The sequence below is a fragment of the Streptomyces sp. VNUA24 genome (assembly GCF_029167005.1).
Classification (GTDB): domain Bacteria; phylum Actinomycetota; class Actinomycetes; order Streptomycetales; family Streptomycetaceae; genus Streptomyces; species Streptomyces scabiei.
The window spans coordinates 3,792,824-3,850,494 of the sequence record NZ_CP119143.1 but is presented as its reverse complement, the minus strand read 5'-3'; the positions used below and the strand labels follow the sequence as shown (position 1 = coordinate 3,850,494).

The window sequence follows — 57,671 nt, the reverse complement described above, 5'->3', positions numbered from 1 at the left end:
GAACTGCTCGACCGCGTCGGCATCCCGGAGCCCCACAAGCGCGTCGACGGCTACCCGCACGAGTTCTCCGGCGGTATGCGCCAGCGCGCCATGATCGCCATGGCCCTGGTCAACAACCCCGAACTGCTGATCGCCGACGAGCCCACGACCGCCCTGGACGTCACCGTCCAGGCGCAGATCCTGGACCTCATCCGCGACCTGCAGAAGGAGTTCGGCTCCGCGGTCATCATCATCACGCACGACCTCGGGGTGGTCGCCGAGATCGCCGACGACATCCTCGTGATGTACGGCGGCCGCTGTGTGGAGCGCGGCCCGGTCGACGACATCTTCCACCAGCCGCAGCACCCCTACACCTGGGGCCTGCTCGGTTCGATGCCGCGCATCGACCGCGCCCAGACCGACCGGCTCATCCCGGTCAAGGGCCAGCCGCCGAGCCTCATCAACGTGCCCTCGGGCTGCGCCTTCAACCCGCGCTGCCCCTACGCGGACGTCCCCAAGGACAACATCACCCGCACCGAGCGCCCCGAGCTGCGCGAGGTCGGCGGCCGGCACTTCACCGCCTGCCACCTGTCGCAGGAGGACCGTACGCGGATCTGGACCGAAGAGATTGCGCCGAAGCTGTGAGCGAGACTGAGACCCGGGCCGCCGTGCCGGCCCCGCGCGCCGACTCCGACGAGAAGCCACTGCTCAGGGTCGAGGGCCTGGTCAAGCACTTCCCCATCAAGAAGGGCCTGCTCCAGCGGCAGGTCGGGGCGGTCAAGGCCGTCGACGGCATCGACTTCGAGGTGCGCCGGGGCGAGACCCTCGGCGTCGTCGGCGAGTCCGGCTGCGGCAAGTCGACCATGGGCCGGCTCATCACCCGCCTGCTGGAGCCCTCCGGCGGCAAGGTCGAGTTCGACGGCACCGACATCACGCATCTCAAGACCGCCGGGATGCGCCCGCTGCGCCGCGACGTCCAGATGATCTTCCAGGACCCGTACGGCTCGCTGAACCCCCGGCACACCATCGGCACCATCGTCTCGGCGCCGTTCAAGCTCCAGGGCGTCGAGCCCGAGGGCGGGGTGAAGAAGGAGGTCCAGCGCCTCCTGGAGCTGGTGGGCCTGAGCCCCGAGCACTACAACCGGTACCCGCACGAGTTCTCCGGCGGCCAGCGCCAGCGCATCGGCATCGCCCGCGCGCTCGCCCTCAAGCCCCGGATGGTCGTCGCGGACGAGCCGGTCTCCGCGCTCGACGTGTCGATCCAGGCCCAGGTCGTCAACCTGATGGACGACCTCCAGGACGAGCTGGGCCTGACGTACGTGATCATCGCGCACGACCTCTCGGTGGTCCGCCACGTCTCCGACCGCATCGCCGTGATGTACCTCGGCAAGATCGTGGAGCTGGCCGACCGGGACTCCCTGTACACGGCGCCGATGCACCCGTACACCAAGGCGCTGCTGTCGGCCGTGCCGATCCCGGACCCGTCGCGCCGGGGTGCCAAGAGCGAGCGCATCCTGCTCAAGGGCGACGTGCCCTCGCCGATCGCGCCGCCGAGCGGCTGCCGCTTCCACACCCGGTGCTGGAAGGCCACGCAGGTCTGCACGACCACCGAGCCGCCGCTGGCCGAGCTGAGGCCGGGGCAGCGGGTCGCCTGCCACCACCCCGAGAACTTCGAGGACCAGCAGCCGCAGGACGTCGTCCTGCTGACGGCCGCGAAGGAGGCGGCCGAGCTGGTACCGGACACGGTGAAGCAGACGGAGGCGCCGCCCGCGGAGCCCGAGCCGCTGGCGGCGGCCGAGCCGCCCGCCGCGACGGAACCGCCCGCCGCGACGGAACCGCCCGCCGCGACCGAGGCTGCCGAGGAGCCCAAGGCCGCCGAGAAGCCCAAGGCCGCCAAGGAGACGGAGGCCGCCGAGGAGTCCGGCGGCGCCGACGACAAGTAAGCGAGAACGAGCTCCCGCCTTGCAATGTAAGGCGGGGGCTCGCTGCTGCGTCACAATATAGGGGTGTCTCCCTATCCGCTCGACCTGATCGGCATCTTCGTCTTCGCGATCTCCGGCGCGCTGCTGGCCGTCCGCAAGAACTTCGACGTCTTCGGCATCGCCGTCCTCGCCGAGGTGACCGCGCTCGGCGGCGGGCTCTTCCGCGACCTGGTCATCGGCGCCGTACCGCCGGCCGCCTTCACCGACCTCGGCTACTTCGTCACCCCGCTGCTCGCCGCCCTCCTCGTCTTCTTCCTGCACCCCCACGTGGAGCGCATCCAGGCCGGGGTCAACGTCTTCGACGCCGCCGGCCTCGGCCTGTTCTGCGTCGCGGGCACGGCGAAGGCGTACGACTACGGCCTCGGCCTGACCGCCTCCCTCGTCCTCGGCCTCGCCACGGCGGTCGGCGGCGGTGTGCTGCGGGACGTCCTCGCCAACGAGGTGCCCTCGCTGCTGCGCTGGGACCGCGATCTGTACGCCGTGCCCGCGATGGTCGGCGCCGGGATGGTCGTCCTGTGCATCAGCCAGGACGCCCTGACCCCGGTCACCTCGGCCCTCGCCGCGATCACGGCCTTCGTGCTGCGGCTGCTGGCGATGCGGTACCACTGGCGGGCGCCACGGGCCTGGAACCGGCGGTCGGCGGCGGTCGAGGAGGGGTGAGGGATAAAGCTACCGCTTAGTAATCACCTGTTGTACGGTTCACCCATGCCCGAAGCAGCTTCCGTACAGGCCACCGTCGGCGACAGTGAGTTCGACCGGGACACCGCGGTCACCCGACGCGCACCCGGCGTCTACGACATCGACCTCTCTGCCGGCTGGACCATCATCGGTGCCGTCAACGGCGGCTACCTCCTCGCCGTCCTCGGCCGCGCCCTCGCCGACGCGCTGCCGCACGGCGACCCCTTCACGATCTCCGCGCACTATCTGACCGCCTCCCAGCCGGGCCCGGCGGTCGTGCGCACGGACGTCGTCCGCACCGGCAGGACCCTGTCGACCGGCCAGGCGTCCCTCTTCCAGTACGACGACGCGGGCCGCGAGATCGAGCGGATACGGGTCCTCGCCTCCTACGGCGACCTCGACGCGCTCCCGGACGACGTCCGCACGACGGCGACGCCGCCCGCGATCCCGCCGGTCGAGCAGTGCTTCGGCCCGCAGGACGCGCCCGGCCCCGTCCCCGGCGGCTCCGCGATCACCGACCGGCTGTTCCTCAAGCTGGACCCCGCGACCCTCGGCTGGGCGCTCGGCGCGCCCTCGGGCAAGGGCGAGATGCGGTCCTGGTTCGGTCTGGCCGACGGCCGGGACGCCGACCCCTTCTCCCTGCTCCTCGCGGTGGACGCGCTGCCGCCGACCGCCTTCGAGATGGGCCTGAAGGGCTGGGTCCCGACGGTCGAGCTGACCGTCCACGTCCGGTGCCGCCCGGCGCCGGGCCCGCTCCGGGTCGCCATCACCACCCGCAACCTCGCCGGCGGCTTCCTGGAGGAGGACGCGGAGGTCTGGGACAGCGCGGACCGGCTGGTCGCACAGTCCCGGCAACTGGCCCGCGCGAGACTGTCGGACTGAGGCGGCCGGGCCGGCGCGTCGGGGAGGACTTTGCCGTTCGCACAGCGTCGGCACAGCGCGTACCCGAGGGAGCCCCAAGTCGCCTTGCTTCGATGCCGCTCACGAACTCCTCATCGTTCTGGAGCTACCTCTCATGAAGCACGCGCGTCTCGTCCCCGCCGTCGTCCTGCTGGCGGCCGCACCCCTCTTCCTGGTGGCGTGCGGCTCCGGCGACACCTCGTCGTCCACCTCGGGCAACGGCTCCTCGGGCGGGCAGACCTGCCAGGCCCCGTCGGGTGCTCCCTCCGGCCGGCCTACCGCGCAGGGGCAGGCCCCCTCCGGCGCCCCCTCGGGCGCTCCCTCGGACCGGCCTTCCGGTGCGCCGAGCGGAGGCCCCGGCGAGGGCGGTCCCCACGGTGGTCCCGGTGGGGGCTGCGGCGGGGAAGGCGGTCAGCCGGGCCAGGGCGGCCGGGCCCCGAGCGGGGCGCCCCGTCAGGAAGCGTCGGCCTCGGCCTCGGCGTCCAAGGACGGCTGACGACTGACGGCGACGGGACGGGACGGAGCGAGAAGCGGACGGACAGGGCGCCCCCGAGCACGGGGGCGCCCTCGTGGTGTCGCGGCGGCTCAGTCCAGCCAGTGACGGCAGCCGATGCTGATCAGCCGCATGCGGCGGCTCGCCAGCCGGGTCACCCGGACGCGCTCCTCCTCCGGAGCGTCCAGGGCCGCCAGGAACAGCGAGGCGGTCACCAGCATCTGATCGACGTACAGGCCCGCCAGCATCAGCCGGTCGTCGTCGGTCCACCCGGCCGTCTCCGGCCGTGTGGCCAGATCGTCGCGCACCTCCTCGGCGAACCGGGCCAGTTGCCCCTGGATGGCGTCCCGCACCGGCTGGACCCCGCTGTGCCGTTCGCGTGCGATGAACCTGACGTGTGCGGGGTACGCGTCCACATGGCGGGCGATCAGATCGACGGCGCGCTCGATGAGTTCGTCGCTGTCGCCCACCGCCGACATCAGATCCGCGACCACCGCGTGCAGACTGCCGAGCACCTCCTCGACCAGCGCGACACCGAGGTCCGCGGTCGACCGGAAGTGCCGGTAGAAGGCGGTGGGGGCGACGCCCACGGCCCGGGTGACCTCGCGCAGTCCGAGGCTGCTGAGGCTCTGCTCCTCCAGCAGGCCGAGCGCGGCGTCCATGAGCGCCTGCCGGGTCCGCTGCTTCTGGACCTGCCGGACGCCGAGAGTGTGACTCATGCCATGCAGTTAACAACTGTTCTCCGTAAATGAAAAGCCGGGCGGCGCGCTAGACTTGGGAGTCAGTGAACAGTTGTAACCACAATCGTTCACCCAAGCGTCACCGGACCGACCGGACCGACGAACCGAAACGAGAGGCGGGTCCCTCATGCTGTTCCTGGTCGCCGCACTGCTGCTGCTGGGTGTCGTCCTCGGCACCGTCGCCCATGTGCCGATGGCCGTCTCGTCCGCCCTGGCCGCCGGGATCGCCCTCTGGCTGGCAGTCTTCGCCTACCGCGAGCGCCACGCCCGCCGCGGCCGCGCCACCGACTGACCGGCCGGCACGTCCGACCGCCAGGCCCGCCGACCGCCCGCCATCGCCCCGCCGTTCACCGACCCGCCGTTCCCCGCGAACGACCGTCCCCCGAGAGCCCCGTAGGGAGCAGACCGACCATGCAGCTCACCGCCGCACGTCCGCAGACCGGAACCACCACCACCCGCACCCGTACCGGGGTCCGGGACGCCGACGGCATGGCCGTCGCCTCCTTCGTCCTCGGCCTCCTCGGGCTGCTCGTCCTCAACCTCTTCCTCGGTCCCATCGCCATCGTCCTGGCGGCCGTCGCCCTGAAGCGCGGCACGACGCGACGGGGCCGTGCCTTCCTCGGTCTCGGGCTGGGCGTCGCCGACCTGGTGGTCCTGGCCGCGCTGATGCAGAGCACCGACACGGTCTCCTGGAGCTTCTGAGGCGGAGCCGGGTGCCGCCCGGACCGAGAGCACCCCGAGGCCACCTGTACAGGGCCCCGTAGAATCGGCTCACCATGGCTTACCTCGACCACGCGGCGACCACCCCGATGCTCCCCGAGGCGGCAGAGGCCCTGACCGCCCAGCTGAGCGTCACCGGCAACGCCTCCTCGCTGCACGCCTCCGGCCGCCGAGCGCGGCGTACCGTCGAGGAGGCCCGCGAGACCCTCGCCGAGGCCCTCGGAGCCCGGCCGAGCGAGGTGGTCCTCACCTCCGGCGGAACCGAGGCCGACAACCTCGCCGTCAAGGGCCTGTACTGGGCCCGCCGCGCCGCCGACCCGGCCCGCACCCGGGTCCTCGCCAGCCCCGTCGAGCACCACGCGGTCCTCGACGCCGTCCACTGGCTCGGTGAACACGAGGGCGCCACCGTCGAGTACCTCCCCGTCGACGCGTACGGCAGGGTCCACCCGGACGCGCTGCGCGAGGCCGTCGCCCGCAACCCCGACGACGTGGCCCTCGCCACCGTCATGTGGGCCAACAACGAGATCGGCACGATCATGCCGGTCCGTGAACTCGCCGATGTGGCCCAGGAGTTCGGCGTCCCGCTGCACGCCGACGCGGTCCAGGCGTTCGGTCAGATCCCGGTCGACTTCGGCGCCTCCGGCCTCGCCGCCATGACCGTCTCCGGCCACAAGGTCGGCGGCCCGTACGGCATCGGCGCGCTGCTGCTGGGCCGTGAGTACAGCCCCGTCCCCGTCCTGCACGGCGGCGGCCAGGAGCGCCACGTCCGCTCCGGCACGCTCGACGTCCCGGCCGTCGCCTCCTTCGCGGTCGCCGGACGGCTCGCCGCCGAACAGCACGCGTGGTTCGCCCGGGAGATCGGCGCCCTGCGCGACGCCCTGGTCGAGGCGGTCCGTACGGCGGTGCCGGACGCCGTCCTGGGCGGTGACCCGGCGCCGGGGGGACGCCTCCCGGCCAACGCCCACTTCACCTTCCCCGGCTGCGAGGGCGACTCCCTGCTGCTGCTGCTCGACGCCCAGGGCATCGAGTGCTCCACGGGCTCCGCCTGCACCGCCGGGGTCGCCCAGCCGAGCCACGTCCTCCTCGCCACCGGCACCGACCCCGAGCTGGCCCGCGGCACCCTCCGCTTCTCCCTCGGCCACACCTCCACCGAGGCGGACGTCGAGGCGGTCGTCAAGGCCATCGGCCCGGTGGTGGAACGCGCCCGCAACGCGGGCCTGAGCTGAGCGGCGCCGGGCGCGCCACCGGTCGGCGCCGGGCGCGTCACGGCATCGGCCTGCGCCCGTCGCGTCAGGCGGAGGCCGACGCCTCGGCGGCCGCCGCCGCGCGGACCAGCTTCATGTAGCGGTCCCAGTCCCAGCCCTCACCGGGGTCGGTGTGGTCCGTCCCCGGCACCTCGACATGGCCGAGGATGTGCTCACGGTCGACGGGGATGTCGTACCGCGCGCAGATCCGGGCCGTCAGCCGCGCCGACGCCTCGTACATCTCCGCGGTGAAGTCCTCGGGCTTCTCCACGAAGCCCTCGTGCTCGATGCCGACACTGCGCTCGTTGTAGTCGCGGTTGCCCGCGTGGTAGGCCACGTCCAGCTCGCGGATCATCTGGGTGACACGGCCGTCCTTGCGGACGATGTAGTGCGCGGCCGCGCCGTGCGCCGGGTCCCGGAAGACCTTGACCGCGCTGGCGAAACTGCCCTGGGTGACATGGATGATCACCATGTCCACGCCGAAGTCGTCCGGCCGGTCCGCCAGCCGCCAGTTCGCGTCCGACGCCTCGATCCACTTCGCGCCCGCGTAGTCGACCTCGCCCGCCTTGCGCGGCTTCGAGACACCGGGCACCCGCCACCAGGCGCGCTTCAGCTCGTCCTGGGCCACCACGGCCGTACCGACGGCGGCCACGGCCGTGCCGATGAGCAGCGCCCGCCGCCCGACGCGCCGGCCCGTGTCCCCGCCCCCGGAGGCGCTCGCGCCGCCGCCCCCGGATCCGCTCTTCGAAGCCCTTCTCGTTCCCACGAGACCGTCAACGGATATCCGCGGGTTCCGGTTCCCGGCGCCCCGTACCCTGGAAGGGTTATGACTGAGATCTCGCAGCGCCCCCGCCCCCTCCGTGTCCTCGCCGCCATGTCCGGCGGGGTCGACTCCGCCGTGGCCGCCGCCCGCGCGGCGGAAGCCGGGCACGACGTGACGGGCGTCCACCTGGCGCTGTCCGCCAACCCGCAGTCGTTCCGGACCGGCGCGCGCGGCTGCTGCACGATCGAGGACTCCCGGGACGCCCGCCGCGCCGCCGACGTCATCGGCATCCCCTTCTACGTGTGGGACCTCGCCGAGCGCTTCCGCGAGGACGTCGTCGAGGACTTCGTCGCCGAGTACGAGGCCGGACGCACCCCGAACCCCTGCCTGCGCTGCAACGAGAAGATCAAGTTCGCGGCCCTGCTCGACAAGGCCCTCGCCCTGGGCTTCGACGCCGTCTGCACCGGCCACTACGCCCAGGTGCTCGTGCGCGAGGACGGCACCCGGGAGCTGCACCGCGCCTCCGACATGGCCAAGGACCAGTCGTACGTCCTCGGCGTGCTCGACGACCGGCAGCTCGCCCATGCGCTGTTCCCCCTCGGCGACACCGTGACGACGAAGGACGAGATCCGCGCCGAGGCCGAGCGCAGGGGGCTCGCCGTCGCCAAGAAGCCCGACTCCCACGACATCTGCTTCATCGCAGACGGCGACACCCAGGGCTTCCTCGCGAACCGCCTGGGCCGCTCCGAGGGCGACATCGTCGACGAGTCCGGCACCGTCCTCGGCACCCACGAGGGCGCGTACGGCTACACCATCGGCCAGCGCAAGGGCCTGCGCATCGGCACGCCCGCCCCCGACGGCAAGCCGCGCTACGTCCTCGACATCTCCCCGGTGAACAACACGGTGACGGTCGGCCCGGCGCCCTCCCTCGACGTCGAGGCCCTGACCGCGATCCGCCCCCGCTGGTGCGGCGCGGCCCCCACCGGCCCCGGCATCTACACCGCCCAGCTCCGCGCCCACGGCGGCGAGACCGAGGTCCGCGCGGAACTGGTTGACGGCACCCTGGAGGTCGCCTTCACGGAGCCGGTCCGCGGGGTGGCCCCCGGCCAGGCGATCGTGCTGTACGACGGCACGCGCGTCGTCGGCTCCGCGACGATCGCCTCGACCACGCGCGCGGGGGCGGCTGTTTCCTAGGGCCGCGACCACGATCGCCCCTCCCCGGGTAGCCGTCCCCGCGTCCGGGCCGCAGGCTGCTTGGTGAGCTTCGAGCTCTTCCAGGAGGCCCTGGCGGGCCGCAGGGGGACGTAGGAGGTCGCCATGACAGCCACAGATCCGGCAGGACAGACGGGCCCGCCCCGAGGCCCGTCCCCGGACCCGTCGCAGCACCCGGATCCGCCCCGGGACGCCCCTCGTGATCCGTCCCGGGAAGCGCCTCGCGGCCCCTCGCGGGAAGCGCCTCGTGATCCGTCGCACGACGGGTCCCGTGATCCGCTCCGGGACGCGTCACGCAACCGGCGGAGTCTCGGACACCGGATGCGGTACGCCCTGCGCCACCCCCGGCGTGTGCCCGCGCACGCCCGTCGGGTCGCGCGGGACACCTGGCTTCAGCTCAAGCACCGCGACCACATCTCCTACTACCGGGCCGTCATGGCCGCGGACACGTCACGCAGCCCCGAGGCGGCCGTCGGGCACAACCCGTCCGTCGAGAAGTGGGAACGCATCGGCCGGATGCAGTTCGACTACCTCCTGCGGCACGGTCTGGAGCCCGGGCACCGGATGCTGGAGATCGGCTGCGGGAACCTGCGGGCCGGGCGCCTGTTCATCGACCACCTGGACACCGGGAACTACTACGGCATCGACATCTCGCCGGCCATCCTCATGGAGGCCCAGCGCACCCTCGCGCGGGAGGGCCTGCAGTCCAAGCTCCCCCATCTCGCGCTCGTCGCCGACCTCACGTTCGCCTTCCTGCCCGCCGGCCACTTCGACGTCGTCCACGCGCACAGCGTGTTCTCCCACTCGCCGCCGCACGTCATCGAGCAGTGCCTCGCGCACGTCGGCCGCGTCCTCGCCCCCGGCGGGTACTTCGACTTCACCTTCGGCCGCACCGAAGGTGCCGAACACCAGGTGCTGCACGAGGACTTCTACTACCGCACCGAGACCCTCGTCGACCTGGCGCGCACCCACGGCCTGTCCGCCCGGCTGATGGACGACTGGGAGGACCTGCCGCACCGGCAGTCCAGGATCCGCGCGACGCTCGCCGCGGAAGCCGGCGGACGAGCGGACCCCGAGGGCGGCTCCGCCCCCTAACGTGGACCCATGAACATCTGCGTCTTCCTCTCCGCCGCCGACCTCGACGACCGCTACACCCGCCCCGCGAAGGAGTTCGCCACGCTCCTCGGCAAGGGCGGGCACACCCTGGTGTGGGGCGGCTCGGACGTCGGGCTGATGAAGGTGGTCGCCGACGGCGTGCAGGAGGCGGGCGGCAGGCTGCTGGGCGTCTCCGTCGAGTTCCTGGCGGCCAAGACGCGGCCGAACACGGACGAGATGGTGATCGCGCGGGACCTCGCCGAGCGGAAGCGGCTGCTCCTGGAGAAGGCCGACGCGGTCGTCGTCATGGTCGGCGGGACCGGCACGCTCGACGAGGCGACCGAGATCCTGGAGCTGAAGAAGCACGGCCACACCGAGATGCCGGTCGTCCTGCTCAACACCGCGGGCTTCTACGACGGCCTGAAGGAACAGTTCCGGCGGATGGAGGACGAGGGCTTCCTGCCCCGCCCGCTCACCGACCTGGTCTTCTTCGCCGAGGAGCCGGTCGGGGCGCTGGCGTACCTGGAGGAGAGCCGGGGCGTGGCCTGAGACGTTTCCCGTCCCGCTCCGGTGATGCGAGCATGACCGCATGGCTACTCATGTGATCACCGGGGCGGGTTCCGGCATCGGCGCGGTCGTCGCCCGACGGCTGCACGAGCGCGGGGACGACCTCGTGCTGCACGCGCGCGACGCCGGACGCGCGAAGGAACTGGCCGCGCAGTTCCCGGGGGCGAGGACGCTGGTCGCCGATCTGGCGGACCCGGACAAGATCTCCTGGGCCTTCTCCCACCAGAGCCTGCCGGACCGGGTGGACTCGCTGTTGCACATCGCGGGCGTGGTCGACCTCGGCCCGGTCGGCGAGCTGACCCCCAGGACCTGGCGCCACCAGCTCAACGTCAATCTCGTCGCCCCCGCCGAACTGACCCGCCACTTCCTGCCCCAGCTCCGGGCCGCCCGCGGCCATGTGCTCTTCGTCAACTCCGGCGCGGGACTGAACGCGCACGCGGACTGGTCGGCGTACGCCGCGTCCAAGCACGGGCTCAAGGCACTGGCGGACTCCCTGCGGTGGGAGGAGCACGGCAACGGGGTGCGGGTGACCACGGTCTACCCCGGGCGCACCGCCAGCCCCATGCAGGCGAAGGTGCACCAGCAGGAGGGCAAGGAGTACGACCCGTCCCGCTGGATCGCCCCCGAGTCGGTCGCCACGACGATCCTCATGGCGTTGGACCTGCCCCGCGACGCGGAGGTGAACGACCTGACGGTCCGCCCGGGAGCGTGAGGGCGCTGCCGGGTGGGGGCGTGGTCGGGTGCGGCTGCGTGGGGGCTGGTCGCGCAGTTCCCCGCGCCCCTGAAAAGCAGGGGCTGCGCCCCGTGCTTTTCGGGCCCGCAGGCCGGTTGACTTTCAGGCCCGCAGGGGCCTGATGTTTTAGGGGCGCGGGGAACTGCGCGAGAAGCCCCACGCACCCGCACCCGACCACGCACCCCCAAGGGAACCGTAGGCTTCGGGGCGTGAGCGAAGACATCAGTTTCGGGCCCGCCACCGGCGTGGGGTCCATGCCCGGCGGGGACGCCCGAGAAGCCGCCAAGACAGTCACCGGCACCTTCGAGTGGCCGGAGACAGGCATGGCACACCTCCCCGAACTCCCCGCCCGGGGCCCCGGCGCCGACATGATCGGCAGAACCGCGGGGATGCTGGTCGAGCTGTACGCGCGCGTGGAACCCAGCGGCTGGCGGCTCGGCGACCGCCCGGGCCGCGACACCCGCCGGGCCCGCTCGTGGCTGGGCGAGGACCTGGACGCCCTGGAGGAGTTCACCCAGGAGTACACCGGCCCGCTGAAGGTCCAGGCCGTCGGCCCCTGGACCCTCGCCGCCGCCCTGGAACTGAGGAACGGCGAGGTGGCCCTCTCCGACCCCGGCGCCTGCCGGGACCTCGCCGGCTCCCTCGCCGAGGGCCTGCGCCAGCACCTCGCCGAGCTCCGCCGACGCGCCCCGCGAGCCCAACTCGTCCTCCAGCTCGACGAACCCTCCCTCATCGCCGTCCTGCGCGGCCAGGTCAGGAGCGCCAGCGGCTACCGCACCCACCGCGCCGTCGACCGTCAACTCGTCGAGGCCACCCTGCGGAACGTCGTCGACGCGGCACAGGGCGCGGTGATCGTGCACTCGTGCGCCCCCGACGTCCCGTTCGCGCTCCTGCGCCGCGCGGGCGCCGCCGGGATCTCCTTCGACTTCTCGCTGCTCACCGAACGTGACGACGACGCGATCGGTGAAGCGGTCGAGGGCGGAACCAAGCTGCTGGCCGGTGTCGTGCCGACCACGGAGGGGGCATTGTCGGACCCTGCCGGTAGCGTCATGGGTGTCAGGACGCTGTGGCGCAGGCTGGGACTGCATCCGGGGCTTCTCGCGGACGCGGTCACACTCACTCCGGCGTGCGGGCTCGCGGGGGTCTCCCCGGCGTACGCGCGCGCGGCGCTCGCCCACTGCGTCAAGGCGGCGAGATCCCTCGCGGACAACCCAGAGTAACGGGAGGACGACACGGTGGCCGGCGACAAGGACGCACAGCCCACATCGGTACCCGCCGAGGCGGCGGTGCCCGCCGAGGCACGCGAGAAGCACGCGCGGCTCGCCGAACAGATCGAGGAGCACCGCTTCCGGTACTACGTGAAGGACGCCCCCGTCGTCAGCGACGCGGAGTTCGACGAACTCCTGCGCACCCTGGAGGCGTTGGAGGACGAGTACACAGAGCTGCGCACCCCGGACTCGCCGACGCAGAAGGTCGCCGTCGAGTACGAGACGGACCTCGCCGAGGTGGAGCACCGCGAGCGCATGCTCTCCCTCGACAACGTCTTCGACGACGAGGGGCTCGCCGCCTGGGCCGAGCGCGTCGCCAAGGACGTCGGCACCACCGACTACCACCTGCTGTGCGAGCTGAAGATCGACGGCCTCGCGGTGAACCTGACCTACGAGGACGGCCGCCTCACCCGCGCCGCCACCCGCGGCACCGGCCGGACCGGCGAGGACATCACCCCCAACGTCAGGACGATCGCGGAGATCCCGCACCGGCTGAAGGGCGACCGCGTCCCGCGGCTCGTCGAGATCCGCGGCGAGGTCTACTTCCCGATGGAGGCGTTCCAGGGCCTCAACGAACGCCGCGTGGCGGCCGGCGAGAAGCCGTACGCCAACCCCCGCAACTCCGCCTCGGGTTCGCTGCGCCAGAAGGACCCCAAGGTCACGGCCACCCTGCCGCTGCACATGGTGGTCCACGGCATCGGCGCCCTGGAGGGCTTCGACGGCGGCTTCACCCGCCTCTCCGAGGCCTACGACCTCCTCAGGTCCTGGGGCCTGCCCACCGCCGAGCACAACCGGGTGGTCGACGACCTCGACGGCGCACGGGAGTTCATCGCCTACTACGGCGAACACCGCCACTCCGTGGCGCACGAGATCGACGGCGCGGTCGTCAAGCTGGACGAGATCCGGCTGCAGGGCCGGCTCGGGTCGACGGCGCGCGCACCCCGCTGGGCCATCGCGTACAAGTACGCGCCGGAAGAGGTCAACACCAAGCTCATCGACATCAAGGTGGGCGTCGGCCGCACCGGCCGGGTCACGCCGTACGCCCAGGTCGAGCCGGTCACCGTGGCCGGCTCGGAGGTCGAGTTCGCCACCCTCCACAACCAGGAGGTCGTCAAGGCCAAGAACGTCCTCATCGGGGACACGGTCGTCATCCGCAAGGCCGGTGACGTCATCCCCGAGATCCTCGGCCCGGTCGTCGACCTGCGTGTCGAGGGAGAGACCCGCCGGTTCGAGATGCCGACGGAGTGCCCTGAGTGCGGGACGCCGCTGCGCCCGATGAAGGAGGGCGACATCGATCTGCGGTGCCCCAACGCCCGCAGCTGCCCCGCCCAGTTGAGGGAGCGCGTCTCCTATCTGGCGGGCCGGGAGTGCCTGGACATCGAGCACTTCGGCGGGGTCGCCGCCGCGGCCCTCACCCGGCCGCTGGAGCCCGCCGACCCGCCCCTGGTCGACGAGGGCGACCTCTTCGACCTCACGGTGGAGAAACTGCTCCCCATCAAGGCGTACGTCCTGGACGCGGACAGCGGTCTGCCCAAGCACGACCCGAAGACGGGCGAGCCGAAGGTCGTCACGGTCTTCGCCAACCAGAAGGGCGAGCCCAAGAAGAACACCCTCGCGCTGCTGCAGAAGATCGAGGAGGCCAAGAGCCGCCCCCTCGCCCGTTTCCTCAACGGGCTCTCCATCCGCCACGTCGGACCGGTCGCCGCCCAGGCCCTGGCCCGCGAGTTCCGCTCGATCGACCGGATCGAGCAGGCCACGCAGGAGGAACTCACGGCGGTCGACGGCGTGGGCGCCATCGTCGCGAAGGCCCTGGAGGAGTGGTTCGCCGAGGAATGGCACCGCGAGATCATCCGTAAGTGGAAGGCGGCCGGTGTCCCCCTGGAGGACAGGGGAGCCGGCGAGGACGAGGGACCCAGGCCCCTCGAAGGACTGACGGTCGTGGTCACCGGCACACTCGAACACCACACGCGCGACGGGGCCAAGGAGGCGCTGCAGAGCCGGGGCGCCAAGGTGACCGGCTCGGTGTCGAAGAAGACCTCGTTCGTCGTGGTGGGCGAGAACCCGGGCTCCAAGCACGACAAGGCGATGCAGCTCAAGGTGCCCGTCCTGGACGAGGACGGCTTCGCCGTGCTGCTCGAACAGGGCCCGGACGCGGCAGCGGAAGTCGCGCTCCCGATCGAGGAGTAGGGGTTGAAGACCACCCGTTCGGCGCATACCAGATGCATACGGGTGGCCGGTCGCATTCGGGCAACCGACGTCGACCGCTGCCCGTGAAAGCCTTGTGCGGCCTACTGTTGAGGTGTGCGCCTGCCGTGCCCGGACGCGTGGCGGGTTTGTGGACGCGGTGCCGTTGAGGTCGTCGAGAGCAACGGGCCGCGTGGCGTGGGCACCGCCGGCTGTGAGAGGGACGGGTATGGAACCGACCGAGAGCGTCGCCCCGGACTCACGGCTGCGCCTGCGCCGGGTGTCCGGGGCCTGGCGACGGGGGCGCTTCCTGCTCACGGGGGGACGCCCGTCCGAGGGAAGCCGGGAGGACACCTCCGGACGGACGGTGGTGCGGTCCGGGACCGCTACGGCATGGCCGCCGGGGCGTGCGGGCACGAACGCGCCCGGCCCCCTCGTCCCCGGTCCGGCCCAGCTCCCCTCCGGCACCACCGCCGGCACGGGCGGGGCACCCGTCGTCACCGGCGCGCTCGCCGAGGGCCGCGGACACGGACTGCCGGGCCACGACGCCGACCGGCACCTGACGTGGCCCGCGCTGCCCGCCGTGATCGTGGGCCTCGCCGGCGCCGTTCTCGGCGCCGGTTTCTACCGGGCGTTCGCCGGGCCGCACGCCCTCTTCCCGGCCGGCACGGTCGGCTGGTCCCTCGCCCTCCTGACCGGCATCATCGTCGGCCACCTCGTCGCCATGGGCCGCGCCCGCTGGTGGGGCGGCACCGGCTCCGGCGCCGCCCTCACCCTCGCCGTCCTGCTGCTCTACGGCTGGGTGGCCGCCGGGATGGTCAGCCTCACCGTCGTCGTCCTCGTCGGCGTCGCCCGCCGGGGCCGCTGGCGTCAGGGCGTCCTGCACGGGGCGGTCGACATCCTCGGCATCGGCGCCGGCGCGCTCGTCCTGCGGGTGTTCGGCCGCGTCCCGTCGGTGGAGCGGCCCTGGGACCCGGACAGCTGGAACCTCTACTCGGCGCCCCAGGTGGCGCTGGTCGCCGTCGCCTATCTCTTGGTCAGCCGTGTGCTGCTCTGGCACCTGGCCGCACCGCGCGGCGGACTGCCCACCGTCGCGCGGACGGCCCTGGTCAGACAGGGGCTCGTCGCCGTCGCGCTGCTCGGCATCGCGCCCCTCGTCTGTGTCGTCGCCCTGGCCAAGCCCCTGCTGCTGCCGCTGTTCGCCATCCCCCTCATCGCGCTCGACTCCACCCTGTGGATAGCCCGCGCCCGCGCCGAGGAACAGCTGCGTGACCCGCTCACGGGTCTGCCGAACCGGCAGTGGCTGCTGGAGCGGACCTGGACCGCGCTGGACGACGCCGAACGCATCGGGGCGCGGTCGGCGCTGATGCTGATCGACCTCGACCGCTTCCGGTCCGTCAACGACACGCTCGGGCATCTCGCGGGCGACCGGTTGCTGTTGCAGATAGCGGACCGGCTCCGGGCCGCCCTGCCCCGCGGAGCGGAGGCCGCGCGGCTCGGCGGCGACGAGTTCGCCGTACTGCTGCCCGTCGCCGACTCCACGACGTCCGCGTCGCGGGTCGCCCGCAACCTCGTCGCCGCGCTCGGCTCACCGCTCGACCTCGACGGGCTCACCCTCGTCCTGGAGGCCAGTGCCGGGCTCGCCGTCTTCCCCGACCACGCGGTCGACGCGGAGGGGCTGCTGCGGCGGGCGGACGTGGCGATGTACCAGGCGAAGCGGGACCGTACGGGCGTCGAGGTCTACGAGTCCAAACGGGACTCGAACACCCCGGACCGGCTCGGTCTGCTGGGCGACCTGCGACGCGCGCTCGACGCGCACGAGGTCGAGCTGCACTACCAGCCGAAGGTCCGCTTCGACGGGCAGGTCGCCGGCCTGGAGGCGCTGGTGCGGTGGGTGCATCCCGAGCGCGGCAAGGTGCCGCCGGACGAGTTCATAGCGATCGCCGAGTCCTCCGGGCTGATGCCGCATCTGACGGAGTACGTGCTGGAGACCGCGCTGGGGCAGGTGGCACGGTGGCGTGCGCAGGGGCTGCACGTACCGGTGGCGGTGAACGTGTCCCCGCGCGACGTCCACACCCCCGGCTTCGCCGGCGCGGTGGCCGCGCGGCTCGCCCGGCACGGGGTGCCCGCCGGGGCGCTGCAGCTGGAGATAACGGAACACGTGCTGCTGGAGGACCCGCAGCGCGCCGCGGACACCCTCGCCGGGCTGACCGGGCACGGCGTGAAGATGTCGCTGGACGACTTCGGCACCGGGTACTCGTCCCTGGTGCATCTGCGGCGGCTGCCGGTGAGCGAGCTGAAGATCGACCGGTCGTTCGTGGCCCGGCTGGCGATCGACAACGAGGACGCGGAGATCGTGCGCTGCACGGTCGATCTCGCGCATTCGCTGGGGCTGCTCGTCGTCGCGGAGGGCGTCGAGGACGACGAGACGTGGGAGCGGTTGCGGGATCTGGGGTGCGACGCGGTCCAGGGGTGGCTGGTCGCCGCCGCGATGCCTCCCGAGGAGGCCACGGCGTGGCTGCGGGCACGGGGGTCCCGGGGGTGGCAGCGACCGGCCGCGGCGTTGCCTGCGGCGGTGGAGGGGGACGGCGCCTGACAGCTCGGGGGTGCGGCTCCGGTGGAGGGGGACGGCGCCTGACAGCTCGGGGGTGCGGCTCCGGTGGAGAGGGACGGCGCCTGACAGCTCGGGGGTGCGGGTCTCGTCGGCGGGTGCGGCTCCGGTGGGGCTTCTCGCGTAGTTCCCCGCGCCCCTGAAAAGCCGGGGCTGCGCCCCGAGCTTTTCAGCCCCGCGGCTCCGTGGCCCTTCAGCCCCGCAGGCCCGTCGCTTGTCAGGCCCGTAGGGCCTGGTCTTTGAGGGGCGCGGGGAACTGCGCGGGAAGCCCCACGCATCCGTATTCGCCGGCGTACAAGTGCCCCCGAGTCATGAGGCGCCTCGGCGCAGCGGCGCGGCCCCGTCGCTTGTCAGGCCCGTAGGGCCTGGTCTTTGAGGGGCGCGGGGAACTGCGCGGGAAGCCCCACGCATCCGTATTCGCCGGCGTACAAGTGCCCCCGAGTCATGAGGCGCCCCGGCCCAGCGGCGCGGTGAGCGCCCCGCGCCCCCTAGGATTGGCGCCAAACCACACACACTCACCCCAGAGGATCGCTGCATGCCTGGCATTACGCGCGAGGAGGTCGCCCACCTCGCCCGGCTGGCGCGTCTGGAGCTGAAGCCCGAAGAGCTCGAACACTTCGCGGGTCAGCTGGACGACATCATCGGCGCGGTCGCCCGCGTCAGTGAGGTCGCCGACCAAGATGTACCACCGACCTCGCACCCGCTGCCGCTGACGAACGTCATGCGCGCGGACGAGGTCCGTCCGTCGCTCACCCCCGAGCAGGCGCTCGCCGCCGCCCCGGCCCAGGAGCAGCAGCGTTTCAAGGTGCCGCAGATCCTGGGGGAGGACTGATCACGTCATGACCGACAGCATCATCAAGCTCACCGCGGCGGAGATCGCCGCGAGGATCGCCGCCGGTGAACTCACCGCCGTGCAGGTCACCGAGGCCCACCTGGCCCGGATCGAGGCCGTCGACGAGAAGGTGCACGCCTTCCTGCACGTCGACCGCGAGGGCGCCCTCGCCCAGGCCCGCGCCGTCGACGAGAAGAAGGCCAGGGGCGAGAAGCTCGGCCCGCTCGCCGGTGTCCCGCTCGCGCTCAAGGACATCTTCACCACGGTCGGCATCCCGACCACCGTGGGCTCGAAGATCCTGGAGGGCTGGATCCCGCCGTACGACGCCACGCTCACCAAGCGCCTCAAGGACGCCGACGTCGTCATCCTCGGCAAGACCAACATGGACGAGTTCGCCATGGGGTCGTCGACGGAGAACAGCGCGTACGGCCCGACCGGCAACCCCTGGGACCTCACCCGCATCCCCGGCGGCTCCGGCGGCGGTTCCTCCGCCTCCCTCGCCTCCTACCAGGCACCCCTCGCCATCGGCACCGACACCGGCGGCTCCATCCGTCAGCCGGCCGCCGTCACCGGCACGGTCGGCGTCAAGCCGACGTACGGCGCGGTCTCCCGCTACGGCATGGTCGCGTTCTCCTCCTCCCTCGACCAGGGCGGACCCTGTGCCCGCACCGTGCTGGACGCGGCGCTGCTGCACGAGGTCATCGCCGGTCACGACCCGCTCGACTCCACGTCCATCGACGCCCCGGTCCCGCCGGTCGTCGAGGCCGCGCGCAACGGCAGCGTCGCCGGGATGCGGGTCGGTGTCGTCAAGCAGTTCCGCGGCGAGGGCTACCAGGCCGGTGTGGTCCAGCGGTTCGACGAGTCCGTCGCGCTGCTGAAGGAACTGGGCGCCGAGATCGTCGAGCTGGACTGCCCGTCGTTCGACCTGGCGCTGGCCGCGTACTACCTGATCGCGCCGAGCGAGTGTTCGAGCAACCTCGCCCGCTTCGACGGGCTGCGCTACGGCCTGCGGACCGGCGACGACGGCACGAACTCCGCCGAGACGGTCACCTCCCTCACCCGTGAGGCGGGCTTCGGCCCCGAGGTCAAGCGCCGCATCATGCTCGGCACGTACGCGCTCAGCTCCGGCTACTACGACGCGTACTACGGCAGCGCCCAGAAGGTCCGTACGCTCATCACGCGGGACTTCGAGAAGTCGTTCGAGCAGGTCGACGTCATCGTCTCGCCGACCACGCCCACCACCGCCTTCCCGATCGGCGAGCGCGCCGACGACCCGATGGCGATGTACCTGGCCGACCTCTGCACCATCCCGACCAACCTCGCGGGCAACGCCGCGATGTCCCTGCCCTGCGGCCTCGCGCCGGAGGACGGGCTCCCGGTCGGACTGCAGATCATCGCCCCGGCGCTGAAGGACGACCGTCTTTACAAGGTCGGCGCCGCCGTCGAGGGCGCCTTCGTGGAAAAGTGGGGGCACCCGCTTCTCGAGGAGGCTCCGTCGCTGTGAGCAAGACACTGTCCAAGGCCAAGGACTTCCAGAAGTCCAAGTCCGGTACGTACGTGTCCATCGCCACCACCGCCTTCGGCGCGTGGGGCATCGCCAAGCGGATCAGGAAGGCTCGCGCCGAGCAGGACACGCTGCGGCTGATCGACGCGTCCGTGGCCGCCATCGGCATCGTCACCGGCCTCGCCGTTCTCTACCGCGAACTGAAGCGGCTGGGCGACGACGACGTCCTGCTGGGCTGAGAGGGAAGTAAGACCGTGACCACCACGACCGACCTGGTGTCGTACGAGGACGCGCTGGCGTCGTACGACCCCGTCATGGGCCTTGAGGTCCATGTCGAACTCGGCACCAAGACGAAGATGTTCTGCGGCTGCTCGACCGAACTCGGTCAGGACGCCAACACGCAGACCTGCCCCACCTGCCTCGGCCTGCCCGGCGCGCTCCCGGTCGTCAACGCGATCGGCGTCGAGTCGGCGATCAAGATCGGTCTCGCGCTGAACTGCGAGATCGCCGAGTGGTGCCGCTTCGCCCGGAAGAACTACTTCTATCCGGACATGCCGAAGAACTTCCAGACCTCCCAGTACGACGAGCCGATCGCCTTCAACGGCTACCTCGACGTCCAGCTGGAGGACGGGGAGACCTTCCGTGTGGAGATCGAGCGCGCCCACATGGAGGAGGACACCGGCAAGTCGACGCACGTCGGCGGTGCGACGGGCCGTATCCACGGCGCCTCGCACTCGCTGCTCGACTACAACCGTGCCGGCATCCCCCTCATCGAGATCGTCACCAAGCCGATCGAGGGCGCCGGCGAGCGGGCTCCCGAGGTCGCCAAGGCGTACGTCCGTGAGCTGCGCGAGGTCATCAAGGCGCTCGGCGTCTCGGAGGCCCGCATGGAGATGGGCCAGATGCGCTGCGACGTGAACCTGTCGCTGCGCCCGCACGGCCGCGAGAAGTTCGGCACGCGTTCCGAGACGAAGAACGTGAACTCGCTGCGGTCCGTCGAGCGTGCCGCGCGCTTCGAGATCCAGCGGCACGCGGCCGTCCTGAACGACGGCGGGACGATCATCCAGGAGACCCGGCACTTCCACGAGGACACGGGGTCCACGACCTCGGGCCGTGTGAAGGAGGAGGCCGAGGACTACCGGTACTTCCCCGAGCCGGACCTCGTTCCGGTGGCCCCCTCCCGCGCATGGGTCGAGGAGCTGCGGGCCGCGCTGCCCGAGCTGCCGCTGGTCCGCCGCAACCGGCTCCTCGCGGAGTGGGGCGTCTCGGGCACCGAGATGCAGGCGATCCTCAACGCAGGCGCCCTGGACCTCATTGTCGCCACCATCGAGGCCGGGGCGGATGCCGCCTCCGCGCGCAAGTGGTGGATGGGCGAGCTGGCCCGCAGCGCCAACGAGTCCGGCAGCGCGCTGGACGAGCTGGCGATCACGCCGGAGCAGGTCGCCCGGGTCACCGAGCTGGTCACCAAGGGCGACCTGAACGACAAGCTGGCCCGGCAGGTCATCGAGGGCGTCCTCGCGGGCGAAGGCACCCCGGACGAGGTCGTCGACAAGCGCGGTCTGAAGGTCGTCTCCGACGAGGGCGCCCTGGGTGCCGCCGTCGACGAGGCCATCGCCGGCAACCCGGGCATCGCCGACAAGATCCGCTCCGGCAAGGTCGCCGCGGCCGGTGCCCTGGTGGGCGCGGTCATGAAGGCCACCCGCGGCCAGGCCGACGCGGCCCGCGTCAAGGAGCTGATCCTGGAGAAGCTGGGCGTCACCGAGGGCTGAACGCACGGCGGTTCCACCGCGTATCCCCGAGGGCGGCACATCACGGCGATGGGCCGTCCTCGGGCATGCGCAACGGCGGTGACGCGGGGTGACAGAGTGGCGGCATCTGTCCTGTGAGGTGGCTCCCATCCGGTGTGAGGAGACCCTCAAAGGGGCCAAACGATCACATTGTGGTGCAACAGTTGCCAGGAATCGCTCATGCCTCCCCCCTCAGGAGCACGATCCGTGGCAGCCCTTGCGCGCTGGTGTGTCCGGCACCGTCTCGTCGCCGTCCTTCTGTGGCTTCTCGCCTTCGCGGGCACGGCCGCCGGAGCCGCCGTGGCGGGAGCCGCGTACTCCAACGACTACGGGACCCCCGGAACCGAGTCCAGCCGCGCCACCGACCTGCTGAACCAGGGCTTCCCGGGCGTCAGCGGCGACAGCGCCACCGTCGTCTGGCACACGGACAAGGGGTCCGTCCGGGCCGCCGCCGTCGAGCAGACGATGACCCGGACCCTCGACCGCATCGCCGTCCTGCCGGGCGTCGCCGCCGTCACCGACCCGTACGACGGCGCAGACGGCGGCCGGATCAGCGCGGACGGCCGTACGGCGTACGCCACCGTCACCTTCGACAAGCCGGCCGAGGACGTGGACAAGGCGCAGGCCGAGGCCGTCGTCGACGCCGCGAGGGCCGCGGACCGCGACGGGCTCCAGGTGGAGCTGGGCGGCACCTCGATCGGGCTCACCGAGACCTCCGGCGGCCACCTCGCCGAGATCGTCGGGGTCCTCGTCGCCGCCGTGGTCCTCTTCCTGGCGTTCGGCTCGCTCGCCGCCAGCCTGCTGCCGATCGCGACCGCCCTGGTCAGTGTGGGCACCGCCTATGCGGGGATCACGCTGCTCGGGCACGCGATGACGGTCGCCGACTTCGCGCCCATGCTGGGCACCCTGATCGGCCTCGGCGTGGGCATCGACTACGCGCTGTTCATCGTGACCCGGCACCGCCGGGGCCTGAAACGGGGTCTGCCCGTCGAGGAGGCCGCGCGGAACGCGGTCGCGACGACCGGGCGGGCCGTCGTCTTCGCCGGTGCCACGGTCTGCATAGCCCTGCTGGGCATGCTGATCCTGCGGCTCGGTTTCCTCAACGGCGTGGCGATAGCCGCCTCGCTCACCGTGGTCCTCACCGTCGCCGCCTCCGTGACGCTGCTGCCGGCCCTGCTGTCGTTCATCGGCATGCGCGCCCTCAGCCGCCGCGAGCGCCGCCGCCTCGCCGAGCACGGCCCCGAGCCCGAACTGCCCACCGGCTTCGCCGCCCGCTGGTCCGCCTTCGTCGAACGGCACCCCAAGAAGCTCGGCGCGATCGCCCTGGTCGTCATGACCCTGCTCGCCCTGCCCACCCTCGGACTGCGCCTCGGCACCTCCGACCAGGGCAACGACCCCGCCACGACGACCACCCGCCAGGCGTACGACCTCCTCGCCGGGGGCTTCGGACCCGGCGTGAACGGCCCGCTCACCCTCGTCACCAAGGTCGACGGCGCCGCCGACAAGCTCGCGCTCGACAACCTCGACACCACGCTCCGGGCCACCGAGGGCGTCTCGGCCGTCACTCCGGTGACGTACAACACCGGCGGCGACACCGCGTACCTCACCGTCGTCCCCGACTCCTCCCCGCAGTCCGCGAAGACCAGTGCACTGGTCGAACGGCTGCGCGACGAGGTACTGCCGCGCGCCGAGACCGGTACCACCCTCGATCTGCACGTCGGCGGGGTGACCGCCGGGTACGACGACTTCGCGGACGTCATCGTCGGCAAGCTGCCGCTGTTCGTGGGCGTCGTCATCGGCCTCGGGTGTCTGCTGCTCCTGCTCGCCTTCCGGTCCATCGGGATACCGCTCAAGGCCGCCGCGATGAACGTGGCCGCCGTCGCCGCGGCGTTCGGTGTCGTCGTCGCGATCTTCCAGTGGGGCTGGGGGAGCGAACTGCTGGGCCTCGGCCGCGCCGGACCGATCGAGCCCTTCCTCCCCGTGATCATGGTCTCGGTCCTCTTCGGGCTCTCCATGGACTACCAGGTCTTCCTGGTCAGCCGGATGTACGAGGAGTGGCTGGAGACCGGCGACAACCGCCGCGCCGTCCGGGTGGGCCTCGCCGAGACCAGCCGGGTCATCAACTCCGCGGCGGTCATCATGATCTCCGTCTTCCTCGCCTTCGTGCTCAGCGGCGACCGGGTGATCGCGATGTTCGGCATCGCGCTGGCCGCAGCCGTGGCCCTGGACGCCTTCGTCCTGCGCACCCTCCTCGTCCCCGCCCTCATGCACCTGCTCGGCGGCGCCAACTGGTGGCTGCCCCGCTGGCTCGACCGGCGCATGCCCCGGATCAGCATCGAACCGCCCGAATCCCGTGCCGCCCATGAGAGGCTCGCGGACGTCGTGGTGGAAGAGCTGGAACGGGAACAGGAACAGGAGCGGCCGAAGGATGTACGCGATATCCCTGGGTGACGACGGGGCCGAACTGCGGCCGCTGGAACCCTGGCACGCCGAGGAGTTCCTCACGCACCTGGACCGGGGGCGGGACTTCATCAACGCGTACGTCCCCTTCGGCCAGAGCGCCAAGGACACCGACGGTGCGCGCGCCGTCCTCCAGCGGTACGCCGACATGCGCGCCGCCGACACCGGCTCCCTGCACGGCATCTGGCTCGACGGCACTCTCGTCGGCGGCGTCCTCTTCCTCAACTTCGACGCGGAGAACGCCAACTGCGAGGTCGGCTGCTGGCTGGAGCCCGCCGGCACGGGCCGGGGGCTGGTCACGCGCGCGATGCGCGTCCTCATCGACTGGGCCGTCGACGTCCGCGCGATCCACCGCGTCGAGTGGATCGCCGCCTCGGGCAACACGCCGAGCCTGAACGTGGCACGGCGGCTCGGCATGGTCAGGGACGGTGTGCAGCGGGAGAGGTATCCCCATCGGGGGGTCCGGCACGACGTGGAGATATGGTCCGTCCTGGCGCCCGAATGGCGCGCGGCACGTGATCGCGAGGCTCACAGCGATCATTAAGAAACCTCTCAGACAACATTCGTACGGTGCGAGGTATGGGAACCACAACAGTTGACGAGACCGGTGCCGGCACGGGCACCGAGGCCACGAACGACGACGCGCCGGTGAAGACCGCCGACGTCACCGAGGACGACGCGGCGAAGGAGCAGGACCGCACGGCCGCGACGGACACCGGCGACACGGTCGAGGGCGACGGTTCCGACGAGGCCGGAGAGGTCGACGACGCGTTCCCGCCGGCCGTCGCCAGGGCGACGCCGGGTGTGGGGCAGGGTGCCGCCGGCATCGTGTCCGTGGTGCTGGGCCTGGTGTCGCTGACCGGCGGCTGGGTCGGCACGGTCGCCTCCGCGCGCGAGGAGATCACCGGCCAGCTGGAGATGCAGGCCGCGTCGAACGCCACCGTCGCCACACAGCTCCAGGCCGTCTACGGAGACGCCTGGCACGCTGCCGCGCTGTGGGGCGGCGTGTTCGCCCTGATCGGGCTGATCGTCGGCGTCGCCGTGCTGGTGCGGCCCGCGTTCGGGGACCCCGACCAGGTGCAGGCGCCGTGGATCAAGTCGGTGGCCTGGGCCGGTGTCTCGGTCGGCTTCATCGGGCTGGTGCTCGCCGCCCTGAAGTACTCCGACCTGCTGCTGGCGCTGCCGAGCACCTGACGCCCGCCGCGGCGGGACGGTTTCTGAGGGGCCTTAGGCCCGTCGTAGGCATCCCTATGACGGACCTAAGGCCCCTCGCGCGTCCAAGATGCGGAACTCTCCCGATGTGGCCGCCCCGCCTGGGAGACGAAGGTGGAGTCATCGCAATCAGCGAGCCGAGACCGACTCTTCACCAGGGGCACGAGATGTTCGAGTACGAACTCCAGCAGATCCGATCCGCGGAACTGATCCGTGCGGCGGAGCACCACCGTCAGGTACGCGAGGCCCTCCGCGCCCGCCGCGCGGCCGCACACGACTCCAGGACGGCGGCGAGGTCCGCCGACGGGGAAGGGGACAAGGACGCCGAACGGTCGGTGGTGGGAGAACGGATACGCCGACTCCGCTTCCTCCGCACCGCGTGAACGGAGGGCGGGGCCACGTGGCCGCCGCCCCCGGCCGCGGGAAGGCCGGGCGTGGCGAGGCGGCGGCCGGGCGGACGGAGGGCGAGCTGCCGCCGGCCGGCCGGGGCCTGCGGATAATCGGTGCCGGAGCGGTCGGCGGTCGTGCGATGCTCGGCGACGTGGAGACCAGGTCCGTCAGTCCCGTGTTCGTCGGTCGCGCCGCAGAACTGGAGGTGTTGCGCGAGGCATTGACCCGCGCCGGGGAAGGCACCGCGCGCACGGCGGGAGGCGGCACGGACGGGTGCGGGCCGCAGGCCCTCCTCCTCGGCGGTGAGGCCGGGGTGGGCAAGACCCGGCTGGTCGAGGAATTCGCCGCCGAGGCCGCACGCGGAGGCGCGGTCGTCGCACCCGGCGGCTGCGTCGAGATCGGCGCCGACGGACTGCCCTTCGCCCCCTTCTCCACCGCGCTGCGCGCCCTGCGCCGCGGGCTGCCCGGCGAACTCGCCGCCGCGGCCGCCGGACAGGAACAGGAACTGGCCCGGCTCCTGCCCGAGTTGGGCGAGACAGCGCACACCCGGCACGACGAGGAGGGCACCGCCCGCCTCTTCGAACTCACCGCCCGCCTCCTGGAACGCCTCGCCGCCGACCGCACGATCGTCCTCGTCCTGGAGGACCTGCACTGGGCCGACGCCTCCACCCGCCACCTCCTCTCCTATCTCCTGCGGACCCTGCGCACCGGCCGCCTCGTCGTCCTCGCCACCTACCGCTCCGACGACATCCACCGCCGCCACCCGCTGCGCCCCCTCCTTGCCGAACTCGACCGCCTCCGCACGGTCCGCCGCGTCGAACTCCCCCGCTTCAACCGCGCCGAGGTCGGACACCAGCTCGCCGGCATCCTCGCCGCCGAACCCGACCCGGACCGCGCCGACGAGATCTTCGAGCGCTCCGACGGCAACGCCTTCTTCGTCGAGGAACTCGCCGTCGCCGCCCACGACGGCGGCTGTCCCGGCCTCACCGACACCCTGCGCGACCTGCTCCTCGTCCGCGTCGAACGTCTCCCCGAGGACGCCCAGCGGGTCGTCCGCATCGTCGCCGAGGGCGGCTCCACCGTGGAGTACGCCCTGCTCGCCGCCGTCGCCCGGCTCCCCGAGGACGAACTCATCGAGGCCCTGCGAGCCGCCGTCGGCGCCAACATCCTGCTCGCCGCCCCCGGCGACGACGGCTACCGCTTCCGGCACTCCCTGGTCCGCGAGGCCGTGAGCGACGACCTGCTGCCGGGCGAACGCTCCCGCCTCAACCGCCACTACGCCGAGGCCCTGGAAGCCGACCCCGCCCTGGTCCCCGCCGCCGGCCGCGCCACCCGCCTGGCCAGCTACTGGTACCACGCCCACGACGCGGCCAAGGCCCTGCCCGCCGTGCTCGACGCCGCCGCCGAGGCCCGCTCCCGGCACGCCCACTCCGAGCAACTACGCCTGCTGGAACGGGCGATGGAGCTGTGGGACGCCGCCCCCGACGCCGTACGGGCCGCGCTGCGCCCCGTCGACTACACCGAGGTCTACCCGCCCTGCGGCTGCGCCCCGGGCACCCACCCCCTGCGCTACCTCGACCTGATGGCCGAGGCCGCCGTCGCCGGACGGCTGTGCGGAGAGCGCGAGCGGGCCCTGAGGATCACCCGGCGGGCCCTCGACCGGCTGGCGGACGGGAGCAGCCCCCTGCGCGCCGCCTGGTTCTGGGTGCAGCGCTCGATGCTGACCGAGGGCCTGGCCCGGGGCGACGGCTGGAAGGAACTCGCCACCGCCCAGGAACTGGTCCGCGGCCAGCCCCCGTCCGAGGTGCACGCCGAGGTGCTTTCCCGCGTCGCGTGCTGGTCGATGCTCCATGCCCCAGGGCCCGACGCGCTCTCCGACGCCCAGCGCGCCGTCGAGTACGCGCGCATGGTCGGCGCCGAGGACATCGAACTCAACGCCCGCCTCACCCTCGGCGGCCTGATGGCCGACGCCGGTCACGTCGAGACCGGCCTCGACGAGATGAAGGCCGTCCTCCGGCGCTCGCTCGAACGCGGTCCCGCCGCCGTCGTGGGCCGCGCCCATGTGAACCTCCCTTCCTGTCTGGAGGGCGTCGGCCGCTCACAGGAGGCGGCGCGACTGCTGCGCACCGGCCTCGACGTCACCCGGCGCATGGGTCTGCGTGACTCCGAGGCATGGATCTGGGGCAACCTCTCCGAATCCCTCTTCTCCCTCGGCCACTGGGACGAGGCCACGGAAGCCGCCGTGCAGGCCGGGTGCGCCGGGAGCAGCACCAAGAGCCGCGGCGGCAGCTCCCTCTCCCTCGCCGCCCTCGCCCTGGCCCGCGGCGACACCGCCGAGGCCCGGCGCCACCTGGCCGCCGCCCACGGCTACTTCGGCACCCACAACCCCATGCCCCAGAACAACCTGCCGCTGTCCTGCCTCACCCTCGGCATCGCCGCCGCCGAGGGCCGCCTCCCGGACGCCCGCGCCGAACTGACCCGCGTCCTCGACACGGGCTTCCCCGTCGGCACCCAGCGCTACGCCTGGCCCCTGCTGCTCACCGCCGCCGCCGCCGAGGCCGACGCCCGCACCCTGCACACCGCCGGGCCGGGCCGCGCCGAGACACTCGACCGGATCTGCGCCGTGGTCAGGAAGCTCACCACCGGGGCACCGGTCTGGCTCGCCCACGAACTCTGGGTCCGCGCCGAACTCCGGCGGGCCGAAGGGCTGTCGGACCCGGACACCTGGTCCGACGTCGTCACCGCCTTCGAGCCCCTGGAACGGCCCTACGACCTCGCCCGCGTCCGGCACCGCCTCGCCGAGGCACTGCTGGCCCGGGGCACGGACGACGAGGCCCGGGACCGCGCGACGGAACTGCTGAGGCTCGCCGCCGCCGTCGCCGACCACCTCGGTGCCCGCCCGCTCGCCGACGCGGTCGCCCTCCTCGCCCGCCGGGCCCGCCTCACCCTGAGCCGCGCCCCCGAACCGGCCCTCGCCCCCGCCGACCCCGTCGCCGCGCTCGGCCTCACCGGCCGCGAACACGACGTCCTGCGTCTGGTGGCCGTCGGCCGCACCAACCGCCAGATCGCCGAGGAACTCTTCATCTCCCCGAAGACCGCCAGCGTCCACGTCTCCAACATCCTCGCCAAGCTGGGTGTGTCCGGCCGTGGCGAGGCGGCGGCGGTGGCCCATCGGGTGGGGCTGTCCCCGGCGGAAGCGGGGGAGCGGTTGGCAGCGGGATGATGGAGGGGAGACCGCCGAGGCTCCGCCGACAGCCAGCGGGACCCGACCGCCCGCTGCCTCGCGGCCCCGGGGAGGGAGAACCGTGTTCAACGCCTTCGAGGAACTGTTCGCACCTGGCCGCAAGCACACGCAGGACGAGCAGAAGCGGCTGGAACTGAACCGGGAGGACGTCGGCGACAGCGATCCGGGACGCGGACCGATAGACCTGGAGTCCGGCAAGGTCGTCGTCCGGCCGCCCGCACAGCCGGATGACGAGGCGCAGGAGGCGGGCGGGCCGGGCGAGGAGTAGCAGGCGGTCTACGTCACCCGCAGCTCCAGGATCCGGTCGTCGGCGCCCTGCGGGGAGCCCCGGCCGTCCGTCTCGCTGGTCACCAGCCACAGCTTGTCGCCACCGGCGGAGACGACCGTGCGGAGCCGGCCGTAGTCGCCCTCCAGGAATGCCTGGGGGTCGGCGGCCGCCTTGGTGCCGTCGAGAGGAATGCGCCACAGACGCTGCCCCTTCAGCCCCGCCATCCAGACCGAGCCCTCCGCCATGGCGATGCCGCTCGGGGACGCCTCGTCCGTACGCCACACGGCGACCGGGTCGACGTAACCGGACCGGTCGCTCTTGCCCTCCACCTCCGGCCAGCCGTAGTTCCCGCCGGGCCGGATCCGGTTCAGCTCGTCCCAGGTGTCCTGGCCGAACTCCGAGGCCCACAGGCGCTGCTTGCCGTCCCACGCCAGGCCCTGGACGTTGCGGTGGCCGTACGAGTACACGACGGAGTCGAAGGGGTTGCCCGGGGCCGGTTCGCCGTCCGGGGTCATGCGGAGGATCTTGCCGCCGAGGGAGTCCTTGTCCTGGGCCAGTGGACCCTCGTACCGCTCGCCCGTGCTCGCGTACAGCATCCGGTCGGGGCCGAAGGCGAGGCGCCCTCCGTTGTGGTTCGTGCCCTTGGGGATGCCGCGGAGGATGGTGTCGGGGGCGCCGAGCTGCTCGCCCGCCGGCTTCTCGGGGTCGTAGAGCATCCGCACGATCCTGTTGTCGGACTCCGAGGTGAAGTACGCGTAGATCATGTGGTCCGAGGCGTACTCCGGGGAGATCGCGATGCCCAGCAGGCCGCCCTCCCCGGCCGCGGCGACGCCGGGGACCTCCCCGAGCACGGTCCTTCTGCCGGACTCCTCGTCGATCCTGCTGATCGTGGCCTCGTCGCGGGACGAGACGAGCAGCCCGCCCTCGGGCAGCGGCGCGAGACCCCAGGGGGTGTCGAGGTCCTCGGCGACGGTGCGGACCACCTTCACCGACCCCTTGGCGGGGGCCGCCGTGTCCGCCGCCCGCTCGGGTGGGGGTGACTCGGCACCGCTGCTGCCCGGCGGTGAGCTGCCGGTCGCGCCCTTCTCCCCGTCGTCGGAGGAGCAGCCGGCTGTCACCAGGAGCACGGCTGCGGCCAACACGGCCGTCACCACTCGACGTTGCACCATCACGATCCCTTCGGCGTGGAGCTTCTACCTGTCATACACCGCGAGTGCCCCACAGGTTCCGCCTCCGCCCGATCAAGCGGATTTTTCGCGTGCCACGCCCCACCACGCCCATCCCGCACCACCGGCGCCCCAGGCCACCGCCCCACGCGCCGCGGACACCGACGCGCGCCCGCTCAGTCCCAGGATCCCCGGGCGGGAGGCAGGGCCGCCACCTCCGCCAGATCCGCGGCCGTGAGGCGCAGGGCGTGGGCGGCCGCGTTCTCGGCCGCCCACCGTGCCTGCTTGGTGCCCGGCACCGGCACCACGTGCGGGCCGAGGGACAGGATCCAGGCGAGGGCGACCTGGGCCGGGGTCACGTCCGCACCGTGGCGGGCCGCGACGCGGCGCAGGCCGACGACCAGCCGCTGGTTGGCGGCCATCATGTCCGCGGTGAAACGGGGGTGACGGGCCCGGAGGTCGTCCCGCTCGAAGCCCCCGCCGGGGGTCAGGGTGCCGGTGAGGAAACCGTTCCCCAGCGGCATCGCGGCGAGGAAGCCGATACCGCGGGCCCCGCACCAGGGAAGAAGGGAGTCCAGCGCCTCCCTCGACCAGACCGACAGCTCCGCCTGCACCGCGCTCACCGGGAAGACCTGCTGGACCCGCCGGAGCTGGCGGATCGTGGCGTCGTGCACCCCCGCGCCCGGCCCGCGCCCCGCCCGCGCGCCCACCGCGCACAGACCCAGCGCCCTGACCTTCCCGGCCTGCACCAGTTCCGCCATCGCGCCCCAGGTCTCCTCCACGGGGACCTCGGGGTCCGCCCGGTGGAGCTGGTAGAGATCGATGACGTCGGTCTGCAGCCGGCGCAGCGAGGCGTCGCAGGCCCGCCGCACATAGCCGGGGCGGCCGTTGGCCACGATGTGCTGCTCGCCCACCAGCAGGCCCACCTTGGTGGAGACGAAGGCCTCCGCGCGGCGCTCCTTCAGCACCCGGCCCACCAGCAGTTCGTTGGTGAAGGGGCCGTACATGTCGGCCGTGTCCAGCAGCGTGGTGCCGAGATCGAGCGCCCGGTGCACCGTCCGCATCGACTCGTCGCCCCGTTGCCGCGACCCGGTGTACGCCCAGCTCATCGGCATGCACCCGAGTCCTACGGCCCCCACCTCGAGCGTCGCCGCGCCGATCGTCCTGCGCTCCACCTGGTCGTGACCCTCCCTCTCCCGAACCCCCAACCTAACCTCTGCCGTACCGGGTACCTGACATAGCCTCCGGAGCATGACTGCTGAGGCGACTGGCGACCCGACCGCGGGCGTGACCGGTGATGTGTGGCTCTCCATCCCGCCGGAGGAGATCGAGGGGCTCCCGCCGGGTCCCGACTACCTCTTCTGGGACGGGGGCGACGACGGCACCCAGCCGTTCCCGGGCGATCCCGCGGACTGTGTCCTGTACGTGGTCCCCTATATGAAGCGCCGGGCGAGCATGGCGATCCCGCTGGAGTCCATGCGGAACCTGCGGGTCGTGCAGACGCTCACGGCGGGTGTCGACGACGTGCTGGCCCGGATGGCCGTGCTCCCGCCCGGTGTGCAGCTGTGCAACGCGCGCGGCGTGCACGAGGCCAGCACGGCCGAACTCGCGCTCACCCTGACCCTCGCCTCGCTGCGCGGCGTCCCCGACTTCGTCCGGGACCAGCAACAGGAGCGCTGGCAGGGCGACTTCCGGCCCGCACTCGCCGACCGGTCCGTCCTGATCGTCGGCTACGGAGCGATCGGCGCCGCCATCGAGGACCGGCTCGTGCCCTTCGAGGTGGCGCGGGTGGCGCGCGTCGCGCGCTCTGAGCGCACCACGGCGCGCGGACCGGTGCATTCGTTCACCGAACTGCCCTCCCTGCTGCCGCGGGCGGACGTCGTGATCCTGTCCACCCCGCTCACGCAGCAGACGCGAGGCATGGTGGACGCCGACTTCCTGGCCCATATGAAGGACGGAGCCCTCCTGGTGAATGTTGCCCGCGGAGGCGTCGTCGACACCAAGGCGCTGCTCGCGGAACTGGACACCGGGCGCCTCACCGCGGCCCTCGACGTCACCGACCCGGAGCCGCTGCCGCCGGGGCACCCGCTCTGGCGCGCGCCCGGGGTGCTCATCAGCCCCCATGTCGGCGGCCCCACATCGGCCTTCCTGCCGCGCGCCAAAAGGTTGCTGGTGGACCAGTTGGGGCGATTCGTGAACCGGGAGCCCTTGCGCAACGTGGTCTTTACGACGGGCGAGACGGACGGCGCGTAGTCCACTTCGGGCACCCTCCGCGTTCCTTCGGAAGCGGACCGTGCTCGTGTTGCCAGAGGTGGTCACTGAGCGTAGAGGAACTATGTCCCTGAGTGACGATACTGGTGTATCGTCCCGACAGGGGCTGCGCCGCGCACCGTTCGGCGCCGGGGACGGACTTGAGACAGCGAGGGGGGCGACGGGCGATGCACGGCCTATGGACGAACGATCCGACGCGGCGGAGCCGACGACGGCGGCCCTGGCGAGCTGCGACGCGGAGGCACCCGCAGGGGAGCCACGGCGGCCACAGCGGTCAAGGTCATCACCGCAGGCACAGCAACCGCAGAAAGCACACCCCTCCCACGCACCGGGACCAGCGGGACAGGGGAGCGGCGCTCACCGGGGAGACCCCGTGAGTCCCCGCCAGTCCTCCGCCTCCACGCTGAGCCCCGCGCTCCGGGCGGCCGAGCCGCGGCCCGGACCACTGTCCGGCGGGCGGGCCCCCGACCGCGGTGGCGCGAGCCTGCGGGCCCAGATCGTCCTCGCCCTGCTCTGCGCGGCCTACGCCCTCGGCGCCGCGTTCGGCTGGGGCAACGAGCAAGTCGCCCTCGTCATGGGTGACTTCGGGCTCAGCGCCGCGGCCGCCGCGGCCGCCGTCTCCTGCTTCCGCTACGCGCGCAGCCGCCGCAGCCGCTTTCGACCCGCCTGGCTGCTGTTCGCCCTCTCCTCCGCGATGGCGGCCCTGGGCAACGGCGTCTGGGGGTGGTACGAGGTCGTCCTGGAGCGGCCCGTGCCCGAGCCGAGCTACGCGGACCTGTTCTTCCTCTGTTTCGCGCCCCCCGCCATCGTCGGACTGCTGGTCCTGGCCAAGCGGCCGGTGACCAAGGCCGGCTGGGTCTGTCTCGCGCTGGACTCCTGGCTCATCGGCGGTTCCCTGGTCACCCTCTCCTGGAGCCTCGCGCTCGCGCAGAACGCGCAGCTCGACGACTCCGACACCGCGCACACCGCGCTCTCGCTGGCCTACCCGCTGCTGGACATCGCCCTCGTCAGCATGGTGCTCGCGCTGCACTTCCGCCGCTCCTCGATGCACCGCTCCGCGGTGAACACCGCGATCGGCGCCCTCGCGCTGACCGTGATGTGCGACGCCCTGTTCACCTCGCCCCTGCTGCACACCAGCTACGAATCGGGCCAGCTCCTCGACGCCGGTTGGTTCGCGGGCTCCCTGCTCCTCGCCTACGCCCCCTGGGCCGGCCGGCGCCACGGACAGGCGGACGAGGGCGGGCACGCGCGCGTGGTGCACGAACACATCCCGGGCCAGCGCCACGACGTACCCCCGGGCCGGCGCCACGACGTGCACACCGGGCACCGTCACGAGGTCCGTCCGGGGCACCGGCACGACGGCCCGCAGGCCGGGCAGGCGCATGTGCTCCTGCAAGGCGCGGGCAACGGCCGGTATCCGGCCACCCGCCCCATGGCCGGCTCCCTGGCCGCGCTCACTCCCTATCTGGCCGCCGCCGTCTGCACGCTGGGCATCCTCTACAACGTCCTCAACGGCCGCCGCGTCGACCGCGTGGTGCTCATCACCGCCTGCACCGTCGTGCTCGCCCTCGTGGTGCGCCAGGGCATCATGCTCCTCGACAACATCACCCTCACCCAGGAACTGGCCCAGAAGGAGAACCACTTCCGGTCCCTGGTGCAGGGCTCCAGCGACGTCATCATGATCGCCGCGCCGAACGGCATCCTCCGCTACGTCAGCCCGGCCGCCGCCGGGGTCTACGGACGCCCCGCGGAGGACCTCGTCGGCAAGGAGCTGGCCTCGATCATCCACCCCGAGGACCTCGGCTGCGTCGTCCACGAGGTACGCCGCTTCCTCGCCGCCAGCCCCGCCGAGGAGCCCACCACCCGCATCGAGTGCCGCTTCAAGTCCGGCGGCGGGGGAGGCTGGCTGAACGTGGAGTCCACGATCAACCGCCACCACGGCGGCCTCATCCTCAACAGCCGGGACGTGACCGAGCGCGTGCGGCTGCAGGCCCAGCTGCAGCACAACGCCGAACACGACCCGCTCACCGACCTGCCCAACCGCGCCCTGTTCACCAAGCGCGTCCAGCAGGCGCTCTCCGGCCGCCGCTCCTCCGACCGCGGTGCCGCCCTGCGCAACACGGCGGTCCTCTTCATCGACCTCGACGGCTTCAAGGCCGTCAACGACACGATCGGCCACCAGGCCGGGGACGAACTGCTCGTCCAGGCCGCCCGCAGACTCCAGGACGCCGTACGCCAGGGAGACACCGCCTCCCGCCTCGGCGGTGACGAGTTCGCCGCCCTCATCGTCGGGGACGGCTCGCACGACCGCGTCGACCGAGAGCGGCACATCCTGGAGCTGGCGGACCGGCTCCGGATCGCTCTCTCGCAGCCGTACACCATCGACGGCAACGATGTCCGGGTCGCCGCCTCCATCGGCGTCTCCTTCGCCGAGCCCGGCCTCGGCGCGGGCGAGCTGCTGCGCAACGCCGACCTGGCCATGTACCGGGCCAAGGCGTCCGGCAAGGGCCGCGTCGAGCTGTACAAGCCGCAGATGCAGCAGGACGTCGTCCGCCGTGCCGAGCTGGCCACCCGGCTGCGGGCCGCGCTGCACGACGGCGAGTTCATGCTGCTCAACCAGCCCGTGGTGGAGCTGAGCACCGGCCGGATCTCCTCGGTCGCGACCGCCGCCCGCTGGCGCTCCTCCCAGGGGGTGCTGTTCACGCCCGCCGAGTTCCTGCGGGTCTCCGAGGACAGCGAGAAGACCGCCGAGCTGGGCCGCTGGATGCTCGAGCAGGCCGTCGAGCAGGCCGCCGACCGCCTCACCAGCGGGCTGAACGTGCCGGTCTCCGTCCGGATGAGCGCCCGGCGTCTGCTGGACCGCTCACTGCCCCCGGGCTCGGTGGAGACGCTCCTCACCCGCCACGGGCTGCCGGCCGGCTCCCTGGTCGTCGAGCTGTCCGACACCGAGCTGAAGGGCCCGCCGGACGAGCTGGAGCGGCGGCTGAACCACCTCCGCCGCCTCGGCGTCAGAATCGCCCTGGACGGCCTCGGCAGCGGACAGGCGGCCGTCACGGCACTGCGCCGGCTCCCCGTCGACGTCCTGAAGCTGGACCGCGGTCTCGTCGAGGGGATCGTGGAGTCCACCCGGCTGCAGAAGATCACGCGTGGGCTGCTGCGCATCGCCGACGACCTGGGGCTGGAGTCCGTGGCCGACGGGGTGGACCTGCCCGAGCAGGTCGTCGCCCTGCGCGCGATGGGCTGCACCCATGGCCAGGGTGCCGCGTTCTCCGGGCCGCTGGACGAGTACCGCCTGCGCCGGGCCCTGTCCCGCGGCCACTTCCCGATGCCCTCCGGACCGGCGGAACCCGTGTTCGCGGGCGGTGCGCGAGAGACGGAGGGGCGTGTCGTGGCCTCGGCGCCGACCCTGGCACCCCGGGGGTGAGTGAGCAGTGACGGGCGCGTGGGTGTACACCAGTGGTGTCACCGCTGTCCCTGGAGGCGGACGTGCCCGTCGCTCACATGTTGAGACTCCCGTCCCACCCGCTTGACACGCGGTGCGCGCCGGAGAGAGGGTCATTGCCATGCGCACCCGAATCCTCGTACTTGGAAAGCGCGTCGGCTGAAGCTGGGACCCACCGGACGACGATCCGGAATCCCCGGCGACCGTACCCGACGCGCTCCCCTCGCTTGCCCTGTGGCAAGGAGGGGTTTTTTGTTGCACGGGCACCAGTCGGCGTGAGCCGCACACCGCACGAACCTCGCAAAACACCCTCAGCATCGAGAAGAGAATGCCGATGACCGAGCAGGCCACCGGGGCCCACCATCCGCAGCCGCGGCCCCGATCCGGAGGACCGACCACCCCCGTCGAGCACGTCACGGGTGCGCAGTCCCTCATCCGCTCGCTTGAGGAGGTCGGGGCCGACACCGTATTCGGCATCCCCGGGGGCACCATCCTGCCGGCGTACGACCCGATGATGGACTCCAAGCGGGTGCGGCACGTGCTGGTCCGCCACGAGCAGGGCGCCGGCCACGCGGCCACCGGCTACGCGCAGGCCACCGGCAAGGTCGGGGTGTGCATGGCCACGTCCGGGCCGGGCGCCACCAACCTGGTCACCCCGATCGCGGACGCGCACATGGACTCCGTGCCGCTCGTCGCGATCACCGGGCAGGTCGTGTCCAAGGCGATCGGTACGGACGCCTTCCAGGAGGCGGACATCGTCGGCATCACCATGCCGATCACCAAGCACAGCTTCCTGGTCACCAAGGCGGAGGACATCCCCCGGGCGATCGCCCAGGCGTTCCACATCGCCTCCACCGGCCGCCCGGGACCGGTCCTGGTCGACATCCCCAAGGACATCCTCCAGGCGAAGACCACCTTCAGCTGGCCGCCTGCCATGGACCTGCCCGGCTACCGGCCCGTCACCAAGCCGCACGCCAAGCAGATCCGTGAGGCCGCCAAGCTGATCACCGCCGCCAACCGGCCCGTCCTGTACGTCGGCGGCGGTGTCCTCAAGGCGCGGGCGACGGCCGAACTGAAGGTGCTGGCCGAGCTGACCGGCGCGCCCGTCACCACCACCCTGATGGCGCTCGGCGCGTTCCCCGACAGCCACCCGCAGCACCTGGGCATGCCCGGCATGCACGGCTCCGTGGCCGCGGTCACCGCGCTGCAGAAGGCCGACCTGATCGTCGCCCTCGGCGCCCGCTTCGACGACCGTGTCACCGGCAAGCTGGACAGCTTCGCGCCGTTCGCGAAGATCGTCCACGCGGACATCGACCCGGCCGAGATCGGCAAGAACCGCGCCGCCGACGTCCCGATCGTCGGCGACGCCCGCGAGGTCATCGCCGACCTCATCCAGGCGGTGCAGAAGGAGCACAGCGAGGCCGGACCGGAGGAGGCCGACGCCCCCCGCTACGCGGCCTGGTGGAAGGACCTCAACCGCTGGCGCGAGACCTACCCGCTCGGCTACGACCAGCCGGGCGACGGCTCGCTCTCCCCGCAGGCGGTCATCGAGCGCATCGGACAGCTCGCCCCCGAGGGCACGATCTTCACGGCGGGCGTCGGCCAGCACCAGATGTGGGCCGCCCACTTCATCCAGTACGAGAAGCCCGCCACCTGGCTGAACTCCGGCGGCGCCGGAACGATGGGCTACGCGGTGCCCGCCGCCATGGGCGCCAAGGCCGGAGCCCCGGACCGGACCGTCTGGGCGGTCGACGGCGACGGCTGCTTCCAGATGACCAACCAGGAACTCACCACCTGCGCGCTGAACAACATCCCGATCAAGGTCGCCATCATCAACAACGGCGCCCTCGGGATGGTCCGCCAGTGGCAGACCCTCTTCTACAACCAGCGCTACTCCAACACCGTCCTGCACAGCGGCCCGGACGACGTCAACCCCAACGCCCGCGGCACCCGCGTCCCCGACTTCGTGAAGCTGTCCGAGGCGATGGGCTGCTACGCGATCCGCTGCGAGTCCCCGGACGACCTCGACAAGGTCATCGAGGAGGCGAACTCGATCAACGACCGCCCGGTCGTCGTCGACTTCGTCGTGCACGAGGACGCGATGGTGTGGCCGATGGTCGCCGCCGGCACCTCGAACGACACGATCATGGCCGCCCGGGACGTCCGCCCCGACTTCGGCGACAACGAAGACGACTGAGAGCCGTAGGTAAAGGAACCCGACCATGTCCAAGCACACGCTCTCCGTCCTGGTGGAGAACACCCCCGGCATCCTCGCCCGGATCGCCGCGCTGTTCTCCCGTCGCGGCTTCAACATCGACTCGCTCGCGGTCGGTGTCACCGAGCACCCCGAGATCTCCCGGATCACCATCGTGGTGACGGTGGTCGAGGAACTGCCCCTGGAGCAGGTGACGAAGCAGCTCAACAAGCTCGTCAACGTCCTGAAGATCGTCGAACTGGAACCGGGCTCCGCCGTTCAGCGGGAACTCGTTCTGGTGAAGGTGCGCGCCGACAACGAGACGCGCTCCCAGATCGTCGAGATCGTCCAGCTGTTCCGCGCCAAGACGGTCGACGTCTCCCCGGAGGCCGTCACCATCGAGGCCACCGGGTCCAGCGACAAGCTGGCCGCCATGCTCAAGATGCTGGAGCCGTTCGGCATCAAGGAACTGGTCCAGTCCGGCACGATCGCGATCGGCCGCGGCTCCCGTTCGATCACGGACCGCTCACTGCGCGCCCTGGACCGGTCGGCCTGACACACGACACGGGCGGCCCGCGACGCGCGGCCGCCCGTATGCCGAGACCCGCGGACTTTCATTCCGCCCGCCGTCATACGGTGGGACGCAACACCTGCACTCAAGGAGAGAACCCAAAGTGGCCGAGCTGTTCTACGACGCCGACGCCGACCTGTCCATCATCCAGGGCCGCAAGGTCGCGGTCATCGGTTACGGCAGCCAGGGCCACGCCCACGCGCTGTCCCTGCGCGACTCGGGTGTCGACGTCCGCGTCGGTCTGCACGAGGGCTCCAAGTCCAAGGCGAAGGCCGAGGAGCAGGGCCTGCGCGTGGTGACGCCGGCGGAGGCCGCCGCCGAGGCCGACGTCATCATGATCCTCGTCCCGGACCCGATCCAGGCCCAGGTCTACGAGGACCACATCAAGGACAACCTGAACGACGGCGACGCGCTGTTCTTCGGCCACGGCCTGAACATCCGCTTCGGCTTCATCAAGCCCCCGGCCGGCGTCGACGTCTGCATGGTCGCCCCCAAGGGCCCGGGCCACCTCGTCCGCCGCCAGTACGAGGAGGGCCGCGGCGTTCCGTGCATCGCCGCCGTCGAGCAGGACGCCACCGGCAACGCCTTCGCGCTCGCGCTCTCGTACGCCAAGGGCATCGGCGGCACCCGCGCGGGTGTCATCAAGACGACCTTCACCGAGGAGACCGAGACCGACCTCTTCGGCGAGCAGGCCGTTCTCTGCGGTGGTACGGCCGCCCTGGTCAAGGCCGGTTTCGAGACGCTGACCGAGGCCGGCTACCAGCCCGAGATCGCGTACTTCGAGTGCCTGCACGAGCTGAAGCTGATCGTCGACCTCATGTACGAGGGTGGCCTGGAGAAGATGCGCTGGTCGATCTCCGAGACCGCCGAGTGGGGCGACTACGTCACCGGCCCCCGGATCATCACGGACGCCACCAAGGCCGAGATGAAGAAGGTCCTCGCCGAGATCCAGGACGGTACCTTCGCCCAGCAGTGGATGGACGAGTACCACGGCGGTCTGAAGAAGTACAACGAGTACAAGACCCAGGACTCCGAGCACCTCCTGGAGACCACCGGCAAGGAGCTGCGCAAGCTCATGTCGTGGGTCAACGACGAAGAGGCCTGATCCTGTGAGGCCGGCCGTGGCGGGGTTCACCCGGTGCCACGGCCGGCCTTGTTTCACGTCCGGGTGATCCTTCCGCGGTGGCGTGAGGCGATGCCCCCGACGCCACTACACTGCAGCACTACATACGCGTCGGGCCCACAGCGTCGTGCGTCTTCCACGCGGACACCACCCTCCACCGCCTGCGGCCGTCGGGACGGCCGTCCGCAGCATTGGACTTGTGAGGACTCACGTGAGCTCGAAACCAGTCGTACTGATCGCTGAAGAGCTGTCGCCCGCCACCGTCGACGCGCTGGGCCCGGACTTCGAGATCCGGAACGTCAACGGAGCGGACCGAGCCGAACTGCTCCCGGCCATCGCCGACGTCGACGCCATTCTGATCCGCTCGGCCACCAAGGTCGACGCCGAGGCGATCGCCGCCGCGAAGAGGCTGAAGGTCGTCGCGCGCGCCGGCGTCGGCCTGGACAACGTGGACGTCTCCGCCGCCACCAAGGCCGGCGTGATGGTCGTCAACGCCCCCACCTCGAACATCGTGACCGCCGCCGAACTGGCCTGCGGTCTGCTGCTGGCCACCGCCCGCCACATCCCGCAGGCGAACACCGCGCTGAAGAACGGCGAGTGGAAGCGCAGCAAGTACACGGGCGTGGAGCTGGCCGAGAAGACCCTCGGTGTCGTCGGCCTCGGCCGTATCGGCGCCCTGGTGGCCCAGCGCATGTCCGCCTTCGGCATGAAGGTCGTCGCCTACGACCCCTACGTGCAGCCCGCGCGGGCCGCGCAGATGGGCGTCAAGGTCCTGACGCTGGACGAGCTCCTCGAGGTCTCCGACTTCATCACCGTCCACCTGCCGAAGACCCCCGAGACGGTCGGCCTGATCGGCGCCGAGGCGCTGCAGAAGGTCAAGCCCTCGGTGCGCATCGTCAACGCCGCGCGCGGCGGGATCGTCGACGAGGCCGCGCTGTACTCGGCGCTCAAGGAGGGCCGGGTCGCGGGCGCGGGCCTCGACGTGTACGCCAAGGAGCCCTGCACCGACTCGCCGCTGTTCGAGCTGGACGAGGTCGTCTGCACCCCGCACCTCGGCGCCTCCACCGACGAGGCGCAGGAGAAGGCGGGCATCGCGGTCGCCCGCTCGGTGCGCCTCGCCCTCGCCGGTGAGCTGGTCCCGGACGCGGTGAACGTCCAGGGCGGTGTCATCGCCGAGGACGTCAAGCCGGGTCTGCCGCTCGCCGAGCGGCTCGGCCGGATCTTCACCGCGCTGGCCGGTGAGGTCGCGGTCCGCCTCGACGTCGAGGTCTACGGCGAGATCACCCAGCACGACGTGAAGGTGCTGGAGCTGTCCGCCCTCAAGGGTGTCTTCGAGGACGTCGTCGACGAGACGGTGTCGTACGTCAACGCCCCGCTGTTCGCGCAGGAGCGTGGCGTCGAGGTGCGGCTGACCACCAGCTCCGAGTCGCCCGACCACCGCAACGTCGTCACCGTGCGCGGCACGCTCGGCAGCGGCGAGGAGGTGTCGGTCTCCGGCACGCTCGCCGGTCCGAAGCACCACCAGAAGATCGTCGCGGTCGGTGAGTACGACGTGGACCTCGCGCTCGCCGACCACATGGTCGTCCTGAGCTACGTCGACCGGCCCGGTGTCGTCGGCACGGTGGGTCGTGTCTTCGGGGAGGCCGGTATCAACATCGCCGGCATGCAGGTCGCCCGCTCCACGGCGGGTGGGGAGGCGCTCGCGGTGCTGACGGTGGACGACACGGTGCCGCCCGCGGTGCTGGCGGAGGTCGAGGCGGAGATCGGCGCGACCTCGGCGCGCTCGGTGAACCTGGTCTGAGGGTTGGTTCTTACGTAGCGGTAGCGGGGCGGGGCCTGGTCACCTGGGGTGACCGGGCCCCGCTTTTTGGGTTCGTGGTCGGGTGCGGGTCCGGTGGGGCTTCTCGCGCAGTTCCCCGCGCCCCTAAAAGCATCAGGCCCCTGCGGGCCTGAAAAGCGTGGGGCGCAGCCCCTGCTTTTCAGGGGCGCGGGGAACTGCGCGACCAGCCCCCACCGGACCCGCACCCGAGAACGCCCCGAGAACGCACCCCACCGCCGCATCGTGACCCGGCGTGCCAGGATGGCGGCGTGGCTCAGAGCATCGTGCACGCGCCGTTCGTCGGGCGGGACTCCGAGATGGCCCGGCTGCGGGACGTGCTGGACCGGGCCGGCCGCGGGGAACCCCGCGCCGTACTGGTCGCGGGTGACGCCGGTGTCGGCAAGAGCCGCACCCTGGCGGAGGCCGCGGCGTACGCGGCGGAACAAGGCACCCTCGTGCTCACCGGGCACTGCGTGGACCTCGGCGACGTCGGTCTGCCCTATCTTCCGTTCACCGAGATCCTCGGCGCCCTGGCCGCGGACGAGCGGTTCGCCCCGTTGCTGCGGGCGCACCCGGCGACGGGCCGACTCCTCGGCGGCGGCGCGGAGGGCGGCGACCGGTTGCAGCTCTTCGAGGGCGTCGCCGCGCTGCTGAGCGACCTCTCCGGCACGACCCCCGTCCTGCTGGTGCTGGAGGACCTGCACTGGGCCGACCAGTCCTCACGCGACCTGCTGCGTTTCCTGCTCAGCCGGGCGGTCCTCCAACGCCCCGCCCCCGGTGCCCCGGCCCACCGCCTCGCCGTCTTCGGCTCGTACCGCGCGGACGATCTGCACCGGCGTCACCCGCTGCGCCCGCTGCTCGCCGAACTGGTGCGGCTGCCCGCCGTGGAGCGGCTGGAGCTGCGGCCGATGCCGGACCCGGAGGTCGCGCGGCTGGTGCGGTCGCTGCGCGCCGAGCCGCTGTCCGACGCCACGGTCGGCCGGATCGTCGAACGGGCCGAGGGCAACGCCTTCTACGCGGAGGAACTGCTGGCCGCGACGGAGGAGGAGCCGGGGGCGGTGCTGCCGAGCCAGCTGGCCGACCTGCTGCTGATCCGGATCGAGCAACTGCCCGGCGCCGCCCAGCAGGTGCTGCGCACGGCGGCGGTGGCGGGCCGCAGGGTCGGGCACGACCTGTTGCGGGACGCCGTGCAACTTCCCGAGGACGAGCTGGAGTCCGCGTTGCGGGAGGCGGTGGGCCGCCAACTGCTGCTGCCGCACGGGGGATCGACGTACGAGTTCCGGCACGCCCTCACCCGGGAGGCGGTCTACGCGGATCTGCTGCCGGGTGAACGGGTGCGGCTGCACGGGGTGTTCGCGGAACTCCTGGCCCGCCGGGGGCGCCCGGCGGAGAGCGCCGAGCGGGCCCACCACTCGCGGGAGAGCCACGATCTCGCCGACGCGCTGACGGCGTCCGTCGAGGCGGCCGACCACGCACGCGGGATCGGGGCACCCGCCGAGGAGCTGCGGCACCTGGAGGGCGCCCTCGACCTGTGGCGCTCCGTGGACCCCGTGGCCCGGCCCCGGGACCTCGACACGGTCACGCTCACCCTGCGCGCCTCGTCCGCCGCCGCGCGGGCCGGGGAGAACCACCGGGCGGTCTCGCTCACCCGTGCGGCGCTCGCCGGAGCCGGCCCGGACGCGGACTCCGAACTGGCCGCCCGGGTGCGGTACACCCTCGCCGGTGACCTGATGCGGGTCGACAGCCTGAAGGCCGCGTTCCGGTACAGCAGCGAGGCGCTGGAGATGATCCCCGCCGAGCCCCCGTCCCGGACCTGGGTGTGGGCGGCGGCCACGCATGTGATGGCGGCGCGGTACGTGGGGGAGGACGAGGAGGCCGCGCGGGTCGCGGGCGGGGCGCTGGCCGTCGCCGAGCGGCTGGGACTCGACGACGCCCGGGCCGACCTGATCGTCTCCGTGGTCGGCCTGGACCCCCGGGGCAACCGGCGGACACCGGCGGGCCGGGCCCGGCTGCGGGACGCCCGTGAGCTGGCCCGGCGCGCGGGCAACCTGCCCGTGGAGATGCGCGCGCTGTTCAACCTCGCGTCGGGCTGCTTCGAGTCGGGAGACCTGGAGGGGTGCCTCGGCTGGCTCTCCGACGGCCTGGACCGCGCGGGCCGTACCGGCCTGCTCTCCTCCCCGTACCCGGTGGAGATGCGCTACCTCCACTCGCTGTGCCTGTACACCCTGGGCCGCTGGGACGAGTGCGCCCGCTCGGCCGCCGACGCCGACCGGCTGCCCGCCACGGCCGCCCACGCCGCCGGACCCGCCCTGTACGTCGCCCTCGCCCGTGGTGACGACAGCGCCGTGGAGCGGGCCGGGGCGCTGCTGGAGGGTCCGTACGACTGGACGGCCGGGCTCGTCGCGGGCATCACGCTCACCGAGGCGGCCGTCCTGCGGCGCGATCCCGAGGGGGCCGTCGCCCGGTTCCGTACGACGGTCGCCGCCCTCTCCGACGAGTCGGGCAACCTGCCCAACGCGACGGTCCGGCTCGCCGCGCTGGCCCTCGGGGCGATCGCGGACGGGGTGGCCGAGCGGCGATCGGCCGGGGACGAGGAGGCGGCGCGGGACTGGGCCGTCCCGGGGGAGGAGCTGGTGGAGGCCGCGCGGGCCACCGCGGCCGAGGGGGAGGACGGCGCGGAGCAGGGGCCGGAGGGGATGGCCTGGCTGGCCCGGGCCGAGGCGGAGTGGGCCCGGGTGCGCGGCGGGCCCGACGTGGCGGCCTGGCGGACGGCGGTGGACGCCTTCGCGTTCGGCGACCCGTACGAGAGGGCCCGGTGCCGGCTGCGGCTGGCGGAGGCGCTGCTGGGGGCCGGGGAACGGGAGGAGGCCGCGGCCGAGGCCCGGGCGGCGGCGGAGACCGCCGACCGGCTGGGCGCCGTGACGCTGCGCGCGGCCCTGGACGCGCTCGTGCGGCGGGGGCGGCTGGCCCAGGCGTCGGGGGAGGGGGACGTCCCCGCGCTCACCGCGCGGGAGAGCGACGTCCTGCGGCTGCTGGCGCTCGGCCGCACCAACCGGCAGATCGGCGAGGAGCTGTTCATCACCGGGAAGACGGCCAGCGTCCATGTGTCCAACATCCTGGCCAAGCTGGGCGCGGCGAGCCGCACGGAGGCGGTCGCCCTCGCCTACCGGCAGGGGCTGATCACGACCGGTTCGCCGTCCTGAGGGGCCCGCGGCGCGTCACAGCCGTGCCCCCTTCAGCGCCATGTGCAGCAGCAGCCGGTCCTCGCCGTCGGTCAGACTGAGGCCCGTGAGCTTCTCGACGCGGGAGAGCCGGTAGTAGAGGGTCTGGCGGTGGATGCCCAGCTCGGCGGCGGTGCGGCCCGCCTGGCCCGCGTGGTCGAGGAACACCTCGGCGGTGTGGGCGAGTTCGCGGTGGGCCGGGGTGAGGAGCGGGCGCACGGCGGGGTCCCCGGGGGCGCCGGGCGGGAGCGCGGTCAGCAGCCGGTACGGGCCGATGGAGCGCCACTCGGCGACCGGCCCGAGACGCGGCTCCGCGAGCGCGGCCCGGGCCGCCGCCGTGGCCTCCCGCCAGTCGGTGCCCAGCTCGGCGAGGCCCGCACGGGCGCCCGAGACGCCCGCCGCCGCGTGCGCGCCCGCGCGCTCCAGGAGCCGGGCGGCGGCCGTGAGCGCCGGGGCCGGCACGTCCGCCGAGCGCAGCCGCACCAGCAGGGCCAGGCCCCGGCCGGCCGCGCCCCACGGCACCGTGCACAGCGCGGCCGCCCCCGGCACCGTACGGAAGGAGGGGGCGTCGTCCTCGCCGGCGGACGGCCAGGGGGCCACGCACACCATCGCGTGGACCCCGTCGCCGCGCGGGCCGAGCGCGCTGCGCAGCTCCGCCACCGCCATGTCGCGCTCCCAGTCGCGCCCGGCGGTCAGGACCGCGCGCAGCTCCCGGGTGAGGTCGGCGCCCGCCTGGGCCTCGTCGGCGAGGAGGGCGCCGATCCGGGCGGCGACCGCCATCGCGGCGGAGAGCTGGGCGTCGGTCGGGCCCGGGTCGCCGTCCAGGAGCCAGACGTAGCCGAGGACGACACTCCGATGGCGTACGGGCAGACAGACGCGGCCCCGGAGGACCCCCGCGGCCGGGGTCGGCGGGATGCGGACCGGGGCCGTCGCCCGGGTGATGCCGAAGCCCTCGAACCACTCCCGCACCGCCGTCGTCGAGCGGCGGGTCAGGATCGAGCGGGTGCGGACCGGGTCCAGGGCCGAGGGATCGAGGTCGCCCTCGCTGTCGTACGCGCCGAAGGCGATCAGTTCGAAGTCGCGGTTCTCCAGCGTCGCCGGGGCGCCGAGCAGCTCGGAGATCTCGTCGACGAGGTCCTGGTAGTCACCCACCGGGTGGGGCGATGCGGTTTCCGGCGTCACAGGGGCATTCTCCCGTATGCGCCCGGAGCCTTCATACATCTGTCTGAGATCTGCGGCACGGATGCGTGACAGCTGTCGATGGCCGGGGATCGGCGGGATCCTTAGGTTTCACGGTGGTTCTGTCTGCTGGTCTGTGGAGGTGCCCCGTGCTGGGTCCCGTGATTCTCGCCGCGTCGCGCAGCGACCGGATTCGACGCCTGGTCTCCGCGGCGCCCGTGACCAGGCAGGTCGTCGACCGGTTCATCCCCGGTGAGCGGGTCGAGGACATCGTTCCGGTCGTCCTGGATCTCACCGGCAAGGGCCTCGACGTGACGCTGGACGTCGTCGGCGAGGACATCACCCGTCCGGAGCAGGCGTTCGCCGCCCGCGACGCCTATCTGGAGCTGATCGACCGGCTGAAGGAGCTGGGGCTCGGCGGGCGCGCCGAGATGTCCGTCAAGCTCTCCCTCTTCGGCCAGGCCCTGCCCGGCGGCCACGAACTGGCCCTCGCGGGCATCCGGCCGGTCGTCGAGGCCGCCGCCGCGATCGGCACCACGGTCACCCTCGACGCCGAGGACCACACCACCCTCGACTCGATGTTCGCCATCCACGACGAACTGCGCCGGGACTTCCCGCGGACCGGCTGCGTCATCCAGGCGTACCTCTTCCGCACCGAGGCCGACGCCCGCCGTCTCGCCGCGAGCGGCAGCCGGGTGCGGCTGGTGAAGGGCGCCTACAAGGAGCCCGCCGAGGTCGCCTTCCAGCAGAAGGCCGAGATCGACAAGGCGTACGTACGCGTCCTGAAGATCCTCATGGAGGGGAAGGGGTACCCGATGATCGGGTCCCACGACCCCCGCCTGATCTCCATCGCCCAGGAACTCGCCCACCGCGCCGGACGCAAGCTCGACGAGTACGAGTTCCAGATGCTGTACGGCATCCGCGGCGACGAACATCTCCGGCTCGCCGCCGAAGGACACCGGATGCGCGTCTACACCGCCTACGGCACCGACTGGTACGGGTACTTCATGCGGCGGCTGGCGGAGAAGCCGGCGAACCTGCGCTTCTTCGTCCGCTCGATGGTCAGCAAGGGCTGAGCCCGCACGACGGCTCGCCACACACCGCTCAGTTAAGGAGTTACGGAACCCATGGACGCTGTGACCCAGGTCCCCGCCCCCGTCAACGAGCCGGTGCACGGCTATGCCCCCGGCTCACCCGAACGGGCCCGGCTGGAGGTCAAGCTGAAGGAGCTGGCCGAGAACCCGGTCGACCTGCCGATGACCATCGGCGGGGAGAAGCGGATGGGCGGCGGCGACCGCTTCGACGTCGTCCAGCCGCACCACCACAAGGCCCGCCTCGGTACCTACGGCAACGCCACCCGGCAGGACGCCCAGGACGCGATCGACGCCGCCCTCGCCGCTGCGCCCGCCTGGCGCGCGATGTCCTTCGACGACCGCGCCGCGATCATCCTGCGCGCCGCCGAGCTGCTCGCCGGCCCCTGGCGCGAGACGCTGGCCGCCTCCACCATGCTCGGCCAGTCGAAGACCGCCCAGCAGGCCGAGATCGACTGCCCCTGCGAACTGGTCGACTTCTGGCGCTTCAACGTCGCTTACGCCCGTGACCTGCTCGCCGAGCAGCCCCCGGCCAACTCCCCGGGCGTCTGGAACCGGCTCGACCACCGTCCGCTCGAAGGCTTCGTCTACGCGATCACCCCCTTCAACTTCACCGCCATCGCCGGCAACCTGCCGACCGCCCCCGCCCTCATGGGCAACGTGGTGGTCTGGAAGCCGAGCCCCACGCAGACCCACGCCGCCGTGCTGCTCATGCGGCTGCTGGAGGAGGCGGGCCTGCCCAAGGGCGTCATCAACCTCGTCACCGGTGACGGCATCGCCGTCTCCGAGGTCGCCCTCGAACACCCCGACCTCGCCGGTATCCACTTCACCGGCTCGACCAAGACCTTCCAGTACCTGTGGAAGACGGTCGGCGCGAACATCGAGAAGTACCGCTCCTACCCGCGGCTGGTCGGCGAGACCGGCGGCAAGGACTTCGTGGTCGCCCACCCGTCCGCCGACCGCGCGGTCCTGAAGACCGCCCTCACCCGGGGCGCCTTCGAGTACCAGGGCCAGAAGTGCAGCGCGACCTCGCGGGCGTACATCCCGGCGTCGATCTGGAACTCCGGCTTCAAGGAGGAGTTCGCCGCCGAGGTCGACTCCCTGACCATGGGCGACGTCACCGACCTGACCCACTTCATCGGTGCCGTCATCGACGAACGCTCCTTCGCCAAGAACAAGGCCGCCATCGACCGCGCCCAGGCCGACCCGGCCTGCACGATCGTGGCCGGCGGCACCTACGACGACTCGGTCGGCTACTTCGTGCGCCCGACCGTCGTCGAGTGCACCGACCCCGCCAACGAGGTGTTCACCACCGAGTACTTCGGCCCGTTCCTCGCCGTGCACGTGTACGAGGACGACCACTACGAGGAGATGCTGACCCAGATGGAGTCGGTGTCCGCCTACGCCCTGACGGGTTCGGTGATCTCGGGCGACCGCGCGGCCGCCGCGTACACGATGGAGAAGCTGCGCTACGCGGCCGGCAACTTCTACATCAACGACAAGTCCACCGGTGCCGTCGTCGGCCAGCAGCCCTTCGGCGGCGGTCGTGCCTCCGGCACCAACGACAAGGCCGGCGCCCCGCAGAACCTGATGCGCTGGACCCTGACCCGCGCCATCAAGGAGACCCTGGTCCCGCCGACCGACTACACCTACCCGCACATGGGCTGACCGGCCCGCCCCACCGGCCTTGACCCCCTGAGCGCGTTCCGGCTCGGGGGGTTCGGTGTGTTCGGCGGGTGCACCCCGGTGGGGCTTCTCGCGCTTCCGCGCGCCAGGGGCGCGGGGAACTGCGCGACCAGCCCCCACCGGACCCGCACCCGACACGTGACCGACCCCGCCGTCTCAGATAGTAGGAAGTCCGACTACTTGTAGAGACAGAAGCGCGTCCCTCGCCTAGCTTTGTAGGAGCCGAACGTCTCGCTCGATCCAGCGAATGGCGGTCGTGAGCCGGAGCCCTAGGCAGGCAACCCCTGCGGCCCCGCTCCCCGCCCCTTCCGGCGTCTCGTACACCGCCCGTTTCCGAACTCCGGATTGCCTCGAAGGAGTCGATTCCCCATGGCCGAGACGACCGTCCGCCGCCGAGTCCGCCACGTTTCCCGGACCACCGAGTCCGACCGCAAGAACGCCGCCGCCGCCCTCCAGCGCGCCCTCGACCGCCGGGACAACGGCGGTTCGACCGGGCACTGAGCCCCCTCCCGGCCGGGAGCCGCACCCGTGTCGGGGTGCGGTGCGGCCGTGAGCGGGACGGCTCACGCGCCGCGCCGCACCTCGAAGTGGTCGATCCGCTCGCCGTCCTGGGCCAGCGCCGACACCTTCAGGGCCGGCCGCGAACCGCTCTCCGCCTCCACCGAGAGCAGGGAGAAGCCCCGGTAGCGCACCCGCGACCACTCCACCGTCTCCGCCTTCGACCGGCGGGACTTCGTCCACGCGAACGTCTCGACGGCGTCGTGGCGGGTGACGTGTCCCTCGTAGCTCTCCTTCACGCCGGACGGGAAGCCGTACAGGTCCCGCCCGCCCCCGCCCGCCGTGACGTACACGATGCCGTCGCGGGTCGGGTCGGTCGACGCCCCGATCGGCACCTCCCTGCCGACCTCGCCTCCCTTGACGGCGTCGGTCCGCTCGTAGACGTGGTTGTGGCCGTTGATCACCAGGTCCACCTGGTGCTTCGCGAACAGCGGCAGCCAGCTGTCGCGGACGCCGCCGTCGGAGGCGTGCGAGGACGTGGAGTAGGCGCAGTGGTGGAAGAAGACGACGATGAAGTCGACGCCCTTCGCCGCCCGCAGTTCCCCGAGCTTCCGGTCCAGCCACGCGGTCTGCCGGCCGCCGGAGTAGCCGAGGTTGGCCGGGATCTCGTACGACACGTCGTTCGCGTCCAGCGCCACGAAGCCGACGTTGCCGTAGGTGAACGCGTACACCCCCGGCGCCGAACGGGGATCGAAGCCGGTGTCCGGGAGGGACCAGCGGGCGAGCTGGCCGCCGTAGCCGTCCGGTGAGTACCAGGCCTCCATGTCGTGGTTGCCGGTCGTCACCATCCACGGCACGGACCGGGCCACCTGCTCGTTCTGCTTGAGGAACAGGTCCCAGAACCCGGGGTCGTAGCCGTCCGACTCCACCCCCTTGCCGTTGCCGTCCGCGTAGCAGATGTCTCCGGCGTGCAGGTGGAAGGCGGGCTTCTGGCGGACGATCAGGTGGTCGTTGGCGGCCGCCGCCTTGCCCACGCCCTGGTCGCCGAACGCGGTGAACACGAACCTCTCCGGCGCGGCGGGCGCCGTGCGGAAGGTGCCGATCGTCGAGCGGTGGGCCGGGGCCGCCGGGTCGAAGCCCTCGTGACCGACGCCGTAGTAGTACGTCGTGCCGGGGCGCAGGCCGTCCAGGGCCGCGTGCAGGTAGTACTGCTCCAGCTCCAGGCGGACGCCCTCCACCCCCGGTGTGTGCAGGTCGCGGACCTCGGCGTCGATCTTCCGGCTCAGCTCCTCGGGCCGCGGGCCCACCCGGACGTACGGCTTGCGCACCGCGAGCGGCACCTGCCAGGAGATCCGCATCTGCGTCCGGGGGTCGCCGCCGAAGGCCAGATGGCGGCCGAAGGGGACCACGGCCGAGCCCGGCGCCCGGGAGGTGGCGGGCGACGCGGCGGAGGTCGTCGAGGGCGTCGACTCCGGCGAACCGGAGCCGCCGCAGCCGGTCAGCAGTCCGCCCGCCGCCAGCGAGCCGGCCGTCACCAGCGTGCGGCGCCGGGTCAGCTTCGTCCGCAGGTACTCGTGCTGCTCGGCCATGCTCATCCGGCGCGCGAGCTGCGGCGGGATACCGAAGTCGGGTATATCCATGAGGACGAAGTTCCCAGCGAATCCCAACGCCCGCCCCGCGTACGGGTGAACGCGTGGTGACGTGTGAGCAGCGCCACCGTACCCCTCGTCCGTATCGCGGACACCCCATGTCATCCCCTGGGACAAGGAGTACGGTGCCGTCATGTCTCGCAGCCTCAATCTCGCAGTGATCCCCGGTGACGGCATCGGCAGGGAAGTCGTGGCCCAGGGGCTCAAGGTCCTCTCCGCCGTCCTTCCGCAGGATGTGAAGCTGGAGACCAAGGAGTACGACTTCGGCGCCCAGCGCTACCACGCCACCGGTGAGACCCTCACCGACGCCGACCTCGACGCGCTGAAGCAGCACGACGCGATCCTGCTGGGCGCGATCGGCGACCCGAGCGTTCCCTCCGGGGTCCTGGAGCGCGGCTTCCTGCTCAAGCTCCGCTTCGCCTTCGACCACCATGTGAACCTGCGTCCCTCGAAGCTGCTCCCGGGTGTCGCCACCCCGCTGGCCGGCCAGCCCGAGATCGACTTCGTCGTGGTCCGCGAGGGCACCGAGGGCCCGTACACCGGCAACGGCGGCACGATCCGCAAGGGCACCGAGCACGAGGTCGCCACCGAGGTCTCCGTGAACACGGCCTTCGGTGTCGAGCGCGTGGTCCGTGACGCCTTCGCCCGCGCCCAGGCCCGCCCGCGCAAGAAGCTCACCCTCGTCCACAAGAACAACGTGCTGACCTTCGCCGGTCACCTGTGGACGAACATCTTCACCAAGGTGGCCGAGGAGTTCCCCGAGGTCACCACCGACTACATCCACGTGGACGCGGCGACGATCTACCTCGTCACCGACCCCGCCCGCTTCGACGTGATCGTCACCGACAACCTCTTCGGCGACATCATCACCGACCTCGCCGCGGCCGTCTCCGGCGGCATCGGCGTCGCGGCCTCCGGCAACATCAACCCCTCGGGCGAGTTCCCGTCCATGTTCGAGCCCGTGCACGGCTCGGCCCCGGACATCGCCGGCAAGGGCAAGGCCGACCCCTCCGCCACCGTCCTGTCCGTCGCCCTGCTCCTGCGCCACCTCGGCCACGAGGCCGAGGCCACGCGGATCGAGGAGGCCGTCTCCGCCGACCTCGCGGAGCGCGTCGGCAAGCCCGCCCGTTCGACGGACGAGATCGGCGACGCCCTCGCCGTACGAGTAGCCGGCTGACCCTCCCCCACTGCCCGAATGGCGTGGGGGGACCCCCACCGCCACTCGAAGTTCTTTCGAAGCCGCCGGGTCGCACCAGCACCCGGCGGCTTCCGCATGGCTTCCCCAAGGTCCCGCCGGGTGTCACCATCAACCCTGGGTCGCATTCACGCCGTTTTCTTCCGCCGACTCCGCTTGCGATAATCGAACGCGGAGCCGCCGAATGAGGCAATGCTCGGACGTCCAAGCAGTCGCCGTCGGAGTTGCGGACGTGAGCGCGGCCCGTCACACACAACCGGTGAAGGACAACCACTCATGACGACGCCCACGATCGAGCTCAAGCCCTCGGCCTCGCCACTCTCCGACGCGGAGCGCGAGGCGATCCTGGCCGACCCCGGCTTCGGCCGCCACTTCACCGACCACATGGTCGTCATCAAGTGGACGGAGGGCCGCGGCTGGCACGACGGCCAGCTCGTTCCGTACGCGCCGCTCTCCCTCGACCCGGCCACCATGGTCCTGCACTACGCGCAGGAGATCTTCGAGGGGCTGAAGGCGTACCGGCAGCCGGACGGATCCGTCGCCACCTTCCGGCCCGAGAAGAACGCCCAGCGCTTCCGCTCCTCCGCCCGGCGGCTCGGCATGCCGGAACTGCCGGTCGAGACGTTCATCGAGGCCTGTGACGCGCTGGTGCGCCAGGACCAGGCGTGGGTCCCGGCCCACGGCGGCGAGGAGTCCCTCTACCTGCGCCCCTTCATGATCGCCACCGAGGTCGGCCTGGGCGTCAAGCCCGCGAACGAGTACCTCTTCCTGGTGATCGCCTCCCCGGCCGGCGCCTACTTCCCCGGCGGCGTGAAGCCCGTCTCCATCTGGGTCTCCGAGGACCACGTCCGCGCCGTCCCCGGCGGCATGGGCGACGCCAAGACCGGCGGCAACTACGCCGCCTCCCTGCTCGCCCAGGCCGAGGCCGCAGCCGAGGGCTGCGCGCAGGTCTGCTACCTCGACGCGGTCGAGCGGAAGTGGGTCGAGGAGCTGGGCGGCATGAACCTGTACTTCGTGTACGGCGACCGCATCGTCACGCCCACGCTCACCGGGTCGATCCTGGAGGGGGTCACCCGTGACTCGCTCCTCACCGTCGCCGCCGACCTCGGCCACGCCGCCGAGGAGGGCCGGATCTCCATCGACCAGTGGCAGGCCGACTCCGAGAGCGGTGCCCTCACCGAGGTCTTCGCCTGCGGTACGGCCGCCGTCATCACCCCCGTCGGCACGGTCAAGCGCACCGGCGCGACCTGGCAGCAGTCCGCCGGCGAGCCCGGCCCCGTCACCCTCAAGCTCCGTGAGGCGCTGCTGAACATCCAGCGCGGCACGGTGGAGGACAAGCACGGCTGGATGCACGAGCTGGGCTGAGCACCCCGGGCCGACCGGGCCGGTCCGCCCGGTCGGCCGCCGCTCCTCGTGCCCGTGCGGCGGCGCGGTCGCTCACGCCTCCTCCGCACGCACCCGTTCCACCAGGCCCAGGGTCAGCTCCTGCGCCACCTCCTCCAGGTTCCACCGGCCCGCCCGGGACGCCTGGTTGCTGATCCAGAAGACGAGGACACCGTCGGCCGGGGAGCGGCCGAGGAGGCCCAGGGACCAGTCGTTGCCGCCGTCGTGCCAGGCGAAGGGGCCGTCCGGGGTGTCCCGTACGCTCCAGCCGTAGCCGTACGAACTCGTCGAGCCGGGCTCCCGGACACGCGGCTCGAACAGCTTGTCCCGGGCCCGCGCCGGCAGGACCTCCTCGCCCAGCAGCGCGCGGTGCCAGCGGAGCACGTCCTCCGCGGTCGAGAGCATCCCGCCGTTGCCCCGCAGGTTCCAGTACGGCCCGTCCGCGGCCCAGGGATGGTCGAAGGGCCTGCCCCGGCTCCGCCCCCGGGCGTCGTACTCCACCGCGACGAGCCGCCGCGGCCACCGGGGCAGCACATACCCGGTCCGCCTCATCCCGGCCGGTGCGAACAGATGCCGGGCCAGGAACGCCTCGTAGCCCTCTCCCGACGCCTTCTCCACGATCGCGGCGAGCAGGCTGTAGCCGGTGTTGGAGTAGTGGAATTCCGCGCCCGGCGCGGAGCGGAGCTTCGAGGCCAGCGCCCCGCGCACCAGCTCCTCGCGCGAGACGGGGTCGTAGTCGTCGCCGAGCCCCTCGACGAGGCCGGAGGTGTGGGTGAGCAACTGCTCGACCGTGATCCCGCGCTTGTCCCGCGGCACCGGTCCCAGGTGCCGGCCGATCCGGTCGGTCACCCGCAGCCGGCCCTTCACCTCCAGCTTCAGGATCGCCGCCGCCGTGAACTGCTTGGTCATCGACATGACGTCGTAGACCGTGCGGCAGCTCGCCGCGATGCCGGCCGCGCGGTCCGCCGTGCCGAAGCCCGCGCAGTACGCCAGGTCGTCGCCGCGCGCGGCGAGCACGGTGCCGCCGCCGTCCCGCGGCAGTGTGCGCCGGACGAAACCGGCGATCGACCGGTCGACGCCGGGCGGCCCGGCATCGGCCGCCGGCCCGCCGACGGGCAGGGGAGCGGGCAGGGGAGCGAGCACGCCCAGTGCCAGTGCCGCCGCGAACAGCGCGGCACTCCTGGCCCTCGTACGGGGCCCGGGCGAACGGCGGGGCGAACAGTGGGATGAACGGTGGAGCGATCGGTGGGGCGAACGGTGGGGCGGACCCATATGACCTCCCGGTGGTCTCGGCACGGGGCGACGCGCACCGAGGTTGACCGCCGATCTCCCGCCTCCTCAAGCTGTGGAGGTGTTCGAGCTTGTACGAGTCCGTGTATGTCCAGCTCAACGAGGGGGAATCCGATGACCACCGCACCTCCCACACCGCCCGACACCGACCCCGCCGCCTTCGTCGCGGGCCTCAGGCGCCTCAAGGCATGGTCCGGTCTGAGCTACCGCCGGCTGGAGCGCCGGGCCGCCGAGGCGGGCCATGTCCTGCCCCACTCCACGGCGGCGACCATGCTCGGCCGCGAACGTCTGCCCCGGGAGGAGCCGGTCGCCGCGTTCGTCGCGGCCTGCGGGCTGCGGGGCGCCGAGGCCGAGGCGTGGACGGACGCGCGACGCCGGATCGCGTGCGGCCCGGAGGAGGTCCGAAGGGAGGGCCCCGGAGAGATCCGAAGGGAGGTCCCCGGAGAGATCCGAAGGGAGGTCCCGGCCGTGAGCGACGCACACACCGTGCATCCGCATCCGCATCCGCATCCGCAGCCGCGCCCGTTCCGGCCCCGGCGCCGGGCCCTCCTCGCCGTCGCCGCGGTCTCGCTCACCGCGCTCCTGGGCGGGGCCCTGACCTCGGGCGCGCTCACCGAGGACGAGGAGGTCCGGCAGCCGCCGACGGTGTACGGCGTCTCGCACGGCCAATAGAGCACTGCTCGAACAAGGCAGGATCCGCCTGGGCTGATCAACCAGGCAAACCCTCCCCACCCTTCCCCTTCCTGCGTTCCCTGTTTAGAGTGACGCTCTAAATCACGGACCGCAAGGAGGTGTCGCCGCATGCGACTGACCCCCACCGAACGCGACCGCCTGCTCCTCTTCGGCGCCGCCGAGCTGGCCCGGGCCCGTCGTGCGCGCGGCCTGCGGCTGAACGTGCCCGAGACGACCGCCCTCGTCGCCGACGCCGTGTGCGAGGCGGCGCGGGACGGGCTGCGGCTCGCCGAGGCGATCGACCGGGCGCGGAGCCTGCTCGGCCCCGACGACGTACTGCCGGGCGTCGCGGACGTGGTCAGGGAGGTGCATGTCGAGGCGGTGTTCGAGGACGGGTCGCGGCTCGCCGTGGTCCCCGACCCGGTCGGCGGCGCACCGGGGGACCGGGCCCCCGGCGGGCTCCTGCCGGGCGCGGCGCACGCGGACCCCGGTGCCGTCGTGCGGCTGACGGTCACCAACACCGCCGGTGTGCCCGTCTCGGTCACCTCCCACTTCCACTTCTTCGAGGCCAACCCGCGGCTCGACTTCGCTCGCGCGGCGGCGTACGGGATGCGGCTCGCGGTCCCCGCCGGGTCCTCGGTGCGGTTCGGGCCGGGGGAGCGGGTCGAGGTCGGGCTCGTGCCGATCGGGGGCGACCGGGTCGCGATCGGGTTCGCCGGTCTCGTCGACGGGGAGCTGGACGCGCCCGGCGCCAGGGAGGAGGCCCTGCACCGGGCCGCCGCCTGCGGATACCTGGGGGCGGACCGATGAGCGTCGATCCGTACGCGTACGCCGCCACCCACGGCCCCCGCGCCGGCGACCGGATCCGGCTCGGCGACTCGGGGCTCGTGATCCGGGTCGAGTCGGACTCCCAGCGGTACGGCGACGAGTTCCTGGCCGGCTTCGGGAAGACCGCGCGGGACGGGCTGCACCTCAAGGCGGCCGCCGTCCGGGAGACCTGCGACGTCGTCATCAGCAACGTCGTGGTGATCGACGCGGTGCAGGGCATCCGCAAGGTCTCGATCGGCATCCGGGAGGGCCGGATCAGCGCGATCGGGCGGGCCGGGAACCCCGACACCCTCGACGGGGTCGAGGTGGTCGTCGGCACGGGCACGTCCATCGTGTCCGGCGAGGGGCTGATCGCCACCGCCGGTGCCGTCGACACCCACGTCCACCTCCTCTCGCCGCGGATCATGGAGGCGTCGCTCGCCTCCGGCGTGACGACGATCATCGGGCAGGAGTTCGGGCCGGTCTGGGGTGTCGGGGTCAACTCGCCCTGGGCGCTGCGCCACGCCTTCAACGCCTTCGACGCCTGGCCGGTCAACATCGGCTTCCTCGGCCGGGGTTCCTCCTCCGGCGACGCCCCGCTGGTGGAGGCCCTCGCCGAGGGCGGGGCCAGCGGCTTCAAGGTGCACGAGGACATGGGCGCCCACACCCGGGCGCTGGACACGGCGCTGCGCGTCGCCGAGGAGCACGACGTCCAGGTCGCCCTGCACAGCGACGGGCTGAACGAGTGCCTCTCGGTCGAGGACACCCTGCGGGTGCTGGAGGGGCGTACGGTCCACGCCTTCCACATCGAGGGCTGCGGCGGCGGGCACGTGCCGAACGTGCTGAAGATGGCCGGGGTCCCGAACGTCATCGGCTCCTCCACCAACCCCACCCTGCCCTTCGGCCGGGACGCGGTCGCCGAGCACTACGGGATGATCGTCGCCGCCCACGGCCTGAAGACCGAACTGCCCGGCGACGCTGCCCTGGCCCGCGACCGTATCCGCGCGGGGACGATGGGGGCCGAGGACGTCCTGCACGACCTGGGCGCCATCGGCATCACCTCCTCGGACGCGCAGGGGATGGGCCGCGCGGGGGAGACCGTCCGCCGGACCTTCGCGATGGCCGGGAAGATGAAGGCCGAGCGGGGCGCCCCGGACGAGGGCCACGACAACGAGCGCGTCCTGCGCTACATCGCCAAGCTGACCGTCAACCCCGCCATCGCCCACGGTCTCGCGCACGAGATCGGCTCGATCGAGGTCGGCAAGCTGGCGGACCTCGTGCTGTGGCGGCCGGAGTACTTCGGGGCCAAGCCCCAGCTCGTGCTCAAGTCCGGCTTCCCGGCGTACGGCGTCGTCGGTGACCCGAACGCGGCCACCGACACCTGCGAACCCCTCGTGCTGGGGCCGCAGTTCGGGGCGCACGGAGCCACCCCGGCCGACCTGTCCGTCGCCTTCGTCGCCCGGGCCGCCCTCGACCAGGGGGGCGACTCGATGCCCACCCGGCGGCGCAGGGTCGCCGTGCGCGGCACGCGCGGGATCGGACCGGCCG

At 72.2% G+C, this 57,671-nt stretch carries 47 protein-coding genes (2 of these 47 running past the window's edge); 40 read left to right on the top strand and 7 right to left on the bottom strand.

Annotated features, from left to right (window positions below; all coding sequences use genetic code 11):
• The 5 genes from PYR72_RS16040 to PYR72_RS16020 all read left to right on the top strand — a co-directional run.
• A protein-coding gene (locus PYR72_RS16040) for an ABC transporter ATP-binding protein (protein WP_275455977.1) crosses the window boundary here: on the top strand, positions 1 to 624 show its 3' portion. 471 nt of this gene lie to the left of the window's left edge; 624 of the gene's 1,095 nt are visible here — the last part of the coding sequence; its start codon lies off the left edge, out of view; the stop codon is at positions 622 to 624.
• Positions 621 to 1,922: a dipeptide ABC transporter ATP-binding protein gene (locus tag PYR72_RS16035; RefSeq protein ID WP_275455976.1), complete on the top strand. Its 1,302-nt coding sequence runs from the start codon at positions 621 to 623 to the stop codon at positions 1,920 to 1,922. The genes PYR72_RS16040 and PYR72_RS16035 overlap by 4 nt, the downstream gene beginning before the upstream one ends.
• A 63-nt stretch (positions 1,923 to 1,985) precedes the next feature.
• The gene (locus PYR72_RS16030; RefSeq protein WP_275455975.1) at positions 1,986 to 2,621 is read left to right on the top strand and encodes a trimeric intracellular cation channel family protein; all 636 of its coding nucleotides are present in this window, start codon (positions 1,986 to 1,988) and stop codon (positions 2,619 to 2,621) included.
• A gap of 45 nt (positions 2,622 to 2,666) precedes the next feature.
• On the top strand, positions 2,667 to 3,521 hold the full coding sequence (locus PYR72_RS16025; RefSeq protein WP_275455974.1) for a thioesterase family protein: 855 nt from the start codon (positions 2,667 to 2,669) through the stop codon (positions 3,519 to 3,521).
• A 133-nt stretch (positions 3,522 to 3,654) separates the two neighbouring features.
• Complete coding sequence (locus PYR72_RS16020) at positions 3,655 to 4,035, top strand: hypothetical protein (RefSeq protein WP_275455973.1); 381 nt, start codon at positions 3,655 to 3,657, stop codon at positions 4,033 to 4,035.
• A gap of 89 nt (positions 4,036 to 4,124) precedes the next feature.
• Here PYR72_RS16020 and PYR72_RS16015 read toward each other — a convergent pair whose 3' ends face one another.
• Complete coding sequence (locus PYR72_RS16015) at positions 4,125 to 4,751, bottom strand: TetR family transcriptional regulator (protein ID WP_059084417.1); 627 nt, start codon at positions 4,749 to 4,751, stop codon at positions 4,125 to 4,127.
• Positions 4,752 to 4,899: 148 nt separating this feature from the next.
• Between PYR72_RS16015 and PYR72_RS16010 the strand changes: the two genes are divergently transcribed.
• The 3 genes from PYR72_RS16010 to PYR72_RS16000 all read left to right on the top strand — a co-directional run bounded on the left by PYR72_RS16010 (position 4,900) and on the right by PYR72_RS16000 (position 6,718).
• Complete coding sequence (locus tag PYR72_RS16010) at positions 4,900 to 5,064, top strand: hypothetical protein (RefSeq protein WP_275455972.1); 165 nt, start codon at positions 4,900 to 4,902, stop codon at positions 5,062 to 5,064.
• Between the two features lie 119 nt (positions 5,065 to 5,183).
• A complete protein-coding gene (locus tag PYR72_RS16005; RefSeq protein ID WP_275455971.1) occupies positions 5,184 to 5,474 on the top strand; it encodes a DUF4190 domain-containing protein in 291 nt (96 codons plus the stop codon).
• A gap of 74 nt (positions 5,475 to 5,548) precedes the next feature.
• Positions 5,549 to 6,718: a cysteine desulfurase family protein gene (locus PYR72_RS16000; RefSeq protein WP_275455970.1), complete on the top strand. Its 1,170-nt coding sequence runs from the start codon at positions 5,549 to 5,551 to the stop codon at positions 6,716 to 6,718.
• Between the two features lie 64 nt (positions 6,719 to 6,782).
• Here the strand turns inward: PYR72_RS16000 and PYR72_RS15995 are convergent, their stop codons facing one another.
• The gene (locus PYR72_RS15995; RefSeq protein ID WP_059084420.1) at positions 6,783 to 7,502 is read right to left on the bottom strand and encodes a peptidoglycan recognition family protein; all 720 of its coding nucleotides are present in this window, start codon (positions 7,500 to 7,502) and stop codon (positions 6,783 to 6,785) included.
• A gap of 60 nt (positions 7,503 to 7,562) precedes the next feature.
• On the opposite strand from PYR72_RS15995, the gene mnmA reads away from it, so the two are divergent.
• The 17 genes from mnmA (at position 7,563) to PYR72_RS15910 (ending at position 28,866) form a co-directional block, all read left to right on the top strand.
• Positions 7,563 to 8,693 carry a tRNA 2-thiouridine(34) synthase MnmA gene (mnmA, locus tag PYR72_RS15990; RefSeq protein ID WP_275455969.1) on the top strand — a complete coding sequence of 377 codons (1,131 nt, stop codon included), beginning with the start codon at positions 7,563 to 7,565 and terminating at the stop codon, positions 8,691 to 8,693.
• Positions 8,694 to 9,032: 339 nt separating this feature from the next.
• The gene (locus PYR72_RS15985; protein WP_275455968.1) at positions 9,033 to 9,806 is read left to right on the top strand and encodes a class I SAM-dependent methyltransferase; all 774 of its coding nucleotides are present in this window, start codon (positions 9,033 to 9,035) and stop codon (positions 9,804 to 9,806) included.
• Positions 9,807 to 9,815: 9 nt separating this feature from the next.
• The gene (locus tag PYR72_RS15980; protein WP_275455967.1) at positions 9,816 to 10,355 is read left to right on the top strand and encodes a TIGR00730 family Rossman fold protein; all 540 of its coding nucleotides are present in this window, start codon (positions 9,816 to 9,818) and stop codon (positions 10,353 to 10,355) included.
• Positions 10,356 to 10,395: 40 nt separating this feature from the next.
• Positions 10,396 to 11,085, top strand: a complete 690-nt coding sequence (locus PYR72_RS15975; protein WP_275455966.1) for an SDR family oxidoreductase — start codon at positions 10,396 to 10,398, stop codon at positions 11,083 to 11,085.
• A gap of 230 nt (positions 11,086 to 11,315) precedes the next feature.
• A complete protein-coding gene (locus PYR72_RS15970) occupies positions 11,316 to 12,326 on the top strand; it encodes a methionine synthase (RefSeq protein WP_275455965.1) in 1,011 nt (336 codons plus the stop codon).
• Between the two features lie 15 nt (positions 12,327 to 12,341).
• Positions 12,342 to 14,561, top strand: coding sequence for an NAD-dependent DNA ligase LigA (gene ligA, locus PYR72_RS15965; protein WP_275455964.1), 2,220 nt, complete (start codon positions 12,342 to 12,344; stop codon positions 14,559 to 14,561).
• 226 nt (positions 14,562 to 14,787) lie between these two features.
• Positions 14,788 to 17,154, top strand: a complete 2,367-nt coding sequence (locus PYR72_RS15960; protein WP_275455963.1) for a bifunctional diguanylate cyclase/phosphodiesterase — start codon at positions 14,788 to 14,790, stop codon at positions 17,152 to 17,154.
• Between the two features lie 550 nt (positions 17,155 to 17,704).
• Positions 17,705 to 18,001, top strand: coding sequence for an Asp-tRNA(Asn)/Glu-tRNA(Gln) amidotransferase subunit GatC (gatC, locus tag PYR72_RS15955; protein WP_013000507.1), 297 nt, complete (start codon positions 17,705 to 17,707; stop codon positions 17,999 to 18,001).
• A gap of 7 nt (positions 18,002 to 18,008) precedes the next feature.
• Entirely contained in the window at positions 18,009 to 19,505 is a 1,497-nt protein-coding gene (gene gatA, locus PYR72_RS15950; RefSeq protein ID WP_275455962.1) for an Asp-tRNA(Asn)/Glu-tRNA(Gln) amidotransferase subunit GatA, read from the top strand.
• A complete protein-coding gene (locus PYR72_RS15945; protein ID WP_013000505.1) occupies positions 19,502 to 19,744 on the top strand; it encodes a hypothetical protein in 243 nt (80 codons plus the stop codon). Before gatA ends, PYR72_RS15945 begins: the two co-directional genes overlap by 4 nt.
• 15 nt (positions 19,745 to 19,759) lie before the next feature.
• Positions 19,760 to 21,274 carry an Asp-tRNA(Asn)/Glu-tRNA(Gln) amidotransferase subunit GatB gene (gene gatB / locus PYR72_RS15940; RefSeq protein WP_275455961.1) on the top strand — a complete coding sequence of 505 codons (1,515 nt, stop codon included), beginning with the start codon at positions 19,760 to 19,762 and terminating at the stop codon, positions 21,272 to 21,274.
• Between the two features lie 225 nt (positions 21,275 to 21,499).
• On the top strand, positions 21,500 to 23,743 hold the full coding sequence (locus PYR72_RS15935; RefSeq protein WP_275455960.1) for an MMPL family transporter: 2,244 nt from the start codon (positions 21,500 to 21,502) through the stop codon (positions 23,741 to 23,743).
• Positions 23,721 to 24,296, top strand: coding sequence for a GNAT family protein (locus PYR72_RS15930; RefSeq protein WP_275455959.1), 576 nt, complete (start codon positions 23,721 to 23,723; stop codon positions 24,294 to 24,296). The genes PYR72_RS15935 and PYR72_RS15930 overlap by 23 nt, the downstream gene beginning before the upstream one ends.
• Positions 24,297 to 24,331: 35 nt before the next feature.
• Positions 24,332 to 24,946, top strand: a complete 615-nt coding sequence (locus tag PYR72_RS15925; RefSeq protein ID WP_275455958.1) for a hypothetical protein — start codon at positions 24,332 to 24,334, stop codon at positions 24,944 to 24,946.
• A gap of 185 nt (positions 24,947 to 25,131) precedes the next feature.
• On the top strand, positions 25,132 to 25,347 hold the full coding sequence (locus PYR72_RS15920; protein ID WP_275455957.1) for a hypothetical protein: 216 nt from the start codon (positions 25,132 to 25,134) through the stop codon (positions 25,345 to 25,347).
• 146 nt (positions 25,348 to 25,493) lie between these two features.
• Positions 25,494 to 28,577 (top strand): AAA family ATPase, encoded by a 3,084-nt coding sequence (locus PYR72_RS15915; protein WP_275460423.1) that lies wholly within the window; start codon positions 25,494 to 25,496, stop codon positions 28,575 to 28,577.
• 82 nt (positions 28,578 to 28,659) lie between these two features.
• Complete coding sequence (locus PYR72_RS15910) at positions 28,660 to 28,866, top strand: DUF6191 domain-containing protein (RefSeq protein ID WP_275455956.1); 207 nt, start codon at positions 28,660 to 28,662, stop codon at positions 28,864 to 28,866.
• A gap of 8 nt (positions 28,867 to 28,874) precedes the next feature.
• On the opposite strand, the gene PYR72_RS15905 is transcribed toward PYR72_RS15910, so the two are convergent.
• Together PYR72_RS15905 and PYR72_RS15900 are read right to left on the bottom strand one after the other, a co-directional pair.
• Positions 28,875 to 30,035 carry a PQQ-dependent sugar dehydrogenase gene (locus tag PYR72_RS15905; RefSeq protein ID WP_275455955.1) on the bottom strand — a complete coding sequence of 387 codons (1,161 nt, stop codon included), beginning with the start codon at positions 30,033 to 30,035 and terminating at the stop codon, positions 28,875 to 28,877.
• A 173-nt stretch (positions 30,036 to 30,208) separates the two neighbouring features.
• A complete protein-coding gene (locus PYR72_RS15900) occupies positions 30,209 to 31,207 on the bottom strand; it encodes an aldo/keto reductase (protein WP_275455954.1) in 999 nt (332 codons plus the stop codon).
• A gap of 76 nt (positions 31,208 to 31,283) precedes the next feature.
• Here PYR72_RS15900 and PYR72_RS15895 point away from each other — a divergent pair, with 76 nt between their 5' ends.
• From PYR72_RS15895 to PYR72_RS15865, 7 genes are all read left to right on the top strand, one after another.
• A complete protein-coding gene (locus PYR72_RS15895; RefSeq protein ID WP_275455953.1) occupies positions 31,284 to 32,285 on the top strand; it encodes a 2-hydroxyacid dehydrogenase in 1,002 nt (333 codons plus the stop codon).
• Between the two features lie 391 nt (positions 32,286 to 32,676).
• Positions 32,677 to 35,727 carry an EAL domain-containing protein gene (locus PYR72_RS15890; RefSeq protein ID WP_275455952.1) on the top strand — a complete coding sequence of 1,017 codons (3,051 nt, stop codon included), beginning with the start codon at positions 32,677 to 32,679 and terminating at the stop codon, positions 35,725 to 35,727.
• A 352-nt stretch (positions 35,728 to 36,079) separates the two neighbouring features.
• Positions 36,080 to 37,942, top strand: coding sequence for an acetolactate synthase large subunit (locus tag PYR72_RS15885; RefSeq protein ID WP_275455951.1), 1,863 nt, complete (start codon positions 36,080 to 36,082; stop codon positions 37,940 to 37,942).
• Between the two features lie 25 nt (positions 37,943 to 37,967).
• Positions 37,968 to 38,495 carry an acetolactate synthase small subunit gene (ilvN, locus tag PYR72_RS15880; protein ID WP_013000492.1) on the top strand — a complete coding sequence of 176 codons (528 nt, stop codon included), beginning with the start codon at positions 37,968 to 37,970 and terminating at the stop codon, positions 38,493 to 38,495.
• A gap of 118 nt (positions 38,496 to 38,613) precedes the next feature.
• The gene (ilvC, locus tag PYR72_RS15875; protein WP_275455950.1) at positions 38,614 to 39,615 is read left to right on the top strand and encodes a ketol-acid reductoisomerase; all 1,002 of its coding nucleotides are present in this window, start codon (positions 38,614 to 38,616) and stop codon (positions 39,613 to 39,615) included.
• Positions 39,616 to 39,844: 229 nt separating this feature from the next.
• Positions 39,845 to 41,434 carry a phosphoglycerate dehydrogenase gene (gene serA, locus PYR72_RS15870; RefSeq protein WP_013000490.1) on the top strand — a complete coding sequence of 530 codons (1,590 nt, stop codon included), beginning with the start codon at positions 39,845 to 39,847 and terminating at the stop codon, positions 41,432 to 41,434.
• A gap of 287 nt (positions 41,435 to 41,721) precedes the next feature.
• Positions 41,722 to 44,655 carry a helix-turn-helix transcriptional regulator gene (locus tag PYR72_RS15865; RefSeq protein ID WP_275455949.1) on the top strand — a complete coding sequence of 978 codons (2,934 nt, stop codon included), beginning with the start codon at positions 41,722 to 41,724 and terminating at the stop codon, positions 44,653 to 44,655.
• Positions 44,656 to 44,670: 15 nt separating this feature from the next.
• Here the strand turns inward: PYR72_RS15865 and PYR72_RS15860 are convergent, their stop codons facing one another.
• Positions 44,671 to 45,894, bottom strand: coding sequence for a helix-turn-helix domain-containing protein (locus PYR72_RS15860; protein ID WP_275455948.1), 1,224 nt, complete (start codon positions 45,892 to 45,894; stop codon positions 44,671 to 44,673).
• Between the two features lie 107 nt (positions 45,895 to 46,001).
• On the opposite strand from PYR72_RS15860, the gene PYR72_RS15855 reads away from it, so the two are divergent.
• The 3 genes from PYR72_RS15855 (at position 46,002) to PYR72_RS15845 (ending at position 49,130) form a co-directional block, all read left to right on the top strand.
• On the top strand, positions 46,002 to 46,928 hold the full coding sequence (locus PYR72_RS15855; RefSeq protein WP_275455947.1) for a proline dehydrogenase family protein: 927 nt from the start codon (positions 46,002 to 46,004) through the stop codon (positions 46,926 to 46,928).
• Positions 46,929 to 46,979: 51 nt separating this feature from the next.
• Positions 46,980 to 48,611: an L-glutamate gamma-semialdehyde dehydrogenase gene (gene pruA, locus PYR72_RS15850; RefSeq protein ID WP_275455946.1), complete on the top strand. Its 1,632-nt coding sequence runs from the start codon at positions 46,980 to 46,982 to the stop codon at positions 48,609 to 48,611.
• A 387-nt stretch (positions 48,612 to 48,998) separates the two neighbouring features.
• Entirely contained in the window at positions 48,999 to 49,130 is a 132-nt protein-coding gene (locus PYR72_RS15845; RefSeq protein ID WP_005479955.1) for a hypothetical protein, read from the top strand.
• 62 nt (positions 49,131 to 49,192) lie between these two features.
• Here the strand turns inward: PYR72_RS15845 and PYR72_RS15840 are convergent, their stop codons facing one another.
• Positions 49,193 to 50,767, bottom strand: coding sequence for a metallophosphoesterase family protein (locus tag PYR72_RS15840; protein WP_275455945.1), 1,575 nt, complete (start codon positions 50,765 to 50,767; stop codon positions 49,193 to 49,195).
• A 142-nt stretch (positions 50,768 to 50,909) separates the two neighbouring features.
• Here PYR72_RS15840 and PYR72_RS15835 point away from each other — a divergent pair, with 142 nt between their 5' ends.
• Positions 50,910 to 51,953, top strand: coding sequence for a 3-isopropylmalate dehydrogenase (locus PYR72_RS15835; protein ID WP_275455944.1), 1,044 nt, complete (start codon positions 50,910 to 50,912; stop codon positions 51,951 to 51,953).
• A gap of 294 nt (positions 51,954 to 52,247) precedes the next feature.
• Positions 52,248 to 53,336 (top strand): branched-chain amino acid aminotransferase, encoded by a 1,089-nt coding sequence (locus tag PYR72_RS15830; RefSeq protein WP_275455943.1) that lies wholly within the window; start codon positions 52,248 to 52,250, stop codon positions 53,334 to 53,336.
• A 72-nt stretch (positions 53,337 to 53,408) separates the two neighbouring features.
• Here PYR72_RS15830 and PYR72_RS15825 read toward each other — a convergent pair whose 3' ends face one another.
• Positions 53,409 to 54,497: a serine hydrolase domain-containing protein gene (locus PYR72_RS15825; RefSeq protein WP_275455942.1), complete on the bottom strand. Its 1,089-nt coding sequence runs from the start codon at positions 54,495 to 54,497 to the stop codon at positions 53,409 to 53,411.
• Positions 54,498 to 54,758: 261 nt separating this feature from the next.
• Between PYR72_RS15825 and PYR72_RS15820 the strand changes: the two genes are divergently transcribed.
• The 3 genes from PYR72_RS15820 to PYR72_RS15810 all read left to right on the top strand — a co-directional run.
• Positions 54,759 to 55,316 (top strand): hypothetical protein, encoded by a 558-nt coding sequence (locus PYR72_RS15820; RefSeq protein WP_275455941.1) that lies wholly within the window; start codon positions 54,759 to 54,761, stop codon positions 55,314 to 55,316.
• Between the two features lie 129 nt (positions 55,317 to 55,445).
• A complete protein-coding gene (gene ureA, locus PYR72_RS15815) occupies positions 55,446 to 56,126 on the top strand; it encodes an urease subunit gamma (protein ID WP_275455940.1) in 681 nt (226 codons plus the stop codon).
• On the top strand, positions 56,123 to 57,671 hold the 5' portion of the coding sequence (locus PYR72_RS15810; protein ID WP_275455939.1) for an urease subunit alpha. It continues 131 nt past the right edge of the window; the window shows 1,549 of its 1,680 coding nt (coding positions 1–1,549); the start codon lies at positions 56,123 to 56,125; the stop codon falls past the right edge of the window. Before ureA ends, PYR72_RS15810 begins: the two co-directional genes overlap by 4 nt.

Bases quoted from the DNA above. Each gene is read 5' to 3' on its own strand.
- PYR72_RS15930 (WP_275455959.1), top strand. From the start codon at position 23,721: ATGTACGCGATATCCCTGGGTGACGACGGGGCCGAACTGCGGCCGCTG.
- PYR72_RS15925 (WP_275455958.1), top strand. From the start codon at position 24,332: ATGGGAACCACAACAGTTGACGAGACCGGTGCCGGCACGGGCACCGAG.
- PYR72_RS15960 (WP_275455963.1), top strand. From the start codon at position 14,788: ATGGAACCGACCGAGAGCGTCGCCCCGGACTCACGGCTGCGCCTGCGC.
- PYR72_RS15920 (WP_275455957.1), top strand. From the start codon at position 25,132: ATGTTCGAGTACGAACTCCAGCAGATCCGATCCGCGGAACTGATCCGT.
- PYR72_RS15860 (WP_275455948.1), bottom strand. From the start codon at position 45,894: ATGTATGAAGGCTCCGGGCGCATACGGGAGAATGCCCCTGTGACGCCG.
- PYR72_RS15840 (WP_275455945.1), bottom strand. From the start codon at position 50,767: ATGGATATACCCGACTTCGGTATCCCGCCGCAGCTCGCGCGCCGGATG.
- ureA (WP_275455940.1), top strand. From the start codon at position 55,446: ATGCGACTGACCCCCACCGAACGCGACCGCCTGCTCCTCTTCGGCGCC.
- PYR72_RS15895 (WP_275455953.1), top strand. From the start codon at position 31,284: ATGACTGCTGAGGCGACTGGCGACCCGACCGCGGGCGTGACCGGTGAT.
- PYR72_RS16010 (WP_275455972.1), top strand. From the start codon at position 4,900: ATGCTGTTCCTGGTCGCCGCACTGCTGCTGCTGGGTGTCGTCCTCGGC.
- ilvN (WP_013000492.1), top strand. From the start codon at position 37,968: ATGTCCAAGCACACGCTCTCCGTCCTGGTGGAGAACACCCCCGGCATC.
- PYR72_RS15915 (WP_275460423.1), top strand. From the start codon at position 25,494: ATGCTCGGCGACGTGGAGACCAGGTCCGTCAGTCCCGTGTTCGTCGGT.
- PYR72_RS15885 (WP_275455951.1), top strand. From the start codon at position 36,080: ATGACCGAGCAGGCCACCGGGGCCCACCATCCGCAGCCGCGGCCCCGA.
- PYR72_RS15985 (WP_275455968.1), top strand. From the start codon at position 9,033: ATGCGGTACGCCCTGCGCCACCCCCGGCGTGTGCCCGCGCACGCCCGT.
- PYR72_RS16000 (WP_275455970.1), top strand. From the start codon at position 5,549: ATGGCTTACCTCGACCACGCGGCGACCACCCCGATGCTCCCCGAGGCG.
- PYR72_RS15835 (WP_275455944.1), top strand. From the start codon at position 50,910: ATGTCTCGCAGCCTCAATCTCGCAGTGATCCCCGGTGACGGCATCGGC.
- PYR72_RS16020 (WP_275455973.1), top strand. From the start codon at position 3,655: ATGAAGCACGCGCGTCTCGTCCCCGCCGTCGTCCTGCTGGCGGCCGCA.
- PYR72_RS15980 (WP_275455967.1), top strand. From the start codon at position 9,816: ATGAACATCTGCGTCTTCCTCTCCGCCGCCGACCTCGACGACCGCTAC.
- PYR72_RS15830 (WP_275455943.1), top strand. From the start codon at position 52,248: ATGACGACGCCCACGATCGAGCTCAAGCCCTCGGCCTCGCCACTCTCC.
- PYR72_RS16005 (WP_275455971.1), top strand. From the start codon at position 5,184: ATGCAGCTCACCGCCGCACGTCCGCAGACCGGAACCACCACCACCCGC.
- pruA (WP_275455946.1), top strand. From the start codon at position 46,980: ATGGACGCTGTGACCCAGGTCCCCGCCCCCGTCAACGAGCCGGTGCAC.
- mnmA (WP_275455969.1), top strand. From the start codon at position 7,563: ATGACTGAGATCTCGCAGCGCCCCCGCCCCCTCCGTGTCCTCGCCGCC.
- PYR72_RS16015 (WP_059084417.1), bottom strand. From the start codon at position 4,751: ATGAGTCACACTCTCGGCGTCCGGCAGGTCCAGAAGCAGCGGACCCGG.
- PYR72_RS15845 (WP_005479955.1), top strand. From the start codon at position 48,999: ATGGCCGAGACGACCGTCCGCCGCCGAGTCCGCCACGTTTCCCGGACC.
- PYR72_RS15820 (WP_275455941.1), top strand. From the start codon at position 54,759: ATGACCACCGCACCTCCCACACCGCCCGACACCGACCCCGCCGCCTTC.
- gatA (WP_275455962.1), top strand. From the start codon at position 18,009: ATGACCGACAGCATCATCAAGCTCACCGCGGCGGAGATCGCCGCGAGG.
- PYR72_RS16025 (WP_275455974.1), top strand. From the start codon at position 2,667: ATGCCCGAAGCAGCTTCCGTACAGGCCACCGTCGGCGACAGTGAGTTC.
- PYR72_RS15905 (WP_275455955.1), bottom strand. From the start codon at position 30,035: ATGGTGCAACGTCGAGTGGTGACGGCCGTGTTGGCCGCAGCCGTGCTC.
- gatC (WP_013000507.1), top strand. From the start codon at position 17,705: ATGCCTGGCATTACGCGCGAGGAGGTCGCCCACCTCGCCCGGCTGGCG.
- PYR72_RS15975 (WP_275455966.1), top strand. From the start codon at position 10,396: ATGGCTACTCATGTGATCACCGGGGCGGGTTCCGGCATCGGCGCGGTC.